Genomic DNA, 57,671 nt, shown 5'->3' on the forward strand with positions numbered 1-57,671 from the left:
AGCACAAACATAAGCCCCTAACGGTGCTCCGACCACAACCACTGGAATAGCCGCTAATAAATACGACTGTATTTCGCTGCTTAAGCTATTGAAGAACCATACGTTCGCAATGCTTGCCACCACAGACGTTATTGCCATGATAATCACCGAGGTTGCAGTCGCTTTTTGAATATTAGCGTTGCAGGCGATAATCAATAACGCAAAAATAGCAATGTCAGCTCCCGAACCAACTAAGCCAGATGCAACTCCTCCAATAACAGCAACTAATGCAACTTTAAATGTACTAACGTGTATATCGGTTTGACTACATACATGTTGCACCCTGCTGTAAATACGCCATAAAAGAGTTAATGCGAAGCATATTAAAAGTACGCTAAATACTCCTTTAACCACCAGTCTTGGTAATTGATCGGCAATAAAAGTAAGGCTTAGTAATACGCCAACTAACGCAGCAGGAGCTGCGATTAATACCACTTGGCGATAATATGGAATACCGGTAAAAATAATGGTTAATGCGGCCGCACTCATACCAAAACTTTGAATCGCTAACGAGAATACTTTTGCCGTTACAGGATCTATTGCCAGTAACTTAGTCATCACAGGAAATGCTACTGCGCCACCACCAAGTGCAGTGCCACCAGCAACAAAAGACCCAAAAGCCATAGTCACAGCAATGCTAAACTCTGCGATAACACTTTGTAGCGCGGCATTTGCGCCTTGCCAAGCAATTAATGAACAATACACGCCAGCAATAAATAACCAGGGGATCATACGCAGTTTATGGATCGGTTTAGGTGATGATTGCATAGTTACGGATCATAAATCGAAGTTTTATTATTATGCCTGACAATCATCGCAGAGCAAATGATCGCAACTGTTCGTTACGGCGTACAAACAGATTGTTATATGAGTGCAATATCTTTGCAGTAAAGATGAAATAGTTCTGTAATTTAGTTTATAGTTGTTAGTAAACACATGGTAATCCAGCTCATCGCATTAAAAAACCTAAGGATTTGTATTTAGTTATGACATCGCCCATTTTAATAACAGGTGCCGGCCAACGTATTGGTTTAGCACTGGCAAAACATTTTATAGCCCAAGGGCAAGCTATTATCATTACTTACCGAACTCGCCATCCCGCTATTGATGAATTATCTGACCATGGTGCTGTATGTGTTTACGCAGACTTTAGCACTGACAAGGGCATTAATGAGTTTGTCAGTCAATTAAAGCTGCACACAAATAGCTTAAAGGCGGTGATCCACAATGCCTCGAGTTGGGATTGCGAAGCGAATAATCCAGATAGCAGTACGCTATTTGATAACATGATGCGGATCCATGCTAAAGCACCTTACTTAATTAACTTAGCGCTTAGCGAGTTACTGTTAAATTTCCAGCAACAGCAGCAACACCCTGCTGATATCATTCATTTAACTGATTATGTTGTTGAAAAAGGAAGTCCAAAGCATATCGCATATGCCGCAAGTAAAGCCGCCTTAGAAAATATGACAAAATCATTTGCAGCTAAGTTTGCCCCGAATATTAAAGTGAACGCTATCGCCCCTTCATTAATTATTTTTAATGATCACGATAGCGATGAGTACCGAGAAAAAACCCTTAAAAAATCATTAATGGGCATCGAGCCCGGTTGTCGCGAAATTATAAACAGCGTCGATTTATTGCTTAGCAGCCATTACATCACGGGACGTTCTTTACCCGTAGATGGTGGCAGACATTTAAAATAACGGATTAATCGAGAAATTTATGCACGATCAATTAAAAAATAGTTACCACGAAATTATTACTGCTGTAGGTGAAGATCCACAACGTGAAGGCCTATTAGACACGCCAAAACGCGCCGCCAAAGCGATGGAATATTTGACCAAAGGCTATCGTCAAACATTAGAAGAAATTACCAATAATGCGGTATTTACTTCTGATGCAGATGACATGGTTTTAATTCAAGATATAGAGCTTTATTCGATGTGTGAACATCATTTATTACCATTTGTAGGGCGCTGTCATATTGCTTATATTCCTAACGGCAAAGTGCTGGGTTTATCGAAATTTGCGCGTATTGTTGATATGTTTGCACGCCGCTTTCAAATTCAAGAACAACTGACTCATCAAATCGCTAAAGCGGTTGAAGAAGTCACCGGTGCTAAAGGCGTTGGTGTAATAGTGGAAGCAAAACATATGTGTATGATGATGCGTGGGGTTGAAAAACAAAACTCAAGTATGCGTACGTCGGTAATGCTAGGTAACTTCAGAGCCGATCCAAAAACCCGCAATGAGTTTTTACAACTTGTAAAAGGCTGATCCTATGGCCAATGCAATTATCCATGTAACTAACTTACGGCTGCGCACTTTTATTGGCTTTAATCCCGATGAACGTGAGAAAAAGCAGGATGTAGTGATCAATTTAGAAATTCACTATCCTGCTGAGCAAGCCTGTGAAACGGATCAAGTTGAACAAGCACTTAATTATAAAGTGATCACCAAAGAAGTGATTAGTATTGTTGAACAAGGTCACTTTTTATTGCTTGAAAAACTAGTGGCAGAAATACTCAGTGTTTGCCATAGCCATAGCAGCGTGAATTATGCAAAAGTGCGAGTTGATAAACCTCACGCTTTGCGTTTTGCAGATTCAGTATCGCTAACACTCGATTGGAGTAAAGCTTAAAGCAACTTATCCAGCCCAACGGCAAAGGCTAGTACAAGCAAGTAACGTGCGCCTTTGCCAAGGGTAACCAGCCATAAAAATGTCCACCAGCGCACTTTAAAAATGCCTCCTACAACTGTTAGCGGATCACCAATAATTGGTAGCCATGCCAACAACAGGCTATAAACACCATACTTTTCAAAGCGCTCTGCAGCCTTATCGATACTTGCCTGTGACACGGGAAACCATTTCCGATCCTTAAAACGTATGACTTGCGTGCCTAACCAGTAATTAACGCAACTACCTAGTACGTTACCAACTGTGGCACTGAGCCATAACAACCAAAGTAAATATTCTCCTTTGGTCACCATTGCTGTGAGTACCACTTCTGATGAGCTTGGCAATAATGTTGCCGAAATAAACGCAGTAAAGAACAGAGTTAAATAAGCCATCTAAGCCTTTATTAATGCATATAAAAAACCCAGCATTTGCTGGGTTTAATAAAAATGAAGAGTGGTTTATTTTATCAATTGTAAGCTAAATGGGTAATTAAACTCTTTACCGTCATTAGTTTTGATTGCGCCAATCACCACCATAATAAACGAGAAAATAGCGACTATAGGTAATAGAATTACCCCGATAACTGCAAACATCAAAATCAAACACACTATATATGCTATGAACATAGTGATTTGAAAGTTAAGCGATTTACGCCCATGTTCAGCCACTAATGGCATTTCGTCTTTTTTTATTAACCAGACAATCAGCGGACCGATGATACTACCCATAGGTATAATAAATCCGGCTAATGCGCTTAAATGACATAACATCGCCCACATACGCTCATCTTTACTCGTTATAACTGGTTCAACCTGTTGATTATCTTCCATTACCATCTCCTTATTTCGTTAATACCTATATGCTGACCTTTTTCAGTCTTAATGTCTAGATTTTAATCAGCGTCGTCGATACTGCTAAGCTCGAGCAAGTGTGCAAAACCACAACACTTAATTTAGACAAAAAATTAAGGCGTAACCTAAGTCACGCCTTAATTGTAAAACACTAAAATCAGTTATTACTTTTTAATACCAGCTAGATCTAAGATAAATGCATAATTTAGAGCTGTATCTTGAAGGCTTTTAAAACGCCCAGATGCGCCACCATGGCCTGCTTCCATATCAATTTTAAACAGTAATTTATTATCATCGGTTTTAAACTCACGTAATTTTGCAACCCATTTTGCTGGTTCAAAATATTGCACTTGAGAATCATGCAAACCTGTGGTGACCAACATATTTGGATACGCTTGTTTACTCACTTGATCGTACGGTGAGTAAGACAGCATATAATCATAATATAGTTTGTCATTTGGGTTGCCCCACTCGCCGTACTCGTTGGTTGTTAATGGTAAGCTCGCATCTAACATAGTGGTCACTACATCAACAAATGGCACAGCCGCAACCATCCCCTGATAAAGCTCTGGTGCTTGGTTTGCCACGGCGCCCATTAATAAGCCGCCCGCACTGCCGCCCATCGCGAATATTTTATCTTGCGCACCATACTGCTGGGTAACTAAGCCTTTGGTTACATCAACAAAGTCATTAAAAGTATTCTTTTTATTGAGTAGCTTGCCATCTTCATACCAAGGACGACCAAGCATCTGCGAGCCACGAATATGCGCGATAGCAAATACAAAGCCTCGATCAAGTAAACTCAAACGACTACTAGAAAAACTTGGATCCATGGTTACCCCATACGACCCATAGCCATATTGTAACAATGGATTAGTGCCATCTTTTTTGAATTTATCTTTGCGATAAACTAAACTCACCGGTACTTTTACGCCATCTCGCGCAGTAATAAATAGTCGCTCCGATGCATAATTATCGGCATTAAAATCACCGATCACTTGTTGCTGTTTTAACAGTGTTTTCGTTGTGCTATTCAAATCGATATCATACGATGAACCAGGCGTCGTCATACTGGCATAATATACTCGTAAGCTTTCGCTATCTAATTCATTATTACCATATGTTCTGACCATATAACTGCTGTCATTAAAGCTCAGCTGCTGTTCATCACCCGACTTTAAGTTGCGTATCGTTAAACGAGATTGCCCCATTTCACGCTCTTTATACACTAAATGATCAGTGAACAAATCGATGCCTTCAAGCTTAATATCATCACGCGCGGCGATCAGTGTTTGCCAATTCGCTTTGTCGTGCGCTTTATCTTTATCCACCGTCATTAGCTGAAAGTTTACTGCGTTAAGGTTCGTGACTATGTAATAAGTATCACCGAGTTTAGCAATATCATATTCTAGGTTTTCTTCACGTTCAATTAAGCGCTTTGGCTGCGCCTTGACGTCATTAGCATCAATTACCGACACACCTGAAGCGTTAGTACTGCCATGCCAAATATAAATTTCTTGTTTGTCTTTACTCTTACCAAGGCCAGTGTAATAACTTGTGTTAGTCTCTTCGTACACTAACTCATCTTGTGCTTGTGGCGTACCTAAGGTATGGCGATAAACCTGATAACCTAACAATGTCTGTAAGTCTTTTTTAATGTAATAAAAAGTTTTATTATCATTCGCCCAGACGATATCACCATCGGTCCCTTCGAGCTTATCTTCTAGTAATTTACCGGTCTTTAAATCTTTCACTAAAATAGAGTAGATACGTCGACTTACCGTGTCTTCACCATATGCTAATAAGTGACCATTTGGGCTGACAGATAAACCTGTTGCCGCGAAATAGTCATGGCCTTTTGCCAACTCATTTACATCTAATATAACGTGTTGATCAGTGCCCTTATCATCGCTACTGCGAACATAAGTCGGGTATTCATTATCCCCTCGCGTTTGCGATGAATAATAATAATCGCCACTTTTAGTTGGCACGGAGTCATCATCTTTTTGAATGCGCCCTTTTAACTCTTCAAACAAAGTAGTTTGTAAAGCTTTAGTATGCTTTAGCATCGCATCAGTATAGGTATTTTCTGCATTAAGGTGTGCTATGACAGCTGCATCTTTTCGTGCATCGTCACGCATCCAATAGTAATTATCGGTGCGCGTATCACCATGAATAGTCATTTCGAAAGGGATCTTATTGGCTATCGGTGCAGTTACATTAACCACTGCAGCTTCACTCTGTACAGCCTCGGATTTTATATTATTTTGTTCTGGGGCTTTATTACAGCCCGCTAAAATAGCTAACGACAAAGCCGCTAACGCAAATGATTGACGTGTTTTCATAGTATTCCCTAGAGTTATTATTATTCCACTACTAGCAATATATCTAACTAGCTGTTGATTACCTATATTAGTTTGTAAAGCAATGTAAAAAGGGAGCCTAAGCTCCCTTTGTTTGATTAACTTTGCTCGTTAGTCACTGATAATTAAAATGACTAACTAAACAATTACTTTTATTTACGGCGGCGCATAAATGCAAATGGTGCAATAAGCAATGTTAACCATGCTAGTGAACCGCTGTCACCGTCATTATTATCGTCATCTTTGCCCACAATATTCTTTACTCGTACTTCAACAGCAACAGCTTTAGAGTTATTACCCGCACTATCAACAGCGATAACACTAAATGTAAAGTTACGCTCATATTCATAATCAATACTACCTGCAACAACAATTTCACCCGCAGCATTAACAGTGACTAAGTCAGTGCCTGACACAATAAACTTAGTAACAGGACTTACATCAGCATCTGGATCACTAAAGTTAAGTTTACCAATCACAGTGCCAAGCGCTGTATTTTCATCAACACTAAAGCGTTGTTTATCAGCAATAACTGGCGTGTTTTCTAATGCGTCTTGCGCTACAGTGATTGTTACTTCAACAGCTGCAGATTGATTACCAGCACTATCCGTTGCACTAACCATCAGCTTTATCTCAGGTGTTGCATCATAATCAACGTCACCCACCACTGTGATTTGGCCAAGTTCATCAATTGCAATACCGTTATGACCTGCCACTGTGTAGCTTACAATTGGTGTTACTGCTGTATCTGGATCAATAGCACGTATTTGACCAATCACAGTGCCTACCACGGCATTTTCTTGCACTTTAAAAGTTTGCCCGGCTTCGATAATTGGCGCAACTTCTGCTCCTTCATCAGCGACATTTAACACGTTAATCGTCACAATTTCAGCAGCTGACTGATGACCATCTTCATCAATTGCGACTATCTCTAACGTAATAGTACTTTGCTCTTCAAAATTAAGTAGTTGAGCAACGGTTAGCATCCCCGTATTATCAATCGTGATTGCATCACTTCCCGCTACAGTAAACATAGTGATTGAACTGTTATCTGGATCTGTGAAAGCTAATTGAGCAAATGCGGTAGCTACTGGGGTGTTTTCTGCAACAGAGAATACTTGGCCAGAATTTATAATTGGGGTTACTTCGCTCGCTTCATCTGCAACATTGGTAATGTTAATAGTAATAACAGCAGGCTCTGATGTATTTCCCAAAGTATCGATGGCAACAACGACTAGTTCAGCGATGTGCTTACCAACTTCAAAATCAACTAACTCGCTGTTTGATACAAGAATTTGCCCTTTATTATCAACACTAAAGCCTTGATGAGTTTGCGATTGCACATAAAACTCAGCAATCGCTAAATCTCTATCTGATTCCACAACACTCAAGGTGCCAACGAGATGGCCATTTTCCGCATTTTCAACAACATCAAATGATGCATTTGCAAGCTTAGGAGCCTGCGTTTTTGGTAACACTAAGTCTTCAGCAGTCACTAATTTCAGTACATCTTGTAATGACGATGCTGTAAAAGCAAATGGCGCACTAGCATTCACAATCGCTTTTTCACCTGGCGCAAGTTGATTTACGACTGTATCACTGCCATCCACCGCAGTTAAACTCACTGACGCTGAAGAACTAAAGGTCGTAGCGCCAACTAGACTATCTGTTTCAAAGTACACGCCGCCACCATAAGATGGATAGCCTACAGATGCCTTAATATTTAACGGATCACCTAAATTATCACGTGTTAACCCCAGTGTGCTGCTACATACCGAGAAGGTAATGGTATCTGCACCAGCTGATTGATATAACGGTGTCAAAAACCGAAGCGTTTCTGCGCCAGTGTCATCGATAGTACCAATAACAGTACGTGAACGCCCTGGCGAAGTCGTTTTACGACCTCGGTCATTGTAGTTCTGCATAAGGAAGTCATAGGCACCATCGTTGTTGGTGTCTATATCTAAACGATAACCTGCTTGGAATACATGAGTGATCTCATCACGTAACTGAATCGATGCTGTAACTAATACACCAGATTCACATCCTTCAGCTGCTATTGCATTGAATGTCGTTGCAAGAATATTGAACGGTGCCTCTGCTGCTGACTTAACTTTACCAGTTGCAACAATATTTTCTGTCATTGTTGAAACTGTTGTTGCCCCGGTATTCTCAACGATAAGTTGCATCTCATTACCAACCACTTCCGGAGCAATACTTAATTCACTAGCCGCTTTTGGTAGCGCATGATAAACAACATGTAGCGCATAATCTGAATCAGTATCATCCACATCGTCAAACACTAAGGCGCCGTCAAACTCTGCGAGCGTTAATGCGGCGCTTCGTGCAGCTACCGACTCGGCATCAAATGGGTTTTCCAGTTTCCACTCGTGCAATTTACTAGGATCAACCGTTAGCGTTACATCAAACTCTGTAGTTTGACCTGCGGGAATTGTTACGCTGCCTGGAATATCCCAACTGATTGCACCGCTGTTTTTATCATTTGCGTAACGTGCTTCAGTCCGTAATTTGTAGGTTTTTTCTTGTGTCGAGAAATTTTTCACGGTGACTGTTTTGCTGATTGACCTAACGCCAGTAAAGTTTTCTAAGCCAAACGATAATGCCGCTTGTTTAGTTTTAAACTCGGTATTATCAACCCATGCTGCAACAGGCAGATTAACCGCTTTTTCAACGTTAACTAAACCAGCACCAATCATACTAATTGGTGCTAATTCAGAATCTGGATTTGTGCTAAGCGGCTCATTAGTCACATTTAGATCTGCCGTATTCATTAATGTTGCTTTAATTTCAAAGGCATTACGCTGTGGGTGTGCTGCGCGTACTAACGCAACCGCACCGGCAGTAATCGGTCCTGAAAAGGATGTACCTGAGGCTGGAGCTAGTTGATCTTGCGTACCAGTTGCTGCAACCATAATGCTTGTACCTGGCGCTGTGATTTCAGGTTTTAATAAACCATCCATTGATGGACCGCGCGATGAAAAGGTTGCCACAGCACCTGATGTTACTTTACGCTCAACAACTAAGCTATATGCAGCCTTGCCTGATGCTTTAAGCTCCGCTTTTATCGCTGCCCCGGCAGCATAAGTAATGCCAATATTTGGGATAGTAACCGTGGCATCAAATCCACCCATTGAAGCAGGAGTACCGTCATCTTCGTTATTTGCAATAAATACAAACGATGCGCCGCGCTGTTGTGCATGCAGTACTTTTTTCGTGAAATTACATTCACCACGGTCTATAAGCACCGCTTTATTATTAAAATCGGTGTCTTCTGAAAATGCTTCACAGCCATTTTGATTTGCGGTTGGGTAAACAAGTTCAGCATCGGTATCTGCCATAGCAAATGCGGTTTGCGGACCAAAACCTGAAACTTGAAAAACAACCTCTTCTCCAAGCACGGTACCTGAAGCAATCCCAATATCTAATGTTGGATGCGTCATCGCACCAACTGCAAGTGCGTTTGGCGTGGTACTTGGTCCCCCAATACGAAAAGGATGATCGCCATCATTGCCTGCTGAGATAACAACATTTACACCTAAATCAACCGCTTTTTGAATTAAGTATTGAGTACCTCCGTCAGTTTCAGTGCCACCAAACTCGCCACCTAAAGACATATTAATAACATCTACGCGGTCAGAGATATCGCCATCACCATTAGGATCCATTGCCGCTTCTAATGCTGATGCTTGTGCTGCGCTTGGACAACCACCACCACACACTGAGTACACATATAACTCTACTTCAGGAGCAATTCCAGTAACAGAGTGAGAAACAGACGTACCATGACTGGTCGGTTCATCAACATCGGGGATCACGACTACAGGATCATGTTCAATTGGATCAGCATCGTCACGAATAAAGTCGTAGCCACCATGTACGATGCCTTGCGGCCAAGCTACAGAAGTAGGATCAGCTTGAGCTGCGTCATACGCCTCTACGGTACCAGCACCACCAAAAACGTTGTGCGTGTAGTCAACACCTGTATCCAGTACCGCTACCGTTTGACCTTTACCTGTTACAACCCCATTTGCAACCAATGGTGAAGCTTTTAAATAATCTGCAGATGCGGCGACATGTAATTCATAATCATACATTGGCAGCACTTTCTCAACTCGGTAGTCACGGGCAATTTTTTCTAACGCCTCAGGACTTGCTTGTACAATCAAAGTAGGCGCCAGCACTTTAGTTTGGCCAATTACTTTTGTACCAAAATCTAGACTACTTAGTTCAATTGTCACTGCACTTTGCACTTGCTCAATTTGTGCAATGGTTGCACGGCTGTCACCTATTTGATAAATACCTTGCGCCATTAGATCGGCAGCGGTTGTCGCTCTTAGCACAATCATATGAGCTGATGGTAACTGTTCTTTAACATCGGTTTCATTAAATGTAGCTGTAGAGAAATTATTGAGAGCGGTAATACTGTGTGCTGCTTGCACTGTTTGTGCATTTACCGATGCCGCCATTAGTGCTGATGATACTGCAATTGATAAGGCTGTTTTTGTTATTAACTTGTTAGACATAAATTCCTCTGATGAGATTATTGTTATTAAATGCTCCCAAAAAGAAACATTAAGTCCCGAATACTACACCAGCAAGAAACAAAAAAACAACATTGAAACAAAAAATGTAACCATTTTAGGTAATAACAATAAATTTAAAACAAAAAAAATACCGCCCAATGGCGGTATTTTAACTAAAGCTATATGCCTTTAGAGGCTATATTACTACTTTTGTTTACGGCGACGCATAAATGCAAACGGTGCTACAAGCAGCGTTAACCACGCTAGCGAACCAGAGCTATCATTGTCGTCATCATCGTTCGCACGTAGATTGTTAACGTCAATCTCAACACTTACCGCTTTCGATACATAACCTTTGCTATCTTCAGCTTGAACACTGAAAACAATCTCTTTATCAAACTCATAGTCAATTTCACCCATAGTCACAATTGAACCATCTAACTGAACACTAACTAATGTTGTTCCAGATACAATAAAACGAGTAATTGGCGAAATATCCATATCAGGGTCTGAGAATACCAATTGACCCAACACGGTACCAATGGCAACATTTTCATCAGTTCTGAATTTTTGACCACCCTCAATGACTGGGGCATGAGATTTAGGATCGGCGGTTACATTCAACATAACTTGCACAACCTCAGACTCTAAGCCGCTGTCATCCATTACTGTTACATCAAGAGTCATAGTTGGAGTTGCATAATAACTTAGGCTGCCAGTGACAACTAGCTCACCCTTATTATTAATACTAATTAAGTTTGTGTTTGCAACCGTACCACCAGTAACCATTGTTGCCGCACTTTCAAACAAACTATGATCAAGCATGCCAATCACTGTACCTTCGGCTGCGGATTCAATAATACTGAAATTTTGCCCTTTTGCTACAACTGGTAACTCATCTGCATCATTGGTAATCGTTACTTTAATATCGGCTGCTGCAGATTCAGTACCAAGTAAATCAGTCGCCTTCACTGTTAAAATGATTTCTTTAATGTCAGACTCAAAATCCAACATACTCGTATCTTCAACCATGATATCGCCAGTTTCAGCATCAATCATTAAGCCTGGAGCAGACATACTCACAACAGTAAAGTTTGTTATACGTAGTGCTGGAGTATCTTCAAAACTAAGTCTACCAATAGTAATACCATCAAGTGCAGTTTCATTAATTGTAAACTCTTCTACAACGAGATTAGGCACAGCTGGAACAGCCGGAACACCAGTTACTGAATTAGTATATACATCTGTCCCTGTAGCTGAGGTCAATGCGAAATTACCATCAGCTCTAATTACAGCCTTCTGACCTGGAGCAAGTTCAGATAATTTAGTTTCAGCGTCTTCTGTCGATTCCAAAGTAACCACCGGATTACCTGTAAACACAGTAGAACCAACTACACTATCGGTTTCAGAGAACACACCGGCTTGATAATTTGGATAACCAACTGAAGCTGCAATGTTAATTGTGCTGCCCAGCATATTTGCATCTAAGCCTAACAAATTACTACATCCAGAGAAGGTCACTGTATCTTCACCAGCAGCATGATACATCGGTGTACCCCACTGCCACACATCCTCACCTGCGGCATCGATTTCACCAATTAATGTACGGCTGCGCCCAGGTATTGCTGCATCACGGCCAACATCATTAATATTCATCATAAAGTGATCATAAACACCATCATTATCAATATCGAGATTCATACGAACACCGATTTGACGCATGTGGGTAATTTCATCTCGTAATTGAATTGAAGATGTAATGAACACACCTGACTCACATGTCTCAGACGTATAAGCAGCAAATGTAGTTGAGAGAATATCAAAGTCAGCGTCGCGGTTCTCTTCACTTGTAGCAACCACTGATTCTGCAGTTGGTAATATCGTAGTCGCCCCCACATTGGTTACAACCAACTCACCAACACCATTAACTTCTTCATATGAAAAAGCTAATTCAGCACCGGCTTTAGGTATCGCATGGTAAACAATGTGCAAGTCATGATCTGTGTCGGCTGTTGAAGTATCATCAAATACCAGCGCACCATCAAACTCAGCCATAGTCAGTGACGGACTACGAGCTGCTAGATCCTCTTGGCTAAATGGGTTTTCTAACGTCCACTTATGCAGTTTAGATGGATCAACTGTCATGGTTACATCGAATGTTGTTACCGTATTTGCCGCAACAGTTACGCTACGTGGAATATCAAAACTAACAGCACCAGTATCCACATCATTCATATAACGCTCTTCAATACGAAGGTCATATGTTTTGTCTGCATCAGAGAAATTTTTCAACGTCACTGTTTTTGTAAAGCTGGTTGTTTCTGTCATGCGTTCTAAACCGAACGATAGCGCCGCTTGTTTAGTTTTGAATGTTTCATCTTCAACCCATGCCGCAACAGGTAAGTTAACAGCTTTGTCAACATTTACTAAGCCTGCACCGATAGAACTAATTGGTGCAAGTGGAGAATCTGGGTTAGTACTAATCGGCTCTACGGTTACATTTAAGTCAGCCGCATTCATGATTGTCGCTTTAATTTCAAGTGCAGTACGATCTGGATGCGCTTCACGAACTAATGCAACAGCACCAGCAGTGATCGGACCTGAAAATGAAGTACCTGTTGCGGGTGCTAATTGATCTTGTGTACCAGTTGCCGCTACCATGATATCAGTACCTGGCGCTGTAATTTCAGGTTTTAGTAAACCATCCATTGATGGACCACGAGATGAGAACGATGCAACTGCACCCGCTAGCACTTTACGTTCAATCGTTATGCTATATGTTGGCATTTCACCGGCTGTTAAAGCAGCTTTCATTGCTGCCCCTGCAGCAAAATTAATACCGACATTAGGAATTGTTACTGCTGCATCAAAGCCACCCATTGGCGCAGGCGTACCATCATCAACATTATTTGCTACAAATACAAACTTAGCACCACGATCTTGAGCGCTTAATACTTTTTGAGTGAAATTACAGGCACCACGGTCAATAATTACCGCTTTGTCAGTAAAGTCAGTTTCAGCAGAAAATGCCACGCAGCCATTTTGGTTTTCTTCAGGGTAAACAACTTCAGCATCGGCATCTGTCATTACAAACGCAGTTTGTGGACCAAAACCTGACGGCTGAATTGTGGTCTCTGCACCTTCAACTGTGCCAGATGCAACGCCAACATCATTTGCAGGATGCGTCATCGCGCCAACAGAGAGTGCATTTGGCGTCGTAGAAGGACCGCCAATGCGGAATGGGTTATCACCATCATTACCAGCAGAAATAACAACGTTCACACCTGCATCTACGGCTTGCTGAATTAAAAACTGCGTACCACCACCGATGTATGTGTCACCAAACTCTCCACCTAAAGACATATTGATTACATCAACTCGGTCTTCTGAATCACCATCACCATTTGGATCCATAGCGGCTTCTAATGCCGAAACCTGTGCTGCACTTGGACAACCACCGCCACACACTGAATACACGTATAGCTCCACCGCTGGTGCAATACCAGTGACAGAGTGAGATACAGATGTACCATGGCTAGTTGCTGCATCTTCTTCTGTTGGAGTAGCTGGATCATTTTCAATTGGATCAGCATCATCACGCATGAAGTCATAACCCCCCATAACTTGACCTTGTGGCCAAGTCACTGCAGTTGGATCTGCTTGAGCTGCTTCATAAGCTTCAACAGTTCCTTCACCACCAAAAATTTTGTGAGTATAATCAATACCTGTATCTAGTACTGCAACAGTTTGCGTTGCACCTGTTACTGTACCATTTGTTACTAATGGTGACGCTTTGATGTAGTCAGCAGTTGCTGCAACATGAAGGTCGTAATCAAACATAGGTAAAACACGCTCTACACGCGAGTCTTTTGCAATTCTATCTAGTGCACCTTGGCTTGCTTGAACAATTAACGTCGGCGCCAAAATTTTAGTTGAACCAAGTACTTTTACATTGCTATCAAGGGTAAATAGCTTATCTTGAACTTGGCTTTGTAACGTTGCAACTTGATTATAGCTCTGACGAGCATCAGAAACATTGTAGACCCCCTGCTCCATCATATCAGCTGCTGTTTTTGTTTTTAAAACAACAAGGTATGCTGATGGTTGATTTTTATTTACAATATCGGTCTGTGATACTGGCGTGTAGCTGGTATGCTTAAGTACGCTGTTATTTATTGTATTTGCATTTACAGCGCCTGTAACTAAGATACTTGTTACAGCGGTTGCAACCGCCGTTCTTTTTATTAGATTCTTAGACATGATTTCCCCTGGGATATGTTATGTATTATTGTATTTATTGGTGATCATAAATTAAGTGCGAGACTAATATAGAACTTCAACACCCAAAATAACAACAACTCGATTACATTAAAATTACAAAGGCAAATAGAAAACCGAAAAAAATAACACTAAACATCTGTTTTTAATGTTTAAAAACTGAAAAGTGAAAATGTAAATGTTTGTAAACAAATAGAACTAAAGCACACCAATATACCTAAAAGGGAACCAATGAACTCTGATGTTATAAATATTTTAACAATGGCAAAAGTAATCCAAACAGCCGTTGCGCCGGTTTTTTTAATTACTGGTATTGCTGCTACGCTGGGCGTTTTATCTAATCGCTTAGCTCGAATTACCGACCGTGCTCGTCAACTTGAACGAAAATTAAAGGTAAGTACCGATGAAGAGTTTAATTCATCGCTAACAACCGAGCTACGAGCACTGCTGAAACGCTCTCGCTGTATCCATATTGCCTTTAGTTTAAGTGTATTAAGTGCGGTACTTGTTTGCGCCGTGGTCATGCTGTTATTTTTGTCTCATATCCAATCAGTTAATTTAGGTGTTTCCATCGGCAGTTGTTTTGTTGGCGCAATGGCACTACTTATTTGTGCATTTATGTCATTACTGGGTGAAGTATTTTTAGCAACCCGTAGTATGCGCAGAGGAATGATCTTTGCTGACATTGATATAAATAATTAAGGCATGATCTTAGTTTTATAATTCAATAACAGTTCAGTTTAACCGCAATACACTTGAATAATCTGACTTGCTGATATACAACAGCTGCTATACAAGCAATGAATTACATATAAGGGGCAAAAGGAATGAAGTTAAAGCAATTATTTTTAGGTGCAACACTTTGTGCACTAACATTTGGTGCAACAGCAAACTCTGTATTTGAAGAGCCTAGTGACGCCATTGAGTACCGCCAAGCGGCGTTTTCAATGATCCGTGTCCAAATTGGTGATATGGGTGACATGCTAAAGGGCAAAGTACCTTTTGATGCTGAGCGTTTTAAGCACCGTGCAAATAATGCCGCTGCATTATCAAAAATGCCATGGGAAGCATTCGTTGCAGGCAGTGATAAAGGCGAAACATCTGCATTACCTGCTATTTGGAGCGATAACGAAACCTTTATGAAAAAAGCGGTAGCATTCCAACAATATGCTGATGAACTAGCCGTTGCCGCGCAAACAGGTGATAAAAAAGTAATTGCTAAAGCATTTGGCCCATGGGCTAAAGGCTGTAAAGATTGCCACACATCATTTAAAGACTAATCTTTAATGCGATCATCTTAAAACTAAAACGGCGCTTAATTAGCGCCGTTTTTGATCTGTTGAACCGTTTAACTAAACAAGTAAGCCACAGGTTCTGCGCCCCATGTCATCAGTAATGCCGCAAATACAACGACAAAAATAATTATCGCAGTCCACGGTGATTTTGTTAGCTCTTCATTACTATCATTATTTTTTTCAGCGGCATAGCCCGTAACCATTGCTTTGACTAAATTTTTGCCTTTAATGCGATAAATTACAATTGCCACAATATGGAGAATAATCGCGTACAACAATAAATCAAAGTTTTTATGATGCACCCAGCCGGCCCATTCAACTACATTACTTGATACATACTGCACTAATGGGCCATCTGTCAAAATGTCATCAGTGGTCATTAAGCCGCTTACTAACTGCGCCAGTAATAAAATAAAAAATGCCAACACCATGTAGCTGCCCGCTGCGCCATGGCCAGGTTTATTATCTGTTTGTTTAAATGATTTTAGTGCTGCGCTAGGTAAATGAAACAATGCACTTAACTTAGCTGTTTTGCTACCAATCAAGCCCCAAATAAGGCGTGTTACTAGTAGCGCTAAGGTGAAAAAGCCAGCCACAAAGTGTAATTCCATCATGCCTTCTTCAGCACTAAAATACAGCGCCGCAATTGCAATAACTAACAACCAATGGAAACTGCGAATAAACCCATCCCATACTTTAATTTTATGCATGCTTAACCTCTTTTGCGTAAAAGCTTATTATTTCAAACTTTTGTTAATTTAGCATCTTTGCTGTTCAGGGTTAATTGATCTATGGCAGACTAAGGGCATTAATTACCGTAATGAATAATATTAATGACACTTAGCACCAAGCGCGCACTCCTAAAAGGCTTTTTAGATATGCTACCACTGTGTTTAGCAGTGATCCCCTGGGGGATTTTATGTGGTTCACTGGCAATACAAAATGGCTTTAGCGCATTTGAAACCCAAGCTATGTCATTATTAGTGTTTGCCGGTTCCGCCCAACTAGTCGCTATAGAGCTAATGGCTGGCAATACGCCTTTATTAACTATTTTATTCACCACCTTCATAATTAGCTCACGGCACTTTTTATACGGCTTAGCGGTGCGTCATAAAGTGATTGATCAGCCGCTACGTTGGCGCTTACCGGTAAGCTTTGTACTCACTGATGAGCTGTTTGCGTTTTCCCATCATCGCAAAGCTTATCGAACTAAAACTCGCTTGATCTACGCGCTCAGTGCCGGCTTTAGCTTTTATATTACTTGGAACTTGTGGACATTAATTGGCATCGTAGCGGGCAGTCTGCTACCTGATCTCACTAATTTAGGCTTAGACTTTGCTATTGCTGCAACTTTTATTGCATTAGTAATTCCTGGTATTAAAAATCTCGCTACATTGGCAACGGTTGTAAGCGCTGGTGTTGTCGCTACCGTTTTAAAAAGCCAGGGGTTTGAACTATGGTTAGTAGCCGCGGCACTATCGGCGATGACTATCGGTTACCTTATTAGCCGTATCCAAGATAAATTGGAGCATAACTGATGATGAGCACTATTTTACTTATGGCGTGTATTACCTTTTTTACCCGTTACTTATTTTTACATCGTGACCTACCATTTAAAGTTGGCCCGAAAATGCAGCAGTTTCTAAGTTTTAGCGCACCGGCGGTACTTACCGCGATTTGGGTACCTATTGTGTTTGTAACAGATGAGGGAATAAATTTAGATTGGCAAAACCCATACCTCAGTGCGGCAATAGCAGCCATTATTGTCGCGTATAAAACGCACAACATTTACTACACAACACTGGTTGGTATGGGTTTATTTTTGACCTTAAATTAGCACATTAGTAATGCGCTAAAAGTAGCTTTAAACGCTGGCTAATAAAATAGCACGGCTTTTATCTAGAGTGACCTGACCACGTTCGCCAATAGCCGTCATACCGTGGCGTTCAAGTTGCTCAACAATTTTATCAGCGACTTCTTCGCCTAAGTTATAATCACTTAAACGCGTTGGCATATTCACACTGTGAAAAAACGCTTCAGTTGCATTAATTGCTTGTTCAATTGCTGCATCTTCATCACTGATATCTAATCCTAAAACGCGTTCTGCGTACTGTAAGATTTTACCGCGCTTAGTTTCTGTTTGCTCAGCCATCATACGAGGTAATACAATCGCAAGCGTTTGCGCGTGGTCAAGGCCATACATCGCAGTCATTTCATGGCCCAACATATGAGTGGACCAATCTTGTGGTACACCCGCTCCAATTAAGCCGTTTAATGCCATCGTTGCTGACCACATAATATTTGCACGTACTTGATAGTTATCAGGCTCACTGAACGCTTTAGGGCCCTCTTCGATTAAGGTCATTAAAATACCTTCAGCGAAACGGTCTTGCAGCTTAGCACCTACATCGTAGGTTAAATACTGCTCCATAGTATGCACAAATGCATCAACAATACCGTTCGCCACTTGGCGCTCAGGCAATGAAAAAGTCACTGCAGGGTCGAGTACTGCAAATTTTGGCAATACAAATGGACTAGCAAATGCAAGTTTTTCGTGAGTGTCAAGATTTGAAACAACACTATTGCCGTTTGACTCAGAGCCCGTTGCAGGTAACGTTAATACCACACCAAGAGCAATAGCAGATTTAATCTCGCCACCTTTTGATAAAATATCCCATGGCTCGCCGTCATAATTAGCTGCTGCGGCAATAAATTTACTACCATCAGCGACTGAACCACCACCAACTGCAAGAATGTAATCAACTTGCTTTTCTTTAACCAAAGCAACGGCTTTCATACATGTTTGATAACTTGGGTTAGGCTCAATACCGGCAAACTCAAACCACGTATGTTCACTTAACGCATCGACGACTTGATCATAGACGCCATTACTTTTAATACTGCCGCCACCATAAGTAACTAATACTTTTGCGTCTGCAGGGATCTCATTTTTAATTAAAGCGATTTGTTGTTCGCCGAAATGAATTTTGGTTGGGTTTGCAAAACTGAAATTTAACATGCTTGCTCCATTGCTTAGAGATGCTCATTATTTAGTGTGAGCTAAAATTTGGTGACCATCTAATTGTAGGGATTTAAGCATTAATTTAAAGACTAAGCTCAGAGAATCACTTTTGCACAGCTGCAACAATAGATGGTATAAACTATAATTACTTAATATTTGAGAACTAAATTATGTGGCATGGCCTTGATGAATTTTTACATGTGGTTGAACATGGCAGCTTTACCAAAGCAGCCAAAGTCATGGAAGTATCAACTTCACATATTAGCCGCCAAGTACAGCAACTTGAAAACCGCTTAGGCTCATTGCTATTTCAACGTACTACCCGAAAAATAAGCCTCACCGATGCCGGCCGCGAATATGCCGTAAAGCTCAAAGCAATTAAACAAGAGCTAATTGATGCTAATAATCAACTGCAAGGTGAGCAACGTAAACCCAAAGGGATCATTAGAATTTCTGGTGCTGGTGAATTTGTTGCATGTCATGTAGCACCTAAAATTGTTGAGTTTGTAAAACGCTACCCTGAGGTTGAAGTAGATATGGACTTCAACAATCGTAATGTCGACTTAGTTGAAGAAGGTTTTGATTTAGCGATCCGTTTTGGCCGCATGCAAGACTCTAACTTAATTGCACGACCACTTAGCCCGCGAATCATGACTCTCGTTGCCAGTCCAGAATATTTAGCACATCACCCAACCCCAACTACGCCTCAACAATTAACCGCTCATAATTGCTTAATTGCCATGGGGAAACGTTGGCGATTTAATTTTGCCGGCGATATTAAAGAGGTAAAAGTTGCCGGCAACTGGCGCAGTAACCATCCGCGCGCACTATTATCTGCGACATTAGCAGGCTTGGGCATTGCCCATTTAGCCACTGATATTGTTGATAAGTATATTGAAAACGGGCAACTAATTACCTTACTTGATGAGTTTCAGGTAACAGACAATGCCTCTTGGTTAGTGTATCCACGTAAAGATTTAATGCCGTACAGAGTGCGATTATTGATTGAACATTTACTCACAAGCTTTAATCATGCAAGTTAAAATAAAATGGTCTATGCAATATGATGATAATTTAAGCTGTATGTCTGTCACAACTCAGGATAGAATTTAACAAACAACAATAACAAGAGAGCAACATGAACGACTTCTATCAACTTTCAGCCAGCAATCTGCAAGGCCAAAGCATTGATTTTTCAGATTTCGCAGGCAAAGTTGTGTTAATTGTCAACACTGCCAGTAAATGTGGCTTCACTCCACAGTACGAAGGTTTACAACAATTACATGCAAAATACGCTGATCAAGGGTTAGTAATTATTGGTTTTCCGTGCAATCAATTCGGCAAACAAGAGCCTGGCGGCGCAAAAGAAATAGCGCAAGGTTGTTTAATTAACTACGGTGTTGATTTTGTGATGATGAGCAAAATTGATGTTAATGGCGAAAACGCCCACCCCGTATTCAGGCATTTAAAATCAGCCTTACCTGGATTTTTAACCCGCAAAATAAAATGGAATTTCACTAAGTTTTTAGTTGGCCGCGACGGCGAGGCAATTAAACGCTTTGCACCATTTACCAAACCGCAACAAATCGAAGGTGCTATTATCAAAGCCCTTAAAAGCAGTAATATCTAAACTCTAAAAGCAATAAAGAGGCAAATTGCCTCTTTATTTAAATTATCTCTTAGTCGTTTAAATACTCATCTAAGTCATCATCGCCCAAGTTTTTACGCAAGCGTTTTTGCTCAAGGTAGTCTTCCAACTTTTTCTTAACCTTTTGCTTATTCTTGTCGTGTTGATTACGCCCGACCATTTCGTACTCGTCTTCAACAAAATCGTCATCTAGCGCATCGTAACTAAATGTCTTACCCACAACCCACTCCATAAAGTGTTTGAGACCAATTAAGGATTTTTTATCACTATCATTGGTAAATTAAAAATGTTCAGCACTATTTCACCGTATGAAAAAGCACCAAAATAAAGCCATAACGCAATTCTAAAATAGTGTTATGTCGATATTGTGAATAAATAGCGCTAAATTTGAGTTCTGGAAAGTGAGAGTTTTTTATCGAAACGATAAGTATCTTTTATGTATTAATGTAAATTAGTCAAAATGACTAAAAAATGGCTTTTTTATAACATTTAAATGTAATTAAAAAAGGGAAAAAAACAATTAACTCATTGTTTTTAAATGCCAATAATTATTGGCATTAAACTTGATAAGTATTAAATACGTTAAATGCGTACTGGTCATAATCAACAAATTAGCAGGAAATAAAAATGAAAAAATTACTATTAATAAGTTCTTTATTCATTGCCACAGGGGCAATGGCACACAATGACAATGAGACGAATATTTCTTTTAGCGGCGACACATGTGACGTTGAATTTAAAAATGATGTGCGTATTAAGCCAAATGAATTAGAAATTTTTACAGCTGATAACCACACTATGACTTTTATAAATAGTGGCGAGTTAATGATTGATGGCCAAACTTTGACACTCAACAGTCAACAACACCAAGCTATCAGTAATTATTCAGACAGTCTGCGTAGCCAATTACCAGAAGTCGCGAACATTGCTCTTGAAGGCGTTAAAATTGCCGGGGTCGCCATTGAAGAAGTCGCCAATGCATTTAATATCGATGGCCTAGATAGCATTAATGAATTAATGGCTGATATTCAGGTAGAAGTACAAAACACCTTTTACCAACAAGGCGCTTTTGTAATGGGCCAACAAAGCTTTAGCCAATTTGGCGAAAACTTTGAAAGCCAATTTGATGAGCAAATAGAAAGCGCTGTACAAGCTGCGATGATGCAATCGATGGGTAGTATTTTAATGGCTGTAGGTTCAGAACTAATGGGCTCTGGTGGCGATATGCAAGCCTTTGAACAACGCATGGAAAATATGGGAGCTGAAATTGAAGCCAAAGTTGAGCAACAAGCTAACCAACTTGAAAAACGCGCTGATGCACTGTGCGGTAATTTTTCAACCATTGCTGATCAAGAGCAACAATTAGTTAAACTAGTTCCAGAATTGAAAGACTACCAATTATTTAGTTATAAACAAAATAACTAACTTGAACTCAGGTTCTAAACGCTAAAAGTTTGATATCCCTTTAGCAGCACTCTTTTTTAAAGGTGCTGCTTTTTTATGCCATGCTATTTCTTCGCTAAATGCACTAACTCACCTAGCTTTATAATAGCTTGTTCAATTTTTTCACCCCATGGCAAACCATAACTTAATCGAATACAACTGCGATATTTATTAGTGGCTGAAAAAATATAGCCAGGAGTAATGCTAATGCCACTTTCTAATGCCAGTTGAAATAGTTTTACACTATCGTAAGCCGCACCTAAATCAATCCAGATCACACATCCGCCTTGCGGATCGCTGATCCTAGCGGTACTCGGAAAGGCCTGTTGTAAACACCAGATCATTAGTTCTTTATTAGAACGTAGACGCTGTCGCAGTAGTTTTATATTACGATCATAATCACCACTAACTATAAATTCATATAACGTCCATTGATTGATCAATGAAGTAGAACAACTCAATGCACGCTTATAGCGACGCGCTTTGGCAGCAAACTTTCCGGCAATCAACCAGCCAACACGATAACTCGGCGCCGCAGTTTTAGAAAACGATGCACAGGTTAATACCAACCCTTTTGTTGAGTAAGCCTGAGCGGGTGTACCGCGCTGCGGGGTAAAATGTAAATCACCATACACATCATCTTCAATTAGCACCACATCTTGAGATTCCAATAACTCTACTAATTGTTTACGCTTATGATCAGGCATAAAACTACCCACAGGATTATTGATCGAAGTAGAGAACACACAGGCTTTAATATCGTGATCATGTAAAGCCTGGCTCAGATCATCAAGCCAGATCCCATCATCAGGACACAGCGGGATCTCGAGCGCCTTGAGGCCCAGGCTTTCGATCAATTCAATGATACCAAAATAACAAGGTGACTCGATCGCCACCACATCACCTACTTTAGTGACACATTTTAGCGCGATCGCCAGTGCTTCTTGAGCACCGTTGGTGATCACAAGTTCTTGCGAGTCAACACCAATGCCAAAATCTAAATAACGATGGATTAACTGCTTTTTCAATGGTGCAAAACCATCCATCGCACCATAATTTATGGCGCGACTGCCGGCAATCGACATAACCCGGCGCATCGTACGACTTAGCATTTTATCAGTTGGAGCGGCAGCAACAGGATTAGCAATGCCAAACGGTACGACATCGGCTTGATGAATTGCATCATACACTTGCTCAATTAATACCTGCATGTTGACCGAAACTGGCTCACGATTGAGTTTAACCCGCTTTGGCCGCGCTAACTGGGTATGTGCCGTTTTTAAAAAATAGCCTGACTTTTCTCGTGCTTCAACCAAACCTTGTGCCTCAAGTGATTGGTAAGCCAATTTCACCGTCGGAATACTGACATTCAGCTTAGTGGCCATTTTACGTAATGAGGGGAGTTTTTCGCCTGGTAATAGTGTCCCCTGCTCACTCAGCTCACGCACCAGCTGCATTACTTGCTGATATAAAAAGTCATGGTTGGTTTTGCTGATCACCAGCGACATAGTAGACACCTTAAAGCCGTACAATCTGTATAGGTTGCATTTATAGTTTTCTGTGTATGTTAAGTATACAGAAGTATCTTAAAATAAACACTTAATCGACATAATGGACCAAGGCCATGAAAAGTATCGTGCTTTATGCACTAACCGTTTTAATTTGGGGCTCTACCTGGCTCGCAATCGAATTTCAACTTGGCGATATCGCCGTTGAAGTTTCACTATTTTATCGCTTTAGTTTGGCTGCAATTCTAATGTGGGTATGGGTGAATATTAAAAAATTACCGATGAATTATAGTCGTCGCGATCATGGCTTTTTCGTATTACTAGCATTGTGTAACTTTGGCCTTAATTACTTAGTACTTTACTGGGCACAACATTATTTAACGTCAGCCATGGCATCAATCGCCTTTTCAATGTTGTTATTAATGAACATTGTAAATACCCGATTATTTTTTGGTAAACCCATCGCTAAACGTATTTATACGGGTGCATTGATAGGGGTATTAGGCATCATCAGTCTGTTTTGGCCACAATTACAGCAGTTCGACTTGAGTAATGGGGCGTTGGTCGGTTTGCTACTTGCCTTAGCTGGCACCTTTGTGGCTTCATTAGGGAATATGATCAGCGTGCGTAACTCTCAACAACGTATTGGCGTCATGCAGGGCAATGCATGGGGCATGTTATACAGCGCTATTGGTTTATTTGTATATGTAATCATCAGCGGTGCCGATTTTAGCCTGTCGGCCCCAGCAAGCTACTGGTATTCATTAGTTTATTTATCGGTGTTTGGGACGGTTATTGCATTTGCATGTTACTTTGCACTACTAAAAAATATCGGCCCAGAACGTGCCAGCTATGTGATTGTGTTATTTCCATTAGTTGCAGTGACTTTAAGTACATTATTTGAAGGTTTTAGTTGGCAAGCCAATACGTTTATCGGCTTTAGTTTAGTACTGCTTGGTAATGCTATTGTACTGACTCCAACAAAAAGAATTAAAGCGTTTATTGAGTCTAATAAAGCATCATTTGCTAATAAACGCTCCATCCCCAGTTAGAATGCGTATATACGCAACTAACGCCAAAAGCGCCTACTTGTTAGGCGCTTTTTTATTACTAACATATTACTCGTCATTTAGCATTGGGCATACAAAAACGCAACGCGAGCGGATGAATAGTCACCACCGCTGGGGTAACGCCTACCAGCTCACCATCTGCTTCGATTGGTAAATCAGGCGTATTTATATAAGCAATTTCTAAGCGCTGGTAGTTGAGCTCTTTCATACCGTGGTGCTTACGTAGCAATAAGCGCACAAAACTGTAGAGGTTACCTAACAAACCACGCGTAGGCACGCGATAGCACTCTAAATAGCCACTATTCAATTGTGCTTTTGGCGCTATCATCAACCCCCCACCAAAATAATGATGATTTGCAAATACAGTAATCAAATTACCATATTCGCATTGCTGCCCTGCAAAACTCCCAGCCAAGCGAGAAGGCTGATAAACGAATAAACACTTAAAGCCAGCTAAACTATAACTTAAAGCGGATAATGCAGGCTTGGTTTGCAATGCCTGTACTACATGCGCATCAAAGCCAACCCCCGCAATATTAATAAAGTAACGGCTATTTATTTGGCCAATATCGATTTTTACTTGATGCTCACTAAAAATAGCATTACGCCAAGCTGAGTTTGAACAGCCAAAGCCGCGTGCAAAATCATTACCCGTCCCCTGAGGCAATAACGCCAACGAGCAACTCAATCCCATCAATGCATTTACAGCCAAATGCAGGCTGCCATCACCACCGAGCACAACAACGCGCTTTTGTGACTGAGCCAAAACCGTTATTTTTTGGCAATCATTGGTAAAATGTCCTGTGGTGTAAAAAATAGTGTAACTAATTTGACGTTTTTGACACTGCTCTAATAACCAAGTGCAATTTTTTTTATGTTTTTTTTGCGTACTTGGTTTAATAATTATTAGCATCTGGATACCAGCCTATTCAAAAGTAGGGAAATAGACATTTTCAAAAAATAAATTAATCTGAATAATTAGTCACTTTATTTATTATCTAATGCATTAAAATATCAGTGGTAGTGTAATATTGCTTTTAAACAAGTGATTTAGGCGAATTTAAATTTCATAACCATGCATAATACTCAGTACACACTATCTGAATCATACCTTAATAAAAACAATTCGGATTAGTTATTTCTATCCGACCACCCTAATTTTTATCGTTTTATTTTTGTGCAAAAAAAGCTCAGAATAGCCGTATTGTCAAAACAGACATAACCCGGAGCAAAGTAATGAACCCAGTAAATACATTAAACGAAAATGCAGCTACTCATGTTGCAGTAAAACCGACCAACCGCAAAGCAAAAATGCTTGCCAGACTTAACCGTTTCGGCAAAAAGCTAGCTCTTGGCGGCGCAGTTCAATACAAGTAATCACCCAACCATGATTACTTTAGCGGTGCAGCAAACACCCAACCACTAAATGAAACTACTTATTTAGCTCCCTCGTTTGCTGCAACCCCTTCTTTAAACTCCCTAAAAACTCCTTTTTTATAAAAAAACCTCTTTTTTAGAACAAAAAAACAGCAAACGATCTTTTTCCTATTTACACACCCCAATCACCTGCGTATTATTCTTTCCCAACGGAGAGATGGCAGAGTGGTCGAATGCACCGGTCTTGAAAACCGGCAGGGGTTTATAGCCCCTCTAGGGTTCAAATCCCTATCTCTCCACCATTATTACGTTTTGGTGGTTCACTCGATTATCAAAATGACAATTTATGCGCCGGAGAGGTGGCCGAGTGGCCGAAGGCGCTCCCCTGCTAAGGGAGTATAGGGTTTGTAGCTCTATCGAGGGTTCGAATCCCTCCTTCTCCGCCATTTAATAACGAAAAAAGCCCCGCAATTTATTGTGGGGCTTTTTTTGTTGTTAAAAATGGCAGAAGGCGGGTGAGAACCCTCGACCAGGGTTCGATAAAATGTCAGGAACATTTTAGGCCGCTGCAAGCGTCGCGAAGCGATTGGTTACATGGACGTAAGCAAGCCCATCCCCACGTTTGACACAAATTTCAGAATGAAAAGCCTATTGTTTTATGTCCGTAACCTTTACACCAATGAAGGCGGGTGAGAATCCTCGACTAGGGTTCGACCAAACTTTGTCTGGAACAAAGTTAAACGCACGCAGTGCGCCCTGAAAACTAAACTCTAGATCCCTTCCGCTAAGTTGTGTAATGTAATATCAAATAGAACACATAAGTCAGCTCTTAAACCAAATTCAAAAATCGTTCTGACTTTTCTTTTTAAAAACACCAAAATATTTTCTAAGGCTACAAGTTGAATAATACCAATCGTGTTAAGTTACTGACCATTTATAGCGACAGATAAATGCAGTGATAACAAGGCGTAAATTTTGACATGTAGTTGTTCTACTTAAAAAAATTATAACGCAGTTAGCGCTTTATTTAGCTCGCTAGAATGGTTAAATATTTAAGTCGATTGGTATAACAGTGAGGACAAGGAAAGTGGTATTTTATATGCAGTTTTTACAACTGTATTATTGTACTTCCTTTTCAAAATCACTTTAATTTACACAATAGTTTCAGACCGATATGCTTCTTGTCTAAGCTCTCGCTGGGACAACATTGAAGTAGTTATTACTCCTTTTTCAGCATTCTTAATTTTAGCAATATTGAGTTGTATTTGGTTGTTCCTTAGTTGTTTAAAATATAAAAAGAAAGTAGGTAAAGCAGCCTATCTAGTATTTTTTTTCGCAGCGATATTCTATTATTTTTGGTTTAAAGGTTTTTACGGCTTTTGGTTACTAATGGAGTATGAGCAGGACAAAATAACCCTATCTCAATTTTTTAACAAAACTGGGGGCGATGAGTTATTTAAATTATATGATGGGCATCACGAAATTCAGATATTGTGCCAACCATATAATCACAATGCAGATAAAAAACCGGATAACTAACTGTTACATCATAGTAATGCAATAGGTTGCTACCTATTAAATCAATACTTTAACCTAGCCTAGGTATTCTCTCGTAACGATTGGGTGAGCAGGTAAAAATTCATCGCAGATAAACGGCCTTGTATTGATACAAGCCTGTAGATTATTTTTTTGTTGTATGTTGTCGGGTTTCGCTGCGATCAAACTCACCTACAATGCTTCTGCGTAAAACGGGTAAAGAGGCTAAACAGTCTCTTTATCTTAATAACCCAAACTAAACCCATCGGCATCTAAATGCGCCGGGAAACTTTGCTTAAAGAGCTCAAGCGGCTGTTTGTCCAAAGTGATAATAACAACATCAGCTTTGTTATCAGTAGCGGCTGCTAACGTATCACCTTTAAAGTCATACACTGCCGTGCCGCCATTGTGCGCGACGCCATTAGCATCATCACCAATACGATTAACGCCAATCACATAACACTGGTTTTCCATCGCCCGCGCCATTAGTAAGGTGTCCCATACTTTGCGCCTTGCAGCAGGCCAGTTGGCGACATTAACCATCACATCGTAGTCATTGCGATTGCGCTGAAAGACCGGAAAACGTAAGTCGTAACAAACTTGCGGTAAAATTCTAAAGTCATTAAGGGTGAACACTTCACGTTGCTGCCCTGCGGTTACAAAATCGCCCTCTTTGCCCAAGCAAAATAAATGCCGTTTGTCGTAATACTTCACTTCGCCATTGGGCCATGCCCAATAAAAGCGATTAGCTTTTTTATTTCCTTGCGTTACCAATACCGAGCCTGCAATTACCGCATTGCTTGATTTTGCCGACGCGATCATCCAATCAAGCACTTTGCCTTGCTTTAACTGATGATCCGGCTCTGCGCAATCAAGGTTAATAGCAAAGCCGGTGGCAAAGGTTTCTGGCAATAAAATAAGCTCTACTGGTTTATCTATATCAGCTATTTTATTGCCAAAGTGTGCCAAGTTGGCGTCTTTATCTAACCAATTAAGCGATGTTTGTATCAGTGCTAGGGTTAAAGTTGACATAAAATCTCCGCGGCTTGTAATAGCGTGGCGTCATTTTTAGCAAAGCATAAGCGAATAACTTTATCGTTGCTTGGTTGCTGATAAAACACGCTTAGTGGAATGGCTGCAACGCCTGCTTGTTCTACTAACCACTGGCAAAATTCTACGTCATTTAAATCCGATACATCGCTGTAATCAAGCAGTAAAAAGTAGGTGCCTTCACTTGGTAAAATGGTAAAGCGGCTATCTTTTAGTGCTTTACTAAGTACATCACGCTTTTGTTGATAAAACTCACTGAGCTCATCCACATGCTCACCTTGCTGTTCTAACATATCGGCTAATGCATGTTGTGCCGGCGTAAAGCTTGAAAAAGTCACATATTGGTGAATTTTACGAAACTCGGCCGCAAGTGCAGCGGGTGCGATGCAGTAACCCATTTTCCAGCCGGTGCTGTGAAAAGTCTTGCCAAAGCTTGAGATCACAAAGCTGCGAGCAAACAATTCGTTATCACGCAGCACACTTAAATGTGGTTGCTGATCAAAAGTAATATGCTCGTATACTTCATCACTTATCAGGTATAAGTCATGCTTAATTACTAAGGCTTTTAGAGCATTAATATCGTGCTGTTTTAACGTTTTACCACTTGGGTTATGTGGGGTGTTGATTATAATAGCCCGCGTTTTGCTATTGATAGCCGCAGCCACCGTTTGCCAGTCAATTGCATAACTCGGAGCATGCAGAGCAATATTGACTGACTGACCACCGGCCAATTCAATCGCTGGCTGGTATGAATCATAAGCGGGGTCAAACACAATGACTTCATCACCTTCGCGCACCAGCGCCTGAATGGCAACAAACAAGGCCTCGGTCGCGCCAGAGGTTACCGTTACTTGCTGCGCGGCATCTATTTCAGCCGCATATTTTCGTTTTGCTAACTGGGCAATTTGTTGCTGCAGGCGCGGTACACCAGATGAAGGTGAATATTGATTCACTCCTTCAAGCACATAATGATTAAGCTGTTTTTTAAGTAGCTCAGGCGCATCAAACTCAGGAAAACCCTGCGATAAATTAATCGCTTCGAATTGATTTGCTAAAGCAGTCATTTGACTAAAAATACTGGTGCCTAAATTTGGCAATTTACTTTCAAACACTGGTTACCCTTAATGATGGTTTTGCGCCCAAAGCGATGCTATCATTGCTGTTAACAGATGTATAGCCGTCTAAAAAAGTATGAGGAATGTATGCATAACAATACCGCTATTTCAGAACTTATAGAAGCAGGAAAGTGGATCAGTCAACGTGGTTGGGTGCCAGCTACGGGTGGTAATTTTTCAGCGCGAACTAACACCGGTTTTGTGGTTACTGCCAGCGGTTTTGACAAAGGTCAATTAGGGTCGCATACCTTTATTGAACTGGATCATGTCGGTAATCGTAGCGCTAGCGCCGCCAAACCCTCAGCTGAAACCGAATTGCATTTGTGCATGTATAAACTTATTCCTGCTGCTAATTATGTATTGCACACTCATTCGGTTGCTGCGACGGTATTATCTCGGGTTATTAAAGGTCACAGCCTAGACTTACACGGCTACGAAATGCAAAAGTCACTAACCGGCATTACTTCACATTTAGACACCTTGAGTATTCCAATCTTTGATAACGACCAAGATATTGATCGCTTGAGTTTATTAGTGAGCGATCACCACTTACACACGCCTATTGAGCACGGCGTGCTTATTCGCGGCCACGGTTTGTATGTAGTGGGTCGCACTATTGGTGAAGTACGCCGTCAATTAGAAGGCCTTGAGTTTTTATTTGCATGTGAGATAGAACGCTTAAAATTAGTAGGATTAGAATCATGATCAAAGCACTGCTGACCGATATTGAAGGCACTATTACCCGTATTTCGTTTGTTAAAGACGTACTATTTCCATATGCCGCAAAGCAGCTCCCCGAATTTGTAAAAACTCATCAAGAGCAAAGCGCTGTAGCTGAACAAATTTATGCCGTAAAAGCGGTTATTGAACAGCCAGATGCCAGTATTGATGTCGTAATTAACACTTTACTTGAATGGATCCGTGACGATAAAAAAATCACTCCATTAAAACAGTTACAAGGTTTGATTTGGCAAACTGGCTATGAAAATGACGATTTTACCGGCCATTTATACCCAGATGCCTACCACTTTTTAGTTGCACAGCAACAAGCCGGCCAGCAGTTGTATGTGTATTCATCAGGGTCAGTAAAAGCACAGCATTTAATTTTTAACTACTCTGACTTTGGTGATATTCGCTCCTTATTTACTGATTATTTTGATACTCAAGTCGGCGCTAAACAAGAGCAACGTTCATATCACAATATTATTGAGCAACTACCTTTTGCCGCTAATGAAGTGTTATTTTTAAGTGATGTGGCAGCCGAGCTTGATGCCGCCAAAGCCGCAGGTTTAAAAACCTTGCACCTGATCCGTGATGGTCAAGCAAGCTCGCCTGCGCATAACTATATTAACGATTTTAGCCAATTCACTGTGGAGCATTTAGCATGAGCCAACTGACTATTTTTGCTGACTGTAACGGCAATAATGCTTTATTAAACACTCAAGATACAGCACAAATTGCCACCGAGCTTAATAAAGTAAATGTACGATTTGAGCAGTGGCAAGCAACAAAAATGATTACTGCTGATACTAGCCATGAAGCTATTATTTCCGCCTATAACGCTGATATTGAAAGCTTAAAGCAACAAGGTGGTTATCAAACTGTAGATGTTATTTCGCTGGCAAAAGGCAATCCGAACGCTGCAGAATTACGTGCTAAGTTTTTATTTGAGCACACCCATAGTGAAGACGAAGTACGCTTTTTTGTAAAAGGCCAAGGATTATTTTGCCTGCATATTAACGACAAGGTTTACCAAGTACTTTGCAAGCAGGGTGATTTAATTTCAGTACCAGAGCTTACTCCCCATTGGTTTGATATGGGCAGCGATCCTGAATTTACTGCGATCCGTTTATTCAATAATACCGAAGGCTGGGTGGCACAAAGCACCGAATCTGAGATTGCTAAGCAGTTTCCTTTATTGGACTAAATATCTGTTAATAATGGAGTTTAAATGGAAAAGTTGTTTTCATACGGCACACTGCAATTAGAGCAAGTACAGCTTGATACCTTTGGCCGCTTGCTCGAAGGCCAAGCCGATACACTACAAGGTTACGTAGTAGGCGAAGTTGAGATCACCGACGCCGCCGTGTACAAAAGCAGCGGCCAGCGTTTTCATCCAGCATTAATTAAAACAGGCCTGCCAACAGATACAGTAACTGGCACTATTTTTACTATCACCTTAGAGGAACTTGCTAACGCGGATAGCTACGAAGTTAATGACTACATCCGTATTGAAGAGTCATTTAGCAGCGGCATTAATGCATGGGTGTATGTGGCAAAAGGCTGTTAAACCAGCCTTTTTAATTCACCAACTAAAACTTGTTGTTGGTCATAAACGCCAGTATCGAGTACCCAGCCGGTAATAAGCTTAGCGGGGGTTACATCAAATGCGGGATTATATACGTTAGCATTTGTAGGTGCCCATAGCGCTTCACCAAAGCTTCCGCTTACACCGCGCACTTCTGCGCTGTTACGTTGTTCTATTTCAATGTCTGCACCGCATGCTGTGTTTACATCGAGGGTTGTTAGCGGCGCTACTACATAAAATGGGATGTCATGAAAATGCGCCAGTACTGCTAAGTTATAAGTGCCTACTTTATTAGCAAAGTCACCATTTGCAGCAATACGATCTGCACCGACAAAAATTTTATCAACCTTGCCATCAGCCATTAAACTCGCTGCCATATTATCGCAAATTAAGGTGTAAGGTACTTGCCAGCGCTCAAGTTCAAACGCGGTTAAACGCCCGCCTTGCAATAATGGCCGCGTTTCATCCACCCATACATGAATATCGCCATGACGTTGCTGCGCTTTATAAATAACACCAAGAGCAGTACCAATACCTGCGGTTGCTAAGGCACCAGTATTACAATGTGTGAGAATATTATCGCCGCTGCTAACCAATGCAGCACCATGATTTGCCATGCTTTCACACAAGGCGATATCTTCATTAAACAATGTTACAGCAGCGCTTACAATTGCCGTTACATAATCATCTTGTTGTAATGCAATACGTAACTTTGCCATACAATGCATTAAATTAACCGCAGTTGGCCGAGTGGCTTCTAAATCATCAATCGCCTGCGCTAATGCTACTTTAGCTGTGCCTTGCTCTGCCAAATGGGCAACTAGCAAACTTGCTCCTAAACCAATCAGCGGTGCGCCGCGTATTTTTAAGCTTAGAATTAAATCCCTCATACTGGCTACATCATCACATTCGTGCCATACCTGCTGATGCGGCAGTAGGTATTGGTCTAACACGCTTAGTGTATTGTTTTGATATTTTAAACTGCTCGCTATGAGGTCTTGCATGATTGATCCTGAATAATCGTTAGGCTGAGGTTATTTTACAGTAGTTTTTAAAACGCACAACCCAGAAGTGTAGACATCTAAACGGTTGAAGGTATAGAATGCTATCGTTTATCATTTTCTGAGAGTACGCCGATGGCCGAATACGTTGCCTTTAATGCACAGCATGCGATTGATTATATTAAAAATCTTGTAACTAAAGATGGATATGATTTGTTTGATCCTGACCAAACGTTATCGGCGTATGAGTTTGGAGATGGCAATTTAAATCTCGTTTTTAGAATAAGCGACGAGCAAAGTAATAGCGTTATTTTAAAGCAAGCCTTGCCTTATGCGCGCTGTGTGGGTGAGTCATGGCCATTAACGCTTGACCGAGCACGCATTGAAGCTGAGGTTTTACTCAATCACGGCGCATTAAGCCCTGACTACACAGCAAAAGTATTGCATCATAATCCAGAGCAAGCACTGACCATTTTAGAAGATCTTGGTCACTTACAAATTTTGCGTAGCGCACAAATAAACGCAGAGCAATTTCCGCTATTAGGTCAACATGTGGCTCACTACTTAAGCCATACCGGTTTTTATAACTCAGACTTTTACCTAACCGCGCAAGATAAAAAAGCCAAAGTCAGTCAGTTTACCAATCCAGAGTTGTGCCAAATTACTGAAGATTTGTTTTTCAACGATATCTTGCGTGAACATGAACGTAATAACTATCCAAGCGAGTTGCAAAGTACAGTCAATAAACTACAAAATAACACCGCATTACATTTAGCGATCGCAAAACTAAAAGCTAAGTTTTTATCATGCCCGCAGACGCTATTACATGGTGATATGCATAGCGGCAGTATTTTTGTCGATCAAAACACCACTAAGATGATCGACCCTGAATTTGGCTTTTTTGGCCCAGTTGGCTTTGATATAGGCTCATTTATCGGCAATTTATTATTAAACTACTGCGCGCAAAATGCTCGTATTAGTGAATTTGTTACACGCCGTAACTATCACACCCATTTACTGACTTGCCTGCAAGAGAGTTATTCTTTGTTTGAACAACAGTGGCTGACATTTATTGCAGAGCAAACCACAGATAACAATTTAAAAGCCGCTGGTTATGGCGAGTATTTTATGCAACAAGTATTACAAGACGCGATTGGTTACTGTGGGACAGAACTAATACGCCGCACTATCGGCTTAGCACACGTTGCTGACATTGATGGCATTGAAGATGCGCAGGCGCGTTTAGACGTACAACGCCACACTTTAGCGCTGGGTGAGCAGTTAGTACTCAACGCCCACACTTGCAATAACAAAGAAGAGTTTTTCTCTTTATTGATAAGCCAACTAAATTAAATTTATAAAAATAGCAAAAGGCACTTTATTTAGTGCCTTTTATCAACCTATTTGGGCGGGACCTAGCTTCTATTACCTAATCTTTTAAATTACTGATAATTTTCATACATTTTATCAAGCGGCTCTGATAAACCATTTTCTTGCACAACGCGCACATGCTGGCGGCCAAGTTCACGGGCACTAAATACCCCGCATGAGTGAGCAATTAAACCCGCACCATAATGAATGTACTTATTGTAGTTTGCTACGCGCTGCGCTTTATCGGCGACATCTAAGCCACGTTGCAACCGCTCGTTGTGTGTGGTTATCCCTGTTGGGCAAGTGTCTTTATTACATTGCAGCGCTTGAATACAACCCAAAGCAAACATATGACCACGTGCCGATACAACAAAGTCTGCGCCCAGCGCGAGCGCCCATGCAACCTTAGACGGCACAATCAGTTTGCCTGACGCAATAACTTTAATTCGCTCTCGCAGGCCATGCTTTTCGAGCATATTAACAACCAAAGGTAAACTTTCTTTCAGTGGTAAACCCACCGAATCCATCAGCGGTTGTGGTGCAGCACCGGTACCGCCATCAGCACTATCGATAGTAATAAAATCGGGCGCAGATTCAATACCACGATGATTGATCTCAGCAAACAAGGTTTCCAGCCATGCATAAGCGCCAATAACCGCTTTAAAGCCGGTTGGCTTGCCAGTCGTTTCGCGCACCGAGGCAATCATATTAAGTAAATCTGCAGGGTTTTTAACTTCAGGATGACCATTTGGGCTAATTGAATCGTGACCTTCTGGGATACCACGAATAGCCGCAATTTCAGCAGTCACTTTTTTGCCTGGCAACATACCGCCTTTACCAGGCTTCGCACCTTGGCTCATTTTAATTTCAAACATTTTTACTTGTTCATGCGCAGCTATTTGCTTGAGCTTCTCATGACTTAATTTACCTTGTTCATCGCGCACACCATATTTAGCTGTGCCAATTTGAAACACAATGTCGGCACCTCCTTCTAAGTGATAAGGGCTTAAACCACCTTCACCAGTGTTCATCCAACAACCAGCGAGTTTGGCACCTTGCGATAACGCACGTACAGCAGGTTTTGATAACGCACCAAAACTCATACCTGAAATATTGAATAGCGATTTAGTAATATAAGGATTTGGACAATGCGGCCCTAACGTAACTGCACTAGGTTCAAGCGCTTCTTCGTCCAAGGTAGGAAACGCGCAGTTCATAAACATCACGGTCCCGGTAACTTCTAGGCTCTGAGTTGAGCCAAAGGCGGTGGTACGATCAACATTTTTAGCCGCTTTATAAACCCAACTACGATCGGCGCGATTAAATGGCATTTCTTCGCGATCCATAGCGAAAAAGTATTGACGAAAAAACTCACCTTGGCGCTCAAAAAAGTATCTAAACCGACCTATTACCGGATAATTACGTCTAATCGCTTGTTTAGATTGAGTGACATCACTGATATAAAAATAAATAACAACTAAAACTAAACACCCAAATACCACTATAAATAAGCTGGCAAACACATCAATGCTAAAAACTATTAAATTACTCATGCAGCGCCCCTTGCTGGTTGTTTTCTCATTTCACTAATACTTATACTAAAAACTTAAGCTAAGTAGCGAATATATTAGTAAAAATCTTATTACAGTAGAGAGCATATAAGCAGATTAAATTTCAAGCAAAGGATTTTAATGGATCACTGCACTGAATGCAGCGATCCATATCGATAGAAGCTAGCTTTTTTGTTTAGTCAACTCAGTTTCAATGTATCGATGGATTTGATCTTCTAATACTGACATTGGCACAGAGCCATGACGAAGTATTTGATGATGGAACTCGCGTACATCAAAGTCTTGCCCTAATGCTTGCTCTGTTTCTTTGCGTAAGCGTTTAATAGTCAGCTCACCAATTTTGTATGATAGTGCTTGTGCTGGCCATGAAATATAACGATCAGTTTCGGTTTTCACATTGTGTAAAGACAATGCTGTATTTTCGCTCATAAATTTCATCGCACGATCGCGACTCCAGCCGTACATGTGCATGCCAGTATCAACCACTAAACGGGCTGCACGCCACATTTCATAAGTTAAACGACCAAAGTTACTATATGGATCTTGATAAAAGCCCGCTTCAATACCTAAGTATTCAGAATATAATCCCCATCCTTCGCCAAATGCTGATAAATAAGCATCTTGACGATAACTTGGTAGGTTTTCTAATTCAGCATTAAGGGAAATCTGTAAATGATGCCCAGGTACAGCTTCATGAAAAGTAAGTGCTTCTAAAACATATAAAGGGCGCTTATCAAGTGCATAAGTGTTAACCCAGTAATAACCCGCTTGATCATCACGACTCGACCCAGAGTAACGGCCAGTCGTGTACTTAGGCGCTATGCTTGCTGGCACAGGTGCAACACCATAAGGCATGCGTGGTAAGGTGTGAAATAGCTTAGGTAATTGTGCATCCATTTTTTTAGCTATGTACGATGCTTCTTTTAATAACTCTTCCGGTGTTTTAGCGTAAAATTGCGGATCAGTACGTAAAAAGTGCACAAATTCAGCAAATGTGCCTTTAAAACCAACTTGCTCAATAATCTTATCCATTTCAGCACGAATACGTGCCACTTCTTTTAACCCCAGTTCATGGATTTCTTTTGGTGTCATATCTGTGGTGGTGTAATACTTGGCACGATTAGCATAAAACGCAGCACCATTTGGTGTAGCAGAGATACCAATTTCAGTACGCGCACCTGGCTGATACTCTTCATTAAAAAACGTTAAATAATTTTTATAAGCAGTAATCACCTGTTCTTTAATGATTTTTTTAGCTTGTTGCTGTAAAGCAAAAAACTCACTATCACTCAAACCAGCGGTATTATTTAAAAATGGTTTATAAAATTCAGACTCAGTAACGTCATCAACAATATATGCACTGATAGAATCTTGATAACCAATTAATACAGCCTTAGGTTGAGTTAAGCCAACTTCCAGCCCTTTACGCATCCAACCGATATTTTGCGCAAAAAACCGAGGAACTTGCTGCAAACGCTGTAGATAAAGTTGGTAATCAGCTAGTTTTTTATAATCTGAACTCGACACCATAAAAGATAAACTCGAGTGAAAGCCATATTCAGAAGTAAGCGGCATATAGTGGCTGTTAAATACATATTCATCGATACTATTTTGTACTTGGCCGCGAATTATAGTGAGGTTAATACGGTTTTCATCACTGAGTTTGTCTTTATCTATTGCGTCTAACTGCGCTAATAATTCAGTGTTATGTTGGTATTTCTTTTCAAGAAACTCCGCAGATAAATTAGTTAACAAATAGCCATCAACACCCTCAGGGTTGCTATACGTGCTTATACTTTTACGGTAATCAACAATTGATTGCGCCACTTGCGTAAATTGTTGGTCGCTATCTATCGTGGTCATTTGGCACGCACTTAATGTACATGCCAAGGCGATACTTAACAGAGAATGACGCATAACCGATGAAGGTGATTTTTTCATAATAATAGGGATCTGCTACTTAAAACGTGATGTTTAACCTAACCTAGGCAGATCAAATAACCAAAAAAATGCGACCAAGGGCGATAAATATAAGGTTAAATTAACCGCGACTATTGGCTAGTAGTTAATCAGCATTTTTATTGCCTAGTAAGATTGTCGAGAAAACCAGCTAATGAACGAGAAAAATGGAGATTTCGCTGCCAAATTACATATTTTTGCTTTTAAATATCCCCGATACAGATTAATGTAAGGCAATCTCATACGCTAGGATCGCGTCAAGACCTCATGGAGAAGGTTATTTAATTTCGCTGTTACGTGTATTTAATTGGTGTATACAATGATGTTCCATGATTCCATGGCTATTGCTCAAGAAAAAATGACCAAGGTATGTATCTTTTTAGAACACCATATATTACCACCGACCCCTCTCAATTATCACGTTGTCTATACCTATATCAGCCAAGTTAATTCTGATTTAAATACCACTATCGATCGTGCAATTGCCCAAGGCCAAGAAATTGACTGTGTTTATATAGAGCAACTGTATTTCGATTATATGGATCAAGCTCATCAAGCTGAAACCAAAATGGTACGCAATGTTGATGATGTTATTAATTCATTATCACGTAGCGCGCACTCAACCGAAAAAGATATCATTCGCTTTGCAAGTCAGGTCAGCGAATGCGTGCATTTATTAGATGAAAATAATGTTAGCCAAAGCAAACTCGCACTTGAGACATTAAATAAGCAAACTGCCCACCTGCTCACTCAACATAAACAATTTAAAATAGAGCTGATCAAAGCAAAGCGATTACAAGAGAAAACCCAACAACAACTCGTACAATTACGTAAACAACACATCACCGACCAGCAAACAGGCCTTTTTAAACGTCATTATTTAAACCAGCAAACACAATTATGGTTAAACCAAAAAAAATCTGTGTGTGCAATTGCCATCCAAATCGATAACTTAGATCACTTTATTGATAACTACGGCGATATCATTGGTGAAGTAATTTTAAGTAAAGTAGCTAAACAAATTCAAAAGTATGTATTTGAAAGTGGCCTGCCAGGGCGTACTGGCAAAGATGCTTTTACTGTATTACTGGCCGATATCGACCCTGAAACTGCGAATGTAATTGCTGAAAAAGTCCGTAATGGAGTCGAGAAACTGCGATTCGTCAGTTCTAAAAACGGTATTAAGCTACCAGCAATCAACCTGTCATTAGGGATTGCCAAGCACTTAGACGAAAAAGATTTTAATAATCTTGCCCGTAAAGCCTCCAATGCAGCACATAAAGCAAGATCGCTTGGCCAAAGCAGCTTTATTGCCGGACAGTGAGCCACAACGAATAAATAATAAAGCTTGATCCACAAGCAATTTTCCCCATATTCAAATTGCACCATGGCGTAACAATCAAGTACACTAGTCTTTATTACCACGATAGAGATTAATCATGAACGAGAATCCTGAAAAGACCACGCATTTTGGTTATAAAACCGTTGCCGAAACCGAAAAAGCTTCTATGGTTGCCGATGTATTTCATTCAGTTGCTACTAAATATGACGTAATGAATGATCTCATGTCGTTTGGTATTCATCGTTTATGGAAACGTCAAACCATTGCCAGCTCAGGTGTGCGTAAAGGCCATCATGTGCTGGATTTAGCCGGTGGCACTGGCGACTTAACGGCAAAGTTTAGTCAACTAGTTGGTGATACTGGGCAAGTAGTATTAGGTGATATTAACTCATCAATGCTTAAAGTGGGCCGCGAAAAGCTACATAACCTAGGTCTTGTCGGTAATATTGACTACGTACAAATGAATGCTGAAGCACTGCCTTTCCCTGATAATAGTTTTGATTTAATTACCATTGCCTTTGGTTTACGTAATGTTACAGATCAAAATAAAGCACTTCGCTCGATGTACCGAATCTTAAAGCCTGGTGGTCGTCTGCTGGTATTGGAGTTCTCCAAACCAGAGCATCAAGTGTTAAGTAAAGCCTATGATTTTTACTCATTTAACTTACTACCTAAAATGGGTGAGTTAGTTGCTAACGACGGTGAATCATACAAATATTTAGCTGAATCAATTCGTATGCACCCAGATCAAGAAACACTAAAAGCAATGATGAACGAGGCTGGATTTGAGCAAACCACCTATCAAAACCTCACCGGTGGTATTGTAGCATTACATCGTGGCTTCAAATATTAAGCGTCACACCAGCTAGTAACGTTTATTGCTAAGGTATTGTATGTTAAATAATTTCATAGTCGCACTAGTCGAAGGTATTTTAAATACGGCACTTAAGCTCGACCCCACTCTTGGCGATAGGCTGTCATCAATTGCCCAACAACGCTTATTAATTGATATACGCGATTGGCAACAGCAGTTTTTAGTGGTGTTTACTGGCCAACAACTGCATTTATACAACACTACCGAAACGCAATATGACTGCATGATAAGCGCCGATATTAATACGTTAATGGCACTTAAAAACCCTGCAATGCTGACTCAGTTAATCCGCCAAGATAAACTCGATTTGCAAGGTGATCTAAATATTGCACAAGGGTTTAGTAATGCTTTCGCTGCGCTTAATATCGATTGGCCTGAACATTTATCTGATTATCTTGGTGACGCAGCGGCACAGCAACTATGGCAATTAGTTAAACAAACTCAACAGCAAGGTCAAAAAGCCAACAAGAAACTCTCTACAACGCTCACTACTTTATGCCAAGACGAGCTCAAAGTGACTATTCATCCTTTAGAGCTTGAGCAATTTAAGCAACACACGCGTCAACTCAAAGCACATGTTGCGCAACTTGAGTTACGTATCAACCAACTACTTCAAGCAAAATGAATCAGTAAGGATTATCTGTGTCAGCTGCTCGGCTTTATAACATCACAAAAACCCTCCTTAGCTATGGTTTGGATGAACTGATCCCATCACAAAAAATACCTTGGTATGGCAAAGTTGGCCGTGCATGTCTATTTTGGCTAACCAATAAACACCCAGAAAAACCAGCAGGGTTAAGACTGCGTTTAGCATTACAGCAATTGGGGCCGGTGTGGATCAAGTTTGGCCAGATGTTATCTACTCGGCGCGATTTATTACCACTAGACATCGCTTTAGAGCTGGCCTTACTACAAGATCAAGTACAGCCATTTGATGGTGTGTTAGCACAACAACTAATTGAAAATGCACTTGAAATCGATGATATCAGTGAATACTTTAGCGATTTTGAGCAAACCCCTTTAGCTTCAGCATCCATTGCCCAAGTACATACTGCTACTTTAGTGGATGAACATAATCAACCACAAAAGGTGGTTATTAAAGTTATTCGCCCTGATATCAGAGAACAAATTGACGCTGATTTAGCATTAATGGAACAATTTTCCAAAGTAGTGGCCAAGTTAATCAATGAAGCGAAAAGGTTACGCCCAGTTGAAGTAGTCAAAGAGTATAAAAAAACCTTACTTGATGAACTTGATCTGATGCGTGAAGGCGCAAACGCCATTCAATTAAAGCGTAATTTTGAGGGTTCTGATTCGCTTTATATTCCCTATGTTTACAGTGACTATAGTCGCGTAAATGTACTAGTCATGGAGCGAATCTACGGTATTCCAGTGTCTGATACTGAGGCATTAGTTGCGCAAAACACCAATATGAAACTACTGGCCGAACGCGGTGTGGAGGTGTTTTTCACCCAAGTGTTCCGTGATAGTTTTTTTCATGCTGATATGCACCCTGGTAACGTATTTGTATCCTATGAGAGCCCTGAAAACCCTAAATTTATCGGTATTGATTGTGGCATCGTGGGCACGCTAAACAAAGAAGACAAACGTTACTTAGCCGAAAACTTTATTGCCTTTTTTAATCGCGATTATCGTCAAGTCGCACAATTACATGTCGATTCTGGCTGGGTACCTAAAGACACCAGCGTGGAAGAATTTGAGTTTGCCATTCGCACTGTCTGCGAGCCGATTTTTAATAAGCCATTAGCAGAGATTTCATTTGGCCACGTCTTAGTTAATCTATTTAATACCGCTCGTCGCTTTAATATGCAAGTTCAACCCCAATTAGTTCTACTACAAAAAACCTTGTTGTATGTTGAAGGCCTTGGGCGTCAGCTATATCCACAATTAGATTTATGGAAAACAGCTAAACCCTTTTTAGAAGACTGGGTAAAGCAACAGGTTGGTCCTTGGTCGGTATTGAAACAGGTATACGCAAACTTGCCATTTTGGGCAGAAAAAATGCCTGAGTTACCTGATTTGATTTATCACAACCTAAAACAACAGCGCAACAGCCCTGCACCACTGCCACAGCCATCATACAAGCCATTATTACTTGGTCTTTTTGCTGGTTCAGCAATGATAGTCTCTGGGTTATGTTATTTGCAGCATGACCTTGTCGCTGCAGGTATTGCTGGGATATGCTCTTTAAGCGGCTTTATACTTGCTTGGCGCAGCGCAACATAAACTAAGTGCTATTTAGTGCTCGGTGAGTATAATCAGTACAATAATTTTAATTCACAGTATTTAAATAAGTGGAGAACATCATGGGTTTTGGCGGCATTAGTATTTGGCAATTGTTAATTGTTTTAGCAATCATAGTGTTACTTTTTGGCACAAAAAAATTGCGTGGCATTGGCGGTGATTTAGGTAACGCTGTAAAAGGGTTTAAAAAAGCAGTCTCTGAAGATGAGCAAAATAAACCAGCAGAACCAATTGAACAAGCAAATAACCCAATACAAAACAAAGAGTCTGTTGATAAAAATAAAGAAGACCATAAGGCTTAATTAGCATGGGTATGTGGGAACTTGTTGTGGTGTTAATCGTCGGCTTAGTGGTACTTGGCCCTGAGCGTTTGCCGGTTGCTATTCGTACTGTTAGCCGTTGGGTAAAAACTATAAAATCGTTGGCTAATTCTGTTAAGGCTGAAGTCAACGAAGAATTAAGAGTGCATGAGTTACACCAAAATTTAAAAAAAGCTGAACAACAAGGCATGCAAGACTTAAGTCCAGCAATAAAAGACTCGGTCAGCGAATTACAAAAGGCAGCGGACTCAGTCACCCACAGTTATAAAAAAAGATCTTCTGAGCAAACAGATAAAGTGAATATTGATGAACAAAAATGAAATTATTTTTGTTGGCTATGGTCTATATATCGGTAACGAGTTAAATTATGACTGAACAAGTTAAATCAGGCTTTGTAAGTCATTTAATTGAATTGCGAAATAGGCTTATGAAAGCCTTATTAGCTATATTGGTATTTTTTATTGCGCTGGTTTACTTTGCGAACGATATTTACGGTTTTGTAGCGGCCCCATTAGTTGCGCACTTACCAAGTACAGCAACCATGATCGCTACTGATGTAACAGCACCATTTTTTGCGCCGTTTAAGTTAACCTTATTTGTCGCTTTATTTGCAGCGTTTCCATTAATATTACACCAAATATGGGGCTTTATTGCGCCAGGGTTATACCAACATGAAAAACGCATGCTAATGCCTGTTTTAGCATCTAGCATTATACTTTTTTATAGCGGTATCGCATTTTGTTACTTTGTAGTACTACCCATAATTCTTGGCTTTTTTACTAGCGTTGGCCCAGAAATGATGACGTTGGCACCAGATATTAGTAGCTACTTAAGTTTTGCGTTGAAGCTATTTTTTGCTTTTGGGGTCGCTTTTGAGATTCCAGTAGCGATAATGCTGCTGTGTTTTAGTGGCGCTACCACAACACAAAGTTTAAAAGAAAAACGTCCTTATATTGTGGTCGGTGTTTTTGTTGTAGCTATGTTTTTAACGCCACCGGATGTACTATCACAAACATTATTAGCATTTCCCATGCTACTGTTATTTGAATTGGGTTTAATCTTAGCATCCTTTTATAGCGCTAAACCCCAGCAAAATGAGTCTGAGGAATAAATGAAAAAACAACTACTACCAATACTTGCCTTATTAAGCATTCCTACTGTTCATGCCAATGAAGTTAACTTACAAGCTTTACAAGCATGTACATTTGTAGAAAATGACTTCAATCGTCTGCTTTGTTATGACAACACTATGGCGGGTAAATCATTAAGTAAGCCAGCAACAACAAAAACCTTAACCCCACCTACCAACTCAGCAGCCCCTAACGTTGGCGCACCAACAGCTGCAGCAGTAGCCAATGAGCAAATAGCTAAGACTAAAAATGACGATTTTGGTTTAGAACACAAAGAAGTAGCAAGAGATAATGACAATGAAATATCAGCCGTCGTTAGCAACGTCAAAGAAGCGCCATACGGTGAATTAATTATTAGTTTAGACAACGGTCAACAATGGCGTCAAATTGGCTCAGATAGCTTGCGTATCGACCAAAATGATACCGTGATTATTGAACGTGGTATGTTCAACTCCTTTTTATTAAAAAAAGCAGGCCAGAATCGTTCGATCCGCGTTAAGCGCACTAATTAATGACCACATCACTCATTGATGCAGGCGTAAATCTTACCAATCATCAATTTGATGCTCAACATTCGGCTATCATTGCTCGCGCAAAAGCGCAAAATGTTAGCCAAATGCTGTTAATTGGCTGCGATATAAACTCCAGTCAGCAAGCGATTAACTTAGCACAACAGTACAAGCTACTTGCTACCGCCGGTGTTCACCCCCATGACGCAAAATCAGCCGATGGAAAACTAGAAACACAACTGCGCACTCTCGCTGCACACCCTGAGGTTGTTGCGATTGGCGAATGTGGATTAGATTACAATCGCGACTTTTCTCCCCGCGAGACTCAACGTTCCGTGTTGCACCGACAACTCACTTTGGCAGTAGAGTTAAACCTTCCGGTATATTTACATGAGCGCGATGCGAGCGAAGATATGCTGGCAATATTGCAACAATATTCGGTGCGTGGAGTATTACATTGTTTTACTGGTGATCAGCACGCCTTAGAACAGTATTTATCGCTCGGTTTATACATTGGTATTACCGGTTGGGTCTGTGACGAACGTCGCGGTAAATCACTGCAACAACTGATGCCTATGCTGCCATTAGAGCGCCTATTAATAGAAACGGATGCACCGTTTTTGATCCCTCGCTCATTAACACCAAAACCTAAATCGCATCGCAATGAGCCAAGCTATTTACCACATATATGCCAAACTATCGCGTCCTTAAAAGGCCTAGAGTTTGCAACTGTTGCAAAGCAAACTACACTTAACTTCCAACAGTTATTCAACCACAAGGGCTGATAATGAAGCGTGTTTGGTTGCTGCTTTATAGCTTTGTATTTATTTCATTTACGGCCAACGCAACGCAGATCACCTTAGATAAGCACTTCAAACACCTTGTGAATATACCTTTCGAATATTCCCTGCAGCCTTTCACAGCAGAGCAAGCCAAGCTCACTTCAAATCAGCAATGGCAACAGCTTTCAGAGCAATCGCTCAATTTAGGACTCACTAATCAAGCCGTATGGCTACGCCTGCAACTGGTTAACGCTGAGAATTCAGAGCTACCAATTTTATTGTCCATTGATAATCCGTTATTAGATAAAGTTGCTGTATACCATTACTTTAAGCAAAACAGATTATTGTTTAAAGAAATTGGTGATGTATTACCACTCAATAACCGACAAATTAATACAGAATCATTATTAGTAAAGCTAACACTGCCACCGGCAAGTCAGTCAACATTACTGCTTCGAGTTGAAAGTCTAGATGGTGTTAGAGTGCCGTTAAGTCTTTGGCAGCATGACGAATATTTAAAAGATAAAAGTAAGTTTAATTTAATGTACGGCCTGCTCGTCGGATTTATTTTATCGTTGGCAGTCACTTGCTTGGTCATGTTTGGCTTTTCACGAAAACGTTACTTTGCACTCAGTGGCAGTATTTTAATCACGTTATGGTTATTACTGATTTACTTATATGGCTTTGGTTATCGCTATTTCCACCCGTCTTTGCCTAGTTTGCAGCAGCTAGCCGTGCCTAGCATGCTGATATTAACCACTTGCTTATTCAAGCTATTATTTGAACAATTGCGCCTGCCCACAAAAACAGCGCTGCAACCCTTACACAAATGGAGTAACTGGTTACTTTTTATCAGCTTATTTTTTATCTGGTTGCTCCCTACAAATATCATGCTTTATTACAGCCTAATTGCACCGGTGTTGATTATGTTGTTACACATAACTGCGTTAGGGATCGATATTAAGCAACAGCGAACGCAGCCTCTGAGTGCGCTTTTATGTAGTATGTTAATGTTCTTAACTGCGCAGATCTATCTAATAATTGTCGTATTTGACATCTATGATTTTAATACCCGTGGTTTACCGTTTGTATTTTTTAGCTTTTTAATCTGCTCACTCAGTTTAAGCTTTGCTACCATCAAACACTTTTTAATCGAACGCGATGCTCAAGTTACTGCACAGCAGAGTAAAATAGCCCAAAGTGAAGCACAAGATGCTTTATTGCAAGAGCGTTTAGCACTACAAGAACAAGCTAGGTTAGATTTAGAAGCAAATATAGAAGAGCGAACGTTTGAACTTCAGGTCACCCTGCGAGAGCTTGAAGAAAAGAATCGCGCACTTGAACAAATCAATATGGAAGATCCATTAACACAAATAAAAAATCGCCGCTATTTCGATAAAAAGCTAGTAATGGACTTGCGTCGCTCTCGTCGAGAGCAAACGCCTTTAAGTGTGGTCATGCTCGATATTGATCACTTTAAGAGCATTAACGACACCTACGGGCACTTAATTGGCGACCAAACTATCCGTGCTGTGGCTGACATTATAAAAAGCCATTTAAAACGCCCACTTGACGAAGTAGCCCGTTATGGTGGCGAAGAGTTTGTGATCTTACTACCTAACACCATCCTCGGCGGTGCAGTAGAAATAGCAGAGCAAATCCGCCAAGCAATCATGGATGCCACAATTACAGTGGCAAACACCCAGATAAAGTTTACCATTAGTGCTGGTGTATATAGCGCCATTGCAGAAGACATTCATAATCCGGGATTATTCACCGACTGCGCCGACAAAGCACTTTATCATGCCAAGCAAAGTGGGCGTAATCGTGTAGTTAGTTTTCCAATTTTAGACTAGGAGCAAATAATGGCCCAATCAGGTCTCGACCTTTTCCCTTATACTCGCATGCGCAGAATGCGCCGCAATGATTTTTCGCGCCGCTTGATGGCCGAAAATCAACTCAGTGTAAATGACTTAATTTATCCAGTATTTGTACTTGAAGGTAACAATCGCCGTGAAGCCATTGCATCGATGCCAGGCATAGATCGCTTATCGATTGACTTACTGCTGATTGAAGCAAAAGAGTTGGTTGAATTAGGTATTCCTGCAATCGCTATTTTTCCGGTCACCCCTGCGGACAAAAAATCATTGCTTGCTGAAGAAGCTTACAATGATGATGCACTGGCACAACGCACTGTACGCGCACTCAAAGAAGCCTATCCAGAATTAGGGGTAATCACCGATGTGGCGCTTGATCCATTTACTGTGCATGGACAAGACGGCATTATCGACGATAATGGCTATGTAATTAACGACATCACGACTGAAATATTAGTTAAACAAGCGATATCTCATGCACAAGCGGGTGCAGATATTGTTGCCCCTTCAGATATGATGGATGGCCGCATTGGCGCGATCCGCGAAGCGCTCGAGGCCGAAGGTCACATTCATACACGCATTATGGCTTATTCAGCTAAATATGCCTCAAGTTACTATGGACCATTTCGTGATGCCGTCGGCTCTGCTGGTAACTTAAAAGGTGCGGACAAAAAAACCTACCAAATGGACCCTGCTAATTCTGATGAAGCCATTCGTGAAGTAGCGCTGGATTTACAAGAAGGTGCTGACATGGTGATGGTCAAACCTGGTATGCCTTATTTAGATATTGTACGCCGGGTTAAAGATGAGTTTGGTGTGCCGACGTTTGCTTACCAAGTGAGTGGCGAATACGCTATGCATAAAGCGGCGATAGATAATGGCTGGCTTGCTGAAGAAGCCACGATTATGGAGTCATTGCTTGCTTTCAAGCGTGCTGGCGCTGACGGTATTCTTACCTATTTTGCAAAACAAGCTGCACAACTGCTTAAAAGATAAGCCTCATAGATATTTAATTTAGAAAAGGGCGATTCACCGCCCTTTTTATTTTCATATTATTAACATTTTGTATTTTCTTTGTCATAAATTTTCCTTAAACTGTTTGTCCCATTCGGGACACAATACACGGGAAAAAATAATAATGTTCAAAACAAAAATAACGCCATTGGCGCTTGTTATTGCAAGCCTCAGTGCACCAGCCTCAGCTAATCTAATTATTTCAGAATATGTTGAAGGTGGCGGTTACAATAAAGCAATTGAAATCTACAACACCTCATCAACAGCTATATCTCTCGACGGCTATACCCTTAATTTATATTCAAATGGCAGTGATACAGTTTCAACAAGTGAAGAATTGTCAGGCTCTCTTGCTGCTGATAGTACTTTTGTTATTGTAACAACGGACACCCGTGCTTTAGATGACTTAACAACTAAAGCAGATTTACGTAGCGGTGCTGTTAACTTTAATGGTGATGACGCTTTCACACTTACGCTCGGTGATACTGTTATTGATAGTTTTGGACAGGTAGGTGTGCAAGAAGTTTGGACAGCGGGAGGGGTAACTACTAAAGATAAGACTCTACGTCGTAAGGCAGATGTCACCTCTGGTCGCACTGATGCAACTAGCGCGTTTGATCCTAGTGAACAATGGCTACAATTTGATAAAGATGACTTTTCTGGCCTAGGCTTCCACGGTGAAAACAACCAACCAGATCCCGAGCCAGAACCGGAGCCGTTAGTACCATTAGAATGCGGCGCAGCTAAAACCTTGATCAGCGCTGTACAAGGTGAAGGCGGTGATAGCCCTCTATTAAACACAGAAATTGAGCTGGAAGGCGTAGTAACTGCTGATTTTCAAGGTAGTGAGCAATTAAGTGGCTTCTTTATTACATCACTTGATGCAGATATTGATACAAACCCACTTACTTCTGAAGGTGTCTTTGTTTATTTTGCTGATACCGATGTCAATGTTGGTGACCATGTGCGCGTCAAAGGCAGTGTTGCTGAATACTTTAATGCCACCCAAATTGGTGATGTTAGTCAAGTGGAAGTATGTGCTACAGGCTTAACGCCAACAGCAACAAGCATCACTCTCCCTGTTAATAATGTAGCCGATTTAGAAGCTTATGAAGGCATGCTGGTTTCACTAGAACAACCGCTGGTCGTTAGCAACAACTATGGTTTAGGCCGTTATGGTGAAGTAGGTCTTGCCACAGAACGTTTATATCAAGGTACACAAATAGCCCTTCCCGGTGATGCTGCTAACGCTGTTGAAGCCGAAAACATCAAGAAACAAATCTTACTTGATGATGGTTCAACGAAACAAAATCTTGACCCAGTTTCTTACCCAGGTACTGGCTTAGACGCTTATAACACATTACGTTTAGGTGATTCTGTGAACGCAATCACTGGTGTAATGGGTTACAGCTTTGATCGCTATTGCATTCACCCAACAGTACAACCAACTTTTGTTGCAACTAATCCACGTACAGATGCACCAGAACTGCACGCTGATGCAGATCTTCGGATTGCAAGCTTTAATGTGCTTAACTACTTCAATGGTGATGGCCAAGGTGCTGGTTTCCCAACCAGTCGTGGGGCTGATAGTGAAGCTGAATTTATTCGCCAACAAGCGAAAATTGTCAGTGCACTTGTTGCTATAGAAGCTGATGTTATCGGTTTAATGGAAATCGAAAACGATGGTTTCAGTGCAAATAGCGCTATTGCTAGTCTAGTTAATGCGTTAAACGATGAAGATAGCAATAATGAATACGCCTTTGTTAATTTTAACGTAGATAAAATTGGTACTGATGAAATTACCACCGCACTGATCTACCGTGCAAATAAAGTCGCACAAGTTGGCACCGCAGCTATCACAACCCAATATCCATTTGACTATAGTAACCGCACACCTATTGCACAAAGCTTCAAATCTCTTCAATCAGAAGAAGTATTTACTGTTGCTGTAGCGCATTTAAAATCCAAAGGTAGCTGTGGCAGTGCTAATGGCAACAATGCTGATTTAGGTGATGGCCAAGCATGTTGGAATGAGATCCGTGTAGCGGGCGCCAATGCTTATGCTGACTGGCTTGATAGCAAGCCAACTGGTGTAGACGATGAAGACATCATTTTAGTAGGCGATATGAATGCCTATGCGATGGAAGATCCAATACGCGCATTTGCTGATAAAGGATTTAAAAATGTCGTCGCAGAATTAGATGGTAATACACTTGGCTATTCATATAGTTTTTCTGGCCGCATGGGTAGCTTAGATCATGCTGTTGCTAGTCCAAGTTTACTTGCTAAAGTTGTCGCAGCGACAGATTGGCATATCAATGCTGATGAGCCGATCAGTCTTGATTATAACGTAGAGTTTAAATCTGATTCTCAAGTTGCTAGCTTGTATTCAGAGAGTGCTTATCGTGCCTCTGATCATGATCCTGTAATTATTGATATTCAATCTACACCTGCTGTAGAGCCAACGCCTGAGCCACAAGCTCCAGTGCTAGAGCCTGAGCAGAGTTTTAACATCAGTGAAAATAGCCCTATTGGCACTGTCATTGGTCAATTGAGCTTTAGCGATGCAGATGCACAGTACACACCCGTTATTGGCTTTATTGTTTCTGGCCACAATGCAGTGACTATAAATGAGCAAGGACAACTAATCGTTGCTGGTGATTTAGACTATGAGTTTGAAAGAAAAATCACATTAATGGTACAAGCAAAAGACAGTGCTGGTAATTTATCAAATGCACAGCTTGTGTACATTAATATCGCTAATGATGAGACTGATGACGAAGACGATGACTCAGGTTCATTATTTTGGTTAACGTTACTGGCGTTACCACTAACACTCCTGCGCCGTAAAAAAGCGTAGTATAAACTAAACTCTGCTTGAATAGGTTTATTCAGCAGAGTTCAGATTAGTAAAAAGGCCGCTAAACTGCGGCCTTTTCTATGCATTACATTCAGTATGCTGTGAATTATTACAGCGATTCTTCTTTTTGCTATACCAACACCTAATTGACTGCTGGGCTTGCTCGTCAAACTGCCAGTTATAAAAACAAATTTCTATGTTATTTTCTAAAGAAACCGATAATACAGTCAGTAATTTTAATGAGTTAAATTGAATATCAACAATTTCATCTGCATTAATATATTTTTTACTTAACCCTTGAGAGTAATAAATACCCGCTTTATAACAATGCATAAAACGTAAGTTGACGATACTTAAAATTGAAATAATAAAAATAACAGGAACAATAATTAGGGCTAAAAAAGTCTGATTAACAGCAAAGATGATTGTTAGCAAAAAAGCAACTGTACAAAGGGTTAGTATCATAACTAACTGCAACAGCCAGTTTGGGCTCAATTTAATTGCATTCATATAAACGTCCTAAAAAAGTACACATATATGTCTCTTTATTCGAGAGACTTCCATTTCTCTAATATGCGTATATGGGTGGCATAAGCGGGTATTCTACCTGTATTCGTAACTAAGATTCAAGTAATTGCACTACTTTTTACCTAGTTATAAATAACTAGTTTAATTAGTAAAACAGCCAGCTTTTAAACTACAACTTATGAGTGGAATGACGTTTAAACTGCAGTAATAAATAGTTGATTCTTTTTCTATTACTACTAAAGAGTGCTAACTACTCATTACTAGCATGACAACAAAAAAGTATTCGATTGTTGGAGGGATAATATTTCTGGCAATAAAAAACCCGCAACAGGTGCGGGTTTTTTTAAGAGTTTAAAGGCTAATTACTTAGCAGCTTTTTTCTCTTTTTCTGCAGCGATTACAGTTTCAGCTACGTTTTGTGGACATGGTGCATAGTGTGAGAACTCCATAGAGAACTGACCACGACCTGATGTCATTGTACGTAATGAACCGATGTAACCGAACATTTCTGATAACGGAACGTCAGCTTTAATACGAACGCCTGTTAAACCAGCTTCTTGGTCTTTCATCATACCACGACGACGGTTAAGGTCACCGATTACATCACCAACGTGATCTTCTGGCGTGAACACGTCAACTTTCATGATTGGCTCAAGAAGTTGTGCGCCCGCTTTAGGGATCGATTGACGGAAAGCGCCTTTAGCAGCGATTTCGAATGCGATTGCAGATGAATCCACGGCATGGAAGCCACCGTCGAAAAGTTCAACTTCAACGTCAAGCACTGGGAAGCCAGCTAGCACACCTTCGCTCATCATTGACTTGAAGCCTTTCTCAACTGCAGGCCAGAATTCTTTAGGTACGTTACCACCAACAACTGATGATTTAAACGTGAAGCCTGAAGCAACTTCGCCTGGCTTGATACGGTAGTCGATTTTACCGAACTGACCAGAACCACCAGATTGTTTCTTATGCGTGTAGCTATCTTCGATTTCACGAGTGATAGTTTCACGGTAAGCAACCTGTGGTTGACCAACGATAAGGTCTACGCCGTAAGTACGCTTAAGGATATCAACTTTGATATCTAAGTGAAGCTCACCCATACCTTTAAGGATAGTTTCGCCTGAATCTTCATCAGTCTCAACTTGGAAAGATGGATCTTCTGCAACCATTTTACCGATAGCAACACCCATTTTCTCATTACCGCCTTTATCTTTAGGCTGTACAGCAATCGAGATTACTGGAGTTGGGAATACCATTGGCTCAAGTGTTACTGGGTGCTTAGGATCACAAAGAGTGTGACCAGTTTGCACGTTTTTCATACCTACGATTGCAATGATGTCACCAGCTTGTGCGCTAGTTAATTCGTTACGGTCGTCTGCTTGCATCTCAACCATACGGCCAACACGCTCAGTTTTACCAGTAAACGCGTTAAGGATAGTGTCACCCTTATTAAGTTTACCTGAGTAAATACGTACGAAAGTTAATGCACCAAAACGGTCATCCATGATCTTAAACGCTAACGCTTTGAATGGTTCATCTACAGATACAACTGCAAACTCGCCGTTTTCGTTACCTTCTTCATCCATAAGCGGTTGAGGATCAACTTCTGTAGGAGATGGTAAGTAGTCAACAACAGCGTCAAGTACTAATTGCATACCTTTGTTCTTGAAAGCAGAACCACAGTATGTAGGGAAGAAAGCAAGGTCACGAGTACCTTTACGGATACAACGCTTGATATCTTCTAAAGAAGGTACTTCACCTTCCATGTATGCTTCCATTAGGTCATCGTCTTGCTCTACAGCAGTTTCGATTAGCATTTCATGGTATTCATCAACTTTGTCTACCATGTCTGCTGGAACGTCTTCGATCGTGTAGTTCTCTGGAAGACCAGTTTCGTCCCAGATGTATGCTTTTTTAGTTAAAACATCAACAACACCACAAAACTCATCTTCGATACCGATTGGTAACGTCATGATTAGTGGGTTTGCGCCAAGTACTTTACGTACTTGCTCTGTTACACGGTAAAAATCAGCACCCATACGGTCTAATTTATTTACGAAAATAACACGTGCAACTTCTGATTCGTTAGCATAACGCCAGTTAGTTTCTGATTGTGGCTCAACACCACCAGAACCACAGAATACACCGATGCCGCCATCAAGTACTTTTAATGAACGGTATACTTCAACTGTGAAGTCAACGTGTCCAGGAGTATCGATAACGTTAAAACGGTGATCTTTCCAGAAACAGCTTACAGCCGCAGACTGGATAGTAATACCGCGCTCAGCTTCTTGTTCCATGAAGTCAGTTGTTGATTCACCATCATGAACCTCACCAGTTTTATGGATTTGACCAGTAAGCTTTAGGATACGCTCAGTAGTCGTGGTTTTACCCGCATCAACGTGCGCGAAAATACCAATGTTTCTGTACTTCGATAAATCTGCCATTATTTTACTCTTAATAAAGTCGAAAAATTATTCGGCGGGAGTATAGCATTACTTATAGCGAACATCACCATACATGTCGCTTAAAATGCAATCAATTTTATAATATTTTACTTTCTATGGGTTTTGAAGCGCATAGCCACACTAAAGCCGAGCGCTTTAGCCATTTTATGCACTTTTAAAAAAGCACCGCTGACCCTTCACATAAGTCGCCTGAATACTAAAATCGCTGTTTAAAATAGCAAAATTCGCATGCTTACCTTCCGCTAAAGAACCAACTTGGCTGGCAATATTAAGAAATTGCGCGGGCACAATGCTGGCCATATTTATCGCCTCACGTAGCTCTACACTGCCTAATTGATGCATATTTTTAACTGCTTGCTCAAGCGTTAAAGTGCTGCCAGCTAACGAGCCGGAGGCAGTTCTCGCCACACCTTGTTGCACAACAACATCCATTTTACCCAATTTATACTCACCATCATTTAGTCCACCGGCATTGATACAATCACTGATCAAAGCGATTTTTTGTGGACCTTTTAGCTTATAGATCAGCTTTAAAATTGTAGGATGAAGATGTACACCATCTGCAATCACTTCAACAAATGCGTCATCATTCATCAATACCGCGCCGGCACAACCTGGATCACGATGATGAATGCCACGCATCCCATTAAAAACATGCACCCCACCGCATGCGCCATGCTCAAGTGCGCTTTGAGTTTGTTCATAATTGGCATCACAGTGACCAAGCATTACCCTAATTCCTTGCGCTGTCAGGTATTCAATTAATGCATTTGCGCCTGGCTTTTCTGGCGCCAACGCAACCACTTTTAAGCTACCCATGGCTGCATTAATCATCGCTTCTAGATGCGACTGCGATAGCTCTAAAAAGTAATCTTGATTGTGCGCGCCTTTATGAACTTCACTGAAAAACAGGCCCTCACTATAGCCACCTAGCACCTGTGCCCCGCTAGGTTGCTGCGTGTATGCCTGACCAATTACACTCATAGCATTAAGTGTTTGTTGCCAATCGGTGGTCACAGTCGTTGCTAAAAAGCCTGTCACTCCATGCTCTGCAAGTGAGCATGAAATCGTTTCAATACTACTCATTTTACAATCAATCACATCACAACCTTCGCGACCATGAATGTGTAAATCAATTAAGCCTGGAATAATTGCAGCATTACCATAATCATCAATAGGCACACCTGCCGTAGGGTTTTGCGTAAAGTGACTAATAATGCCATTTTCAACTAACATGAAGTGATTTTTAAGTACTCGTTCTTGACAATAAATTACATCAGCTTTGACGTAAAACACTGATCCAATCATGCCAGCGCTCCCACTTGTTCTTTGGCCAAAATAGCGGCACCGCGAGCGCCACTGGCATCGCCAAATTCAGCAAGCACTATTTTTGGCACCCGAATATCAGCAAATACATACGGTACGATTGCCTCTTCAAGCTTGCTCATTAGTTCATCAACTAAAGACATACCGCCACCAACTACAATCACTTCAGGGTCATAGGCCATAATAATTGCCGCAAAAGTACTGCCAATTAAATCCAAATAACAGGCAAAGCTTTGTTGGCAAAATACGTCGCCTTTTCTCAACCCTTCAACAATTTCAAAAGTAGTTAATACTTCGCCAGAAAAGTGCTGGTAAATTCTCGCCAAGCCAGGGCCTGCAATATAACTTTCAATGCACCCTGTTAAACCACAGCCACATTTTAAAATAGGTAACTGGTACTTCTGCTGTAACACTGCAGAAAGTGCGTAATGACCGTATTCACCTGCAATTCCCTGGGCGCTTTTATACAATTGACCATCAATACACAGCCCACCACCCGCACCAGTACCAAGAATTGCACCGAACACTCGGGTATGTTGCAAACCAACGCTGCTGCGCGCTTCTGAGAGTGCAAAACAGCGGCAATCGTTTTCGATCGCAACCGGGCGATTTATTAACTGAGCTAAATCTTGCGCGGCATTTTTACCGGTCGCATGAGGCACGTTAGCCGACAGTACTTGTTGGTTTGCATTAACAATGCCAGGCATACCAATACCGACCGCACCGTGACATTGATATTTATGATCAGCACTTAAAATCATACCAACTAACGCATTTAGAAAGTCTTGATAACTATTTTGCGGAGTCGCAATGCGCCATGATTCAAGTTGCTTTAATGAAGCGTCAAATACAGCAAGTTCAATTTTACTACCGCCAATATCAATGCCATAAATATACTGCTTAGTCATTAATATCACCTTGTTTTAGCGGGTAAATCGTCACCCCTTGCACCACTCTGTTTACTTCACCAGTTGGGCATGGGTTATCTACTGTAATGCCTAATTGCCACGCTTTATAGAACGACATTATTTGCGCGCAGACCATATAATATAAGCCATTAAATACATCGTCTAATTGCTGCATCACCGCGTCATCTGGCAGCGTCAAGGCGTGAACATCAATAGCTTTATTATCGCGACGTAACTCATTCAACAAATCAATATCGTACTGCTTGGTATAGGTATTAGTTGAGCCAAATAAAACAATTAAAGTTTTATCATCAACCAATGATTTTGGGCCGTGACGAAAACCAAGCGGGGATTCAAAATACCCCATAACTTGACCCGCACTTAATTCTAATAATTTTAATGCTGATTCTTGCGCATAGCCTTTTAAGGATCCTGCGCCTAAATACACTAAGCGATGCATAGGCAGTTCAGCCAATGTTTTTAGTTCAGCTAATTTACCAGCAATATTTTTTTCAACCGCTTCTGCAATAGTTAAAACAGCGTTATCTGCATCACTAAATATTGCCACACTTGCCACCAACATTGAGGTAAAACTACTGGTCATAGCGAAGCTGTGATCAAGTGTTTGCGTAGGCATCAATAACGAGAAATAGTTTTCATCTTGCGCTACTTGTTTATGCAGTGCTCCATCGGGGTTACAAGTAATAAATAGATGCGCGCAGTGTTTTACATAGTTATTCACTACATCAACAGCGGCAACACTTTCAGGACTATTGCCAGAGCGTGCAAATGACACTAATAAAGTTGACTTATTTGGCTGTAAATACTGCTCTGGGCAGGCAACAAGCTCTGTGCTACTAACACTTCGACAAGCAATATCCAATTGTTGATTCAAGTAACCAACAACCGCCTCACCAACATAAGCTGAGGTACCGGCACCGGTAAAAATTATTTGCGCATTTGGCTTATCTAATACGCCCGCAAGCCAACTATCTAGCTGCGCTCGTGCAGCTTTTACAATACTGAGCGTTGCTCGCCAACAATCGGGCTGCTGCATAATTTCTTTTGCAGTCCATAAACTATTTTTAGCTTCTAAAAGGGTTTCATCAATTGCTAAATAACTAGACATTACTACCTCACTTACGTCTATTGTTGTTTAAAACACGCATCTGCGTAGCGACTGGTTACTTGCATTATGTGATGAAGTACCAAAGATTTAGGGCTGTTTTGCAGGGTGTTATTTCGCACTGCAAGATACTGCAATGGCATATATTGGCTTAGTAACGGCAGTGGTATCGGTTGTTTTTGTAAATTACTAAATAGCTTATCAACGGCAGCTTGATTGCCTTGTTGTCCCCAGTAATAACGGATTCGGTCACTAAAACTAAAGCGACGATAAAGTTGCTGCACTGATTTATCAACTTGATAAAAACGCT

Annotated in this window: 51 protein-coding genes and 2 tRNA genes (2 of these 53 cut by a window edge); 31 read left to right on the forward strand and 22 right to left on the reverse strand. The window is 40.8% G+C overall.

Annotation, left to right across the window (positions count from 1 at the left end; translation table 11 throughout):
- Positions 1-807: the 5' portion of a sulfite exporter TauE/SafE family protein gene (locus H5186_RS08150; protein ID WP_182794323.1), read on the reverse strand. 90 nt of this gene lie to the left of the window's left edge; 807 of the gene's 897 nt are visible here — the first part of the coding sequence; it begins with the start codon at positions 805-807; its stop codon lies off the left edge, out of view.
- A 218-nt stretch (positions 808-1,025) separates the two neighbouring features.
- Here H5186_RS08150 and folM point away from each other — a divergent pair, with 218 nt between their 5' ends.
- From folM to folX, 3 genes are read left to right on the forward strand one after another with little or no spacing between them, the layout of a single operon-like run.
- On the forward strand, positions 1,026-1,745 hold the full coding sequence (folM, locus tag H5186_RS08155) for a dihydromonapterin reductase (protein ID WP_182794324.1): 720 nt from the start codon (positions 1,026-1,028) through the stop codon (positions 1,743-1,745).
- A 19-nt stretch (positions 1,746-1,764) separates the two neighbouring features.
- Positions 1,765-2,319: a GTP cyclohydrolase I FolE gene (folE, locus tag H5186_RS08160; RefSeq protein ID WP_145239988.1), complete on the forward strand. Its 555-nt coding sequence runs from the start codon at positions 1,765-1,767 to the stop codon at positions 2,317-2,319.
- Positions 2,320-2,323: 4 nt separating this feature from the next.
- Complete coding sequence (gene folX, locus H5186_RS08165) at positions 2,324-2,683, forward strand: dihydroneopterin triphosphate 2'-epimerase (protein WP_145239990.1); 360 nt, start codon at positions 2,324-2,326, stop codon at positions 2,681-2,683.
- Here the strand turns inward: folX and H5186_RS08170 are convergent.
- From H5186_RS08170 to H5186_RS08190, 5 genes are all read right to left on the reverse strand, one after another.
- Positions 2,680-3,114 (reverse strand): YqaA family protein, encoded by a 435-nt coding sequence (locus H5186_RS08170; RefSeq protein ID WP_145239992.1) that lies wholly within the window; start codon positions 3,112-3,114, stop codon positions 2,680-2,682. The two genes, folX and H5186_RS08170, sit on opposite strands and share 4 nt — an antisense overlap.
- Before the next feature lie 66 nt (positions 3,115-3,180).
- The gene (locus H5186_RS08175; protein ID WP_145239994.1) at positions 3,181-3,552 is read right to left on the reverse strand and encodes a DUF4870 domain-containing protein; all 372 of its coding nucleotides are present in this window, start codon (positions 3,550-3,552) and stop codon (positions 3,181-3,183) included.
- A gap of 185 nt (positions 3,553-3,737) precedes the next feature.
- Positions 3,738-5,918 (reverse strand): S9 family peptidase, encoded by a 2,181-nt coding sequence (locus H5186_RS08180; RefSeq protein ID WP_182717485.1) that lies wholly within the window; start codon positions 5,916-5,918, stop codon positions 3,738-3,740.
- A gap of 170 nt (positions 5,919-6,088) precedes the next feature.
- Positions 6,089-10,480 carry a S8 family serine peptidase gene (locus H5186_RS08185; RefSeq protein WP_182794325.1) on the reverse strand — a complete coding sequence of 1,464 codons (4,392 nt, stop codon included), beginning with the start codon at positions 10,478-10,480 and terminating at the stop codon, positions 6,089-6,091.
- 204 nt (positions 10,481-10,684) lie between these two features.
- Entirely contained in the window at positions 10,685-14,740 is a 4,056-nt protein-coding gene (locus H5186_RS08190; RefSeq protein ID WP_182717487.1) for a S8 family serine peptidase, read from the reverse strand.
- Between the two features lie 249 nt (positions 14,741-14,989).
- Here H5186_RS08190 and H5186_RS08195 point away from each other — a divergent pair, with 249 nt between their 5' ends.
- A complete protein-coding gene (locus H5186_RS08195) occupies positions 14,990-15,460 on the forward strand; it encodes a DUF2721 domain-containing protein (RefSeq protein WP_145240002.1) in 471 nt (156 codons plus the stop codon).
- Positions 15,461-15,585: 125 nt separating this feature from the next.
- On the forward strand, positions 15,586-16,038 hold the full coding sequence (locus tag H5186_RS08200; RefSeq protein ID WP_149982199.1) for a cytochrome c: 453 nt from the start codon (positions 15,586-15,588) through the stop codon (positions 16,036-16,038).
- Positions 16,039-16,106: 68 nt separating this feature from the next.
- On the opposite strand, the gene H5186_RS08205 is transcribed toward H5186_RS08200, so the two are convergent.
- On the reverse strand, positions 16,107-16,763 hold the full coding sequence (locus H5186_RS08205) for a cytochrome b/b6 domain-containing protein (protein WP_182717488.1): 657 nt from the start codon (positions 16,761-16,763) through the stop codon (positions 16,107-16,109).
- Between the two features lie 123 nt (positions 16,764-16,886).
- Here H5186_RS08205 and H5186_RS08210 point away from each other — a divergent pair, with 123 nt between their 5' ends.
- Both H5186_RS08210 and H5186_RS08215 read left to right on the forward strand, forming a co-directional pair.
- Entirely contained in the window at positions 16,887-17,591 is a 705-nt protein-coding gene (locus tag H5186_RS08210) for an AzlC family ABC transporter permease (RefSeq protein WP_259398451.1), read from the forward strand.
- Entirely contained in the window at positions 17,591-17,890 is a 300-nt protein-coding gene (locus H5186_RS08215) for an AzlD domain-containing protein (RefSeq protein WP_182794326.1), read from the forward strand. Before H5186_RS08210 ends, H5186_RS08215 begins: the two co-directional genes overlap by 1 nt.
- Positions 17,891-17,917: 27 nt before the next feature.
- On the opposite strand, the gene H5186_RS08220 is transcribed toward H5186_RS08215, so the two are convergent.
- Positions 17,918-19,072, reverse strand: a complete 1,155-nt coding sequence (locus tag H5186_RS08220; protein ID WP_149982203.1) for an iron-containing alcohol dehydrogenase — start codon at positions 19,070-19,072, stop codon at positions 17,918-17,920.
- A 173-nt stretch (positions 19,073-19,245) separates the two neighbouring features.
- Here H5186_RS08220 and H5186_RS08225 point away from each other — a divergent pair, with 173 nt between their 5' ends.
- Positions 19,246-20,118 (forward strand): LysR family transcriptional regulator, encoded by an 873-nt coding sequence (locus H5186_RS08225; protein WP_149982204.1) that lies wholly within the window; start codon positions 19,246-19,248, stop codon positions 20,116-20,118.
- A gap of 95 nt (positions 20,119-20,213) precedes the next feature.
- Positions 20,214-20,705, forward strand: coding sequence for a glutathione peroxidase (locus H5186_RS08230; RefSeq protein WP_145240017.1), 492 nt, complete (start codon positions 20,214-20,216; stop codon positions 20,703-20,705).
- Between the two features lie 49 nt (positions 20,706-20,754).
- On the opposite strand, the gene H5186_RS08235 is transcribed toward H5186_RS08230, so the two are convergent.
- Entirely contained in the window at positions 20,755-20,943 is a 189-nt protein-coding gene (locus tag H5186_RS08235; RefSeq protein ID WP_145240019.1) for a PA3496 family putative envelope integrity protein, read from the reverse strand.
- Between the two features lie 407 nt (positions 20,944-21,350).
- On the opposite strand from H5186_RS08235, the gene H5186_RS08240 reads away from it, so the two are divergent.
- Entirely contained in the window at positions 21,351-22,148 is a 798-nt protein-coding gene (locus tag H5186_RS08240; protein WP_145240021.1) for a YggN family protein, read from the forward strand.
- An 83-nt stretch (positions 22,149-22,231) separates the two neighbouring features.
- On the opposite strand, the gene H5186_RS08245 is transcribed toward H5186_RS08240, so the two are convergent.
- Positions 22,232-23,674, reverse strand: a complete 1,443-nt coding sequence (locus H5186_RS08245; RefSeq protein ID WP_182794327.1) for a PLP-dependent aminotransferase family protein — start codon at positions 23,672-23,674, stop codon at positions 22,232-22,234.
- A gap of 116 nt (positions 23,675-23,790) precedes the next feature.
- On the opposite strand from H5186_RS08245, the gene H5186_RS08250 reads away from it, so the two are divergent.
- Complete coding sequence (locus tag H5186_RS08250) at positions 23,791-24,726, forward strand: DMT family transporter (RefSeq protein WP_145240025.1); 936 nt, start codon at positions 23,791-23,793, stop codon at positions 24,724-24,726.
- Positions 24,727-24,799: 73 nt separating this feature from the next.
- Here H5186_RS08250 and H5186_RS08255 read toward each other — a convergent pair whose 3' ends face one another.
- Complete coding sequence (locus H5186_RS08255) at positions 24,800-25,657, reverse strand: diacylglycerol kinase family protein (protein WP_220496380.1); 858 nt, start codon at positions 25,655-25,657, stop codon at positions 24,800-24,802.
- Positions 25,658-25,980: 323 nt separating this feature from the next.
- On the opposite strand from H5186_RS08255, the gene H5186_RS08260 reads away from it, so the two are divergent.
- The 3 genes from H5186_RS08260 to H5186_RS08270 all read left to right on the forward strand — a co-directional run bounded on the left by H5186_RS08260 (position 25,981) and on the right by H5186_RS08270 (position 26,567).
- On the forward strand, positions 25,981-26,121 hold the full coding sequence (locus tag H5186_RS08260; protein WP_169019719.1) for a hypothetical protein: 141 nt from the start codon (positions 25,981-25,983) through the stop codon (positions 26,119-26,121).
- A gap of 211 nt (positions 26,122-26,332) precedes the next feature.
- Positions 26,333-26,423 (forward strand) — tRNA-Ser (locus H5186_RS08265).
- A 51-nt stretch (positions 26,424-26,474) separates the two neighbouring features.
- Positions 26,475-26,567, forward strand: a tRNA-Ser gene (locus H5186_RS08270).
- 1,333 nt (positions 26,568-27,900) lie between these two features.
- On the opposite strand, the gene H5186_RS08275 is transcribed toward H5186_RS08270, so the two are convergent.
- Both H5186_RS08275 and H5186_RS08280 read right to left on the reverse strand, forming a co-directional pair.
- Entirely contained in the window at positions 27,901-28,689 is a 789-nt protein-coding gene (locus H5186_RS08275; RefSeq protein ID WP_182794328.1) for an amidohydrolase, read from the reverse strand.
- The gene (locus tag H5186_RS08280) at positions 28,677-29,819 is read right to left on the reverse strand and encodes a methionine aminotransferase (RefSeq protein WP_182783440.1); all 1,143 of its coding nucleotides are present in this window, start codon (positions 29,817-29,819) and stop codon (positions 28,677-28,679) included. The genes H5186_RS08275 and H5186_RS08280 overlap by 13 nt, the downstream gene beginning before the upstream one ends.
- Before the next feature lie 90 nt (positions 29,820-29,909).
- Between H5186_RS08280 and H5186_RS08285 the strand changes: the two genes are divergently transcribed.
- From H5186_RS08285 to H5186_RS08300, 4 genes are read left to right on the forward strand one after another with little or no spacing between them, the layout of a single operon-like run.
- Positions 29,910-30,527: a methylthioribulose 1-phosphate dehydratase gene (locus tag H5186_RS08285; protein ID WP_149982209.1), complete on the forward strand. Its 618-nt coding sequence runs from the start codon at positions 29,910-29,912 to the stop codon at positions 30,525-30,527.
- Positions 30,524-31,210 carry an acireductone synthase gene (mtnC, locus tag H5186_RS08290; RefSeq protein ID WP_182794329.1) on the forward strand — a complete coding sequence of 229 codons (687 nt, stop codon included), beginning with the start codon at positions 30,524-30,526 and terminating at the stop codon, positions 31,208-31,210. The genes H5186_RS08285 and mtnC overlap by 4 nt, the downstream gene beginning before the upstream one ends.
- Positions 31,207-31,749: an acireductone dioxygenase gene (locus H5186_RS08295; protein ID WP_145240039.1), complete on the forward strand. Its 543-nt coding sequence runs from the start codon at positions 31,207-31,209 to the stop codon at positions 31,747-31,749. The genes mtnC and H5186_RS08295 overlap by 4 nt, the downstream gene beginning before the upstream one ends.
- Positions 31,750-31,773: 24 nt before the next feature.
- Complete coding sequence (locus H5186_RS08300; protein ID WP_182794330.1) at positions 31,774-32,112, forward strand: gamma-glutamylcyclotransferase family protein; 339 nt, start codon at positions 31,774-31,776, stop codon at positions 32,110-32,112.
- On the opposite strand, the gene mtnA is transcribed toward H5186_RS08300, so the two are convergent.
- Positions 32,109-33,134 carry an S-methyl-5-thioribose-1-phosphate isomerase gene (mtnA, locus tag H5186_RS08305; protein ID WP_182783446.1) on the reverse strand — a complete coding sequence of 342 codons (1,026 nt, stop codon included), beginning with the start codon at positions 33,132-33,134 and terminating at the stop codon, positions 32,109-32,111. The two genes, H5186_RS08300 and mtnA, sit on opposite strands and share 4 nt — an antisense overlap.
- Before the next feature lie 132 nt (positions 33,135-33,266).
- On the opposite strand from mtnA, the gene mtnK reads away from it, so the two are divergent.
- Positions 33,267-34,484, forward strand: coding sequence for an S-methyl-5-thioribose kinase (mtnK, locus tag H5186_RS08310; protein ID WP_149982212.1), 1,218 nt, complete (start codon positions 33,267-33,269; stop codon positions 34,482-34,484).
- An 89-nt stretch (positions 34,485-34,573) separates the two neighbouring features.
- Here the strand turns inward: mtnK and H5186_RS08315 are convergent, their stop codons facing one another.
- Together H5186_RS08315 and H5186_RS08320 are read right to left on the reverse strand one after the other, a co-directional pair.
- Positions 34,574-36,055, reverse strand: coding sequence for an FMN-binding glutamate synthase family protein (locus tag H5186_RS08315; protein WP_182794331.1), 1,482 nt, complete (start codon positions 36,053-36,055; stop codon positions 34,574-34,576).
- 180 nt (positions 36,056-36,235) lie between these two features.
- Positions 36,236-38,014: a DUF885 family protein gene (locus H5186_RS08320; protein WP_182739449.1), complete on the reverse strand. Its 1,779-nt coding sequence runs from the start codon at positions 38,012-38,014 to the stop codon at positions 36,236-36,238.
- A gap of 355 nt (positions 38,015-38,369) precedes the next feature.
- Here H5186_RS08320 and H5186_RS08325 point away from each other — a divergent pair, with 355 nt between their 5' ends.
- The 12 genes from H5186_RS08325 to H5186_RS08380 all read left to right on the forward strand — a co-directional run bounded on the left by H5186_RS08325 (position 38,370) and on the right by H5186_RS08380 (position 51,005).
- A complete protein-coding gene (locus H5186_RS08325; RefSeq protein ID WP_149982319.1) occupies positions 38,370-39,356 on the forward strand; it encodes a diguanylate cyclase domain-containing protein in 987 nt (328 codons plus the stop codon).
- A 115-nt stretch (positions 39,357-39,471) separates the two neighbouring features.
- Positions 39,472-40,227: a bifunctional demethylmenaquinone methyltransferase/2-methoxy-6-polyprenyl-1,4-benzoquinol methylase UbiE gene (gene ubiE, locus H5186_RS08330; RefSeq protein ID WP_145240051.1), complete on the forward strand. Its 756-nt coding sequence runs from the start codon at positions 39,472-39,474 to the stop codon at positions 40,225-40,227.
- Between the two features lie 40 nt (positions 40,228-40,267).
- A complete protein-coding gene (locus tag H5186_RS08335; protein ID WP_149982215.1) occupies positions 40,268-40,873 on the forward strand; it encodes an SCP2 domain-containing protein in 606 nt (201 codons plus the stop codon).
- 17 nt (positions 40,874-40,890) lie between these two features.
- A complete protein-coding gene (ubiB, locus tag H5186_RS08340) occupies positions 40,891-42,495 on the forward strand; it encodes a ubiquinone biosynthesis regulatory protein kinase UbiB (RefSeq protein ID WP_182717497.1) in 1,605 nt (534 codons plus the stop codon).
- A gap of 80 nt (positions 42,496-42,575) precedes the next feature.
- Positions 42,576-42,815 carry a Sec-independent protein translocase subunit TatA gene (gene tatA, locus H5186_RS08345; RefSeq protein WP_149982217.1) on the forward strand — a complete coding sequence of 80 codons (240 nt, stop codon included), beginning with the start codon at positions 42,576-42,578 and terminating at the stop codon, positions 42,813-42,815.
- Positions 42,816-42,820: 5 nt separating this feature from the next.
- A complete protein-coding gene (tatB, locus tag H5186_RS08350; protein ID WP_149982218.1) occupies positions 42,821-43,153 on the forward strand; it encodes a Sec-independent protein translocase protein TatB in 333 nt (110 codons plus the stop codon).
- A 47-nt stretch (positions 43,154-43,200) separates the two neighbouring features.
- The gene (gene tatC / locus H5186_RS08355; protein WP_149982219.1) at positions 43,201-43,944 is read left to right on the forward strand and encodes a twin-arginine translocase subunit TatC; all 744 of its coding nucleotides are present in this window, start codon (positions 43,201-43,203) and stop codon (positions 43,942-43,944) included.
- Positions 43,945-44,475 (forward strand): hypothetical protein, encoded by a 531-nt coding sequence (locus H5186_RS08360; protein ID WP_182717498.1) that lies wholly within the window; start codon positions 43,945-43,947, stop codon positions 44,473-44,475.
- A complete protein-coding gene (locus tag H5186_RS08365) occupies positions 44,475-45,257 on the forward strand; it encodes a TatD family hydrolase (protein ID WP_182717499.1) in 783 nt (260 codons plus the stop codon). Before H5186_RS08360 ends, H5186_RS08365 begins: the two co-directional genes overlap by 1 nt.
- 2 nt (positions 45,258-45,259) lie before the next feature.
- The gene (locus H5186_RS08370; protein WP_182717500.1) at positions 45,260-47,110 is read left to right on the forward strand and encodes a diguanylate cyclase; all 1,851 of its coding nucleotides are present in this window, start codon (positions 45,260-45,262) and stop codon (positions 47,108-47,110) included.
- A 9-nt stretch (positions 47,111-47,119) separates the two neighbouring features.
- Positions 47,120-48,127 (forward strand): porphobilinogen synthase, encoded by a 1,008-nt coding sequence (gene hemB / locus H5186_RS08375; RefSeq protein WP_182717501.1) that lies wholly within the window; start codon positions 47,120-47,122, stop codon positions 48,125-48,127.
- A gap of 142 nt (positions 48,128-48,269) precedes the next feature.
- Positions 48,270-51,005, forward strand: coding sequence for an ExeM/NucH family extracellular endonuclease (locus H5186_RS08380; RefSeq protein ID WP_182794332.1), 2,736 nt, complete (start codon positions 48,270-48,272; stop codon positions 51,003-51,005).
- Positions 51,006-51,083: 78 nt separating this feature from the next.
- On the opposite strand, the gene H5186_RS08385 is transcribed toward H5186_RS08380, so the two are convergent.
- The 6 genes from H5186_RS08385 to H5186_RS08410 form a co-directional block, all read right to left on the reverse strand.
- Entirely contained in the window at positions 51,084-51,515 is a 432-nt protein-coding gene (locus H5186_RS08385) for a hypothetical protein (protein WP_182794333.1), read from the reverse strand.
- 380 nt (positions 51,516-51,895) lie between these two features.
- Positions 51,896-53,980, reverse strand: a complete 2,085-nt coding sequence (gene fusA, locus H5186_RS08390; protein WP_182717504.1) for an elongation factor G — start codon at positions 53,978-53,980, stop codon at positions 51,896-51,898.
- A gap of 165 nt (positions 53,981-54,145) precedes the next feature.
- Positions 54,146-55,309, reverse strand: coding sequence for an N-acetylglucosamine-6-phosphate deacetylase (gene nagA / locus H5186_RS08395; protein ID WP_182717505.1), 1,164 nt, complete (start codon positions 55,307-55,309; stop codon positions 54,146-54,148).
- On the reverse strand, positions 55,306-56,235 hold the full coding sequence (locus tag H5186_RS08400; RefSeq protein ID WP_145240076.1) for an ROK family protein: 930 nt from the start codon (positions 56,233-56,235) through the stop codon (positions 55,306-55,308). Before H5186_RS08400 ends, nagA begins: the two co-directional genes overlap by 4 nt.
- Complete coding sequence (locus H5186_RS08405) at positions 56,228-57,364, reverse strand: SIS domain-containing protein (RefSeq protein WP_145240078.1); 1,137 nt, start codon at positions 57,362-57,364, stop codon at positions 56,228-56,230. Before H5186_RS08405 ends, H5186_RS08400 begins: the two co-directional genes overlap by 8 nt.
- Positions 57,365-57,381: 17 nt before the next feature.
- Positions 57,382-57,671, reverse strand: partial view of a D-tagatose-bisphosphate aldolase, class II, non-catalytic subunit gene (locus H5186_RS08410; protein ID WP_182794334.1) — the end only. It continues 994 nt past the right edge of the window; only the last 290 of its 1,284 coding nucleotides appear in the window; the start codon falls outside the window, past its right edge — the gene reads right to left on this strand; the stop codon is at positions 57,382-57,384.

Origin of the sequence: Pseudoalteromonas sp. SG41-2 (genome assembly GCF_014164535.1) — a bacterium.
Classification (GTDB): Bacteria; Pseudomonadota; Gammaproteobacteria; order Enterobacterales; family Alteromonadaceae; genus Pseudoalteromonas; species Pseudoalteromonas rhizosphaerae.

Bases quoted from the DNA above. Each gene is read 5' to 3' on its own strand.
- H5186_RS08250 (WP_145240025.1), top strand. From the start codon at position 23,791: ATGAAAAGTATCGTGCTTTATGCACTAACCGTTTTAATTTGGGGCTCT.
- H5186_RS08260 (WP_169019719.1), top strand. From the start codon at position 25,981: ATGAACCCAGTAAATACATTAAACGAAAATGCAGCTACTCATGTTGCA.
- H5186_RS08300 (WP_182794330.1), top strand. From the start codon at position 31,774: ATGGAAAAGTTGTTTTCATACGGCACACTGCAATTAGAGCAAGTACAG.
- H5186_RS08210 (WP_259398451.1), top strand. From the start codon at position 16,887: ATGACACTTAGCACCAAGCGCGCACTCCTAAAAGGCTTTTTAGATATG.
- H5186_RS08225 (WP_149982204.1), top strand. From the start codon at position 19,246: ATGTGGCATGGCCTTGATGAATTTTTACATGTGGTTGAACATGGCAGC.
- folX (WP_145239990.1), top strand. From the start codon at position 2,324: ATGGCCAATGCAATTATCCATGTAACTAACTTACGGCTGCGCACTTTT.
- folM (WP_182794324.1), top strand. From the start codon at position 1,026: ATGACATCGCCCATTTTAATAACAGGTGCCGGCCAACGTATTGGTTTA.
- H5186_RS08175 (WP_145239994.1), bottom strand. From the start codon at position 3,552: ATGGAAGATAATCAACAGGTTGAACCAGTTATAACGAGTAAAGATGAG.
- H5186_RS08335 (WP_149982215.1), top strand. From the start codon at position 40,268: ATGTTAAATAATTTCATAGTCGCACTAGTCGAAGGTATTTTAAATACG.
- H5186_RS08220 (WP_149982203.1), bottom strand. From the start codon at position 19,072: ATGTTAAATTTCAGTTTTGCAAACCCAACCAAAATTCATTTCGGCGAA.
- H5186_RS08380 (WP_182794332.1), top strand. From the start codon at position 48,270: ATGTTCAAAACAAAAATAACGCCATTGGCGCTTGTTATTGCAAGCCTC.
- H5186_RS08200 (WP_149982199.1), top strand. From the start codon at position 15,586: ATGAAGTTAAAGCAATTATTTTTAGGTGCAACACTTTGTGCACTAACA.
- tatC (WP_149982219.1), top strand. From the start codon at position 43,201: ATGACTGAACAAGTTAAATCAGGCTTTGTAAGTCATTTAATTGAATTG.
- H5186_RS08245 (WP_182794327.1), bottom strand. From the start codon at position 23,674: ATGTCGCTGGTGATCAGCAAAACCAACCATGACTTTTTATATCAGCAA.
- tatA (WP_149982217.1), top strand. From the start codon at position 42,576: ATGGGTTTTGGCGGCATTAGTATTTGGCAATTGTTAATTGTTTTAGCA.
- H5186_RS08205 (WP_182717488.1), bottom strand. From the start codon at position 16,763: ATGCATAAAATTAAAGTATGGGATGGGTTTATTCGCAGTTTCCATTGG.
- ubiE (WP_145240051.1), top strand. From the start codon at position 39,472: ATGAACGAGAATCCTGAAAAGACCACGCATTTTGGTTATAAAACCGTT.
- H5186_RS08315 (WP_182794331.1), bottom strand. From the start codon at position 36,055: ATGAGTAATTTAATAGTTTTTAGCATTGATGTGTTTGCCAGCTTATTT.
- mtnA (WP_182783446.1), bottom strand. From the start codon at position 33,134: ATGCAAGACCTCATAGCGAGCAGTTTAAAATATCAAAACAATACACTA.
- H5186_RS08195 (WP_145240002.1), top strand. From the start codon at position 14,990: ATGAACTCTGATGTTATAAATATTTTAACAATGGCAAAAGTAATCCAA.
- H5186_RS08365 (WP_182717499.1), top strand. From the start codon at position 44,475: ATGACCACATCACTCATTGATGCAGGCGTAAATCTTACCAATCATCAA.
- folE (WP_145239988.1), top strand. From the start codon at position 1,765: ATGCACGATCAATTAAAAAATAGTTACCACGAAATTATTACTGCTGTA.
- fusA (WP_182717504.1), bottom strand. From the start codon at position 53,980: ATGGCAGATTTATCGAAGTACAGAAACATTGGTATTTTCGCGCACGTT.
- H5186_RS08285 (WP_149982209.1), top strand. From the start codon at position 29,910: ATGCATAACAATACCGCTATTTCAGAACTTATAGAAGCAGGAAAGTGG.
- H5186_RS08275 (WP_182794328.1), bottom strand. From the start codon at position 28,689: ATGTCAACTTTAACCCTAGCACTGATACAAACATCGCTTAATTGGTTA.
- H5186_RS08170 (WP_145239992.1), bottom strand. From the start codon at position 3,114: ATGGCTTATTTAACTCTGTTCTTTACTGCGTTTATTTCGGCAACATTA.
- H5186_RS08215 (WP_182794326.1), top strand. From the start codon at position 17,591: ATGATGAGCACTATTTTACTTATGGCGTGTATTACCTTTTTTACCCGT.
- H5186_RS08185 (WP_182794325.1), bottom strand. From the start codon at position 10,480: ATGTCTAACAAGTTAATAACAAAAACAGCCTTATCAATTGCAGTATCA.
- H5186_RS08230 (WP_145240017.1), top strand. From the start codon at position 20,214: ATGAACGACTTCTATCAACTTTCAGCCAGCAATCTGCAAGGCCAAAGC.
- nagA (WP_182717505.1), bottom strand. From the start codon at position 55,309: ATGATTGGATCAGTGTTTTACGTCAAAGCTGATGTAATTTATTGTCAA.
- tatB (WP_149982218.1), top strand. From the start codon at position 42,821: ATGGGTATGTGGGAACTTGTTGTGGTGTTAATCGTCGGCTTAGTGGTA.
- H5186_RS08385 (WP_182794333.1), bottom strand. From the start codon at position 51,515: ATGAATGCAATTAAATTGAGCCCAAACTGGCTGTTGCAGTTAGTTATG.
- hemB (WP_182717501.1), top strand. From the start codon at position 47,120: ATGGCCCAATCAGGTCTCGACCTTTTCCCTTATACTCGCATGCGCAGA.
- mtnC (WP_182794329.1), top strand. From the start codon at position 30,524: ATGATCAAAGCACTGCTGACCGATATTGAAGGCACTATTACCCGTATT.
- H5186_RS08320 (WP_182739449.1), bottom strand. From the start codon at position 38,014: ATGAAAAAATCACCTTCATCGGTTATGCGTCATTCTCTGTTAAGTATC.
- H5186_RS08360 (WP_182717498.1), top strand. From the start codon at position 43,945: ATGAAAAAACAACTACTACCAATACTTGCCTTATTAAGCATTCCTACT.
- H5186_RS08370 (WP_182717500.1), top strand. From the start codon at position 45,260: ATGAAGCGTGTTTGGTTGCTGCTTTATAGCTTTGTATTTATTTCATTT.
- H5186_RS08295 (WP_145240039.1), top strand. From the start codon at position 31,207: ATGAGCCAACTGACTATTTTTGCTGACTGTAACGGCAATAATGCTTTA.
- H5186_RS08325 (WP_149982319.1), top strand. From the start codon at position 38,370: ATGGCTATTGCTCAAGAAAAAATGACCAAGGTATGTATCTTTTTAGAA.
- H5186_RS08240 (WP_145240021.1), top strand. From the start codon at position 21,351: ATGAAAAAATTACTATTAATAAGTTCTTTATTCATTGCCACAGGGGCA.
- H5186_RS08400 (WP_145240076.1), bottom strand. From the start codon at position 56,235: ATGACTAAGCAGTATATTTATGGCATTGATATTGGCGGTAGTAAAATT.
- H5186_RS08405 (WP_145240078.1), bottom strand. From the start codon at position 57,364: ATGTCTAGTTATTTAGCAATTGATGAAACCCTTTTAGAAGCTAAAAAT.
- H5186_RS08255 (WP_220496380.1), bottom strand. From the start codon at position 25,657: ATGCTAATAATTATTAAACCAAGTACGCAAAAAAAACATAAAAAAAAT.
- H5186_RS08180 (WP_182717485.1), bottom strand. From the start codon at position 5,918: ATGAAAACACGTCAATCATTTGCGTTAGCGGCTTTGTCGTTAGCTATT.
- H5186_RS08190 (WP_182717487.1), bottom strand. From the start codon at position 14,740: ATGTCTAAGAATCTAATAAAAAGAACGGCGGTTGCAACCGCTGTAACA.
- mtnK (WP_149982212.1), top strand. From the start codon at position 33,267: ATGGCCGAATACGTTGCCTTTAATGCACAGCATGCGATTGATTATATT.